At 72.3% G+C, this 57,671-nt stretch carries 46 protein-coding genes; 27 read left to right on the top strand and 19 right to left on the bottom strand.

All coding sequences use genetic code 11. The annotated features are described in order from the left end of the window. Positions 1-33 precede the first annotated feature (33 nt). Genes AB0I68_RS07195 through AB0I68_RS07175 form a run of 5 tightly spaced genes read left to right on the top strand, consistent with a single transcriptional unit; the run spans position 34 to position 4,441 of the window. The gene (locus tag AB0I68_RS07195) at positions 34-1,701 is read left to right on the top strand and encodes an ATP-binding protein (protein WP_363176216.1); all 1,668 of its coding nucleotides are present in this window, start codon (positions 34-36) and stop codon (positions 1,699-1,701) included. After that, positions 1,698-2,105 carry a roadblock/LC7 domain-containing protein gene (locus tag AB0I68_RS07190; RefSeq protein WP_363176215.1) on the top strand — a complete coding sequence of 136 codons (408 nt, stop codon included), beginning with the start codon at positions 1,698-1,700 and terminating at the stop codon, positions 2,103-2,105. Before AB0I68_RS07195 ends, AB0I68_RS07190 begins: the two co-directional genes overlap by 4 nt. After that, the gene (locus AB0I68_RS07185) at positions 2,102-2,464 is read left to right on the top strand and encodes a DUF742 domain-containing protein (protein WP_363176214.1); all 363 of its coding nucleotides are present in this window, start codon (positions 2,102-2,104) and stop codon (positions 2,462-2,464) included. Before AB0I68_RS07190 ends, AB0I68_RS07185 begins: the two co-directional genes overlap by 4 nt. Further along, positions 2,445-3,065, top strand: coding sequence for an ATP/GTP-binding protein (locus AB0I68_RS07180; protein ID WP_352211224.1), 621 nt, complete (start codon positions 2,445-2,447; stop codon positions 3,063-3,065). Before AB0I68_RS07185 ends, AB0I68_RS07180 begins: the two co-directional genes overlap by 20 nt. Further along, a complete protein-coding gene (locus AB0I68_RS07175) occupies positions 3,062-4,441 on the top strand; it encodes a cytochrome P450 (protein WP_363176213.1) in 1,380 nt (459 codons plus the stop codon). The genes AB0I68_RS07180 and AB0I68_RS07175 overlap by 4 nt, the downstream gene beginning before the upstream one ends. A 2-nt stretch (positions 4,442-4,443) precedes the next feature. On the opposite strand, the gene AB0I68_RS07170 is transcribed toward AB0I68_RS07175, so the two are convergent. The 4 genes from AB0I68_RS07170 to AB0I68_RS07155 all read right to left on the bottom strand — a co-directional run bounded on the left by AB0I68_RS07170 (position 4,444) and on the right by AB0I68_RS07155 (position 7,504). Next, positions 4,444-5,559, bottom strand: coding sequence for a terpene synthase family protein (locus AB0I68_RS07170; RefSeq protein ID WP_363176212.1), 1,116 nt, complete (start codon positions 5,557-5,559; stop codon positions 4,444-4,446). Between the two features lie 4 nt (positions 5,560-5,563). Next, positions 5,564-6,346 (bottom strand): methyltransferase domain-containing protein, encoded by a 783-nt coding sequence (locus AB0I68_RS07165; protein WP_363176211.1) that lies wholly within the window; start codon positions 6,344-6,346, stop codon positions 5,564-5,566. A 339-nt stretch (positions 6,347-6,685) separates the two neighbouring features. After that, positions 6,686-7,273, bottom strand: coding sequence for a hydrolase (locus tag AB0I68_RS07160; RefSeq protein WP_363176210.1), 588 nt, complete (start codon positions 7,271-7,273; stop codon positions 6,686-6,688). A 69-nt stretch (positions 7,274-7,342) separates the two neighbouring features. Continuing rightward, the gene (locus tag AB0I68_RS07155) at positions 7,343-7,504 is read right to left on the bottom strand and encodes a hypothetical protein (RefSeq protein WP_363176209.1); all 162 of its coding nucleotides are present in this window, start codon (positions 7,502-7,504) and stop codon (positions 7,343-7,345) included. Positions 7,505-7,531: 27 nt separating this feature from the next. Here AB0I68_RS07155 and AB0I68_RS07150 point away from each other — a divergent pair, with 27 nt between their 5' ends. Then, positions 7,532-8,608: an enoyl-CoA hydratase/isomerase family protein gene (locus AB0I68_RS07150; protein ID WP_363176208.1), complete on the top strand. Its 1,077-nt coding sequence runs from the start codon at positions 7,532-7,534 to the stop codon at positions 8,606-8,608. 13 nt (positions 8,609-8,621) lie between these two features. Here AB0I68_RS07150 and AB0I68_RS07145 read toward each other — a convergent pair whose 3' ends face one another. Continuing rightward, positions 8,622-9,545, bottom strand: a complete 924-nt coding sequence (locus AB0I68_RS07145) for an SDR family oxidoreductase (protein WP_363176207.1) — start codon at positions 9,543-9,545, stop codon at positions 8,622-8,624. Positions 9,546-9,704: 159 nt separating this feature from the next. Here AB0I68_RS07145 and AB0I68_RS07140 point away from each other — a divergent pair, with 159 nt between their 5' ends. Both AB0I68_RS07140 and AB0I68_RS07135 read left to right on the top strand, forming a co-directional pair. After that, positions 9,705-10,484, top strand: coding sequence for a hypothetical protein (locus tag AB0I68_RS07140; protein ID WP_363176205.1), 780 nt, complete (start codon positions 9,705-9,707; stop codon positions 10,482-10,484). A gap of 95 nt (positions 10,485-10,579) precedes the next feature. Continuing rightward, on the top strand, positions 10,580-11,833 hold the full coding sequence (locus AB0I68_RS07135) for a cytochrome P450 (protein ID WP_363176204.1): 1,254 nt from the start codon (positions 10,580-10,582) through the stop codon (positions 11,831-11,833). 51 nt (positions 11,834-11,884) lie between these two features. Here AB0I68_RS07135 and AB0I68_RS07130 read toward each other — a convergent pair whose 3' ends face one another. From AB0I68_RS07130 to AB0I68_RS07100, 7 genes are all read right to left on the bottom strand, one after another. Then, positions 11,885-12,955, bottom strand: a complete 1,071-nt coding sequence (locus AB0I68_RS07130; RefSeq protein ID WP_363176203.1) for an alpha/beta hydrolase-fold protein — start codon at positions 12,953-12,955, stop codon at positions 11,885-11,887. A 46-nt stretch (positions 12,956-13,001) separates the two neighbouring features. Further along, on the bottom strand, positions 13,002-14,606 hold the full coding sequence (locus AB0I68_RS07125; RefSeq protein WP_363176202.1) for a molybdopterin-dependent oxidoreductase: 1,605 nt from the start codon (positions 14,604-14,606) through the stop codon (positions 13,002-13,004). A 142-nt stretch (positions 14,607-14,748) separates the two neighbouring features. Further along, positions 14,749-15,930, bottom strand: coding sequence for an oxygenase MpaB family protein (locus tag AB0I68_RS07120; RefSeq protein WP_363176201.1), 1,182 nt, complete (start codon positions 15,928-15,930; stop codon positions 14,749-14,751). A gap of 187 nt (positions 15,931-16,117) precedes the next feature. Beyond that, positions 16,118-17,152 carry a polyprenyl synthetase family protein gene (locus AB0I68_RS07115; RefSeq protein ID WP_363176199.1) on the bottom strand — a complete coding sequence of 345 codons (1,035 nt, stop codon included), beginning with the start codon at positions 17,150-17,152 and terminating at the stop codon, positions 16,118-16,120. Further along, a complete protein-coding gene (locus tag AB0I68_RS07110) occupies positions 17,145-17,504 on the bottom strand; it encodes a hypothetical protein (protein ID WP_363176198.1) in 360 nt (119 codons plus the stop codon). Before AB0I68_RS07110 ends, AB0I68_RS07115 begins: the two co-directional genes overlap by 8 nt. Positions 17,505-17,727: 223 nt before the next feature. Beyond that, the gene (locus tag AB0I68_RS07105) at positions 17,728-20,034 is read right to left on the bottom strand and encodes an alpha-N-acetylglucosaminidase (RefSeq protein ID WP_363176197.1); all 2,307 of its coding nucleotides are present in this window, start codon (positions 20,032-20,034) and stop codon (positions 17,728-17,730) included. Between the two features lie 274 nt (positions 20,035-20,308). Further along, the gene (locus tag AB0I68_RS07100; RefSeq protein WP_363176196.1) at positions 20,309-21,991 is read right to left on the bottom strand and encodes a ricin-type beta-trefoil lectin domain protein; all 1,683 of its coding nucleotides are present in this window, start codon (positions 21,989-21,991) and stop codon (positions 20,309-20,311) included. Between the two features lie 224 nt (positions 21,992-22,215). Between AB0I68_RS07100 and AB0I68_RS07095 the strand changes: the two genes are divergently transcribed. Together AB0I68_RS07095 and AB0I68_RS07090 are read left to right on the top strand one after the other, a co-directional pair. Continuing rightward, a complete protein-coding gene (locus AB0I68_RS07095) occupies positions 22,216-22,860 on the top strand; it encodes a TetR/AcrR family transcriptional regulator (RefSeq protein WP_363176195.1) in 645 nt (214 codons plus the stop codon). 14 nt (positions 22,861-22,874) lie between these two features. Then, positions 22,875-23,810, top strand: a complete 936-nt coding sequence (locus tag AB0I68_RS07090; protein WP_363176193.1) for a serine/threonine dehydratase — start codon at positions 22,875-22,877, stop codon at positions 23,808-23,810. 27 nt (positions 23,811-23,837) lie between these two features. On the opposite strand, the gene AB0I68_RS07085 is transcribed toward AB0I68_RS07090, so the two are convergent. Further along, positions 23,838-24,146 (bottom strand): universal stress protein, encoded by a 309-nt coding sequence (locus AB0I68_RS07085; protein ID WP_363176192.1) that lies wholly within the window; start codon positions 24,144-24,146, stop codon positions 23,838-23,840. 176 nt (positions 24,147-24,322) lie between these two features. On the opposite strand from AB0I68_RS07085, the gene AB0I68_RS07080 reads away from it, so the two are divergent. From AB0I68_RS07080 to AB0I68_RS07060, 5 genes are all read left to right on the top strand, one after another. Further along, entirely contained in the window at positions 24,323-24,688 is a 366-nt protein-coding gene (locus AB0I68_RS07080; protein WP_363176191.1) for a hypothetical protein, read from the top strand. A 419-nt stretch (positions 24,689-25,107) separates the two neighbouring features. After that, a complete protein-coding gene (locus AB0I68_RS07075; protein WP_363176190.1) occupies positions 25,108-26,442 on the top strand; it encodes a sugar ABC transporter substrate-binding protein in 1,335 nt (444 codons plus the stop codon). Positions 26,443-26,576: 134 nt separating this feature from the next. Beyond that, entirely contained in the window at positions 26,577-27,470 is an 894-nt protein-coding gene (locus tag AB0I68_RS07070) for a sugar ABC transporter permease (RefSeq protein WP_363176429.1), read from the top strand. After that, complete coding sequence (locus tag AB0I68_RS07065) at positions 27,467-28,366, top strand: carbohydrate ABC transporter permease (RefSeq protein WP_363176189.1); 900 nt, start codon at positions 27,467-27,469, stop codon at positions 28,364-28,366. Before AB0I68_RS07070 ends, AB0I68_RS07065 begins: the two co-directional genes overlap by 4 nt. Before the next feature lie 56 nt (positions 28,367-28,422). After that, complete coding sequence (locus AB0I68_RS07060; RefSeq protein WP_363176188.1) at positions 28,423-31,446, top strand: glycoside hydrolase family 38 C-terminal domain-containing protein; 3,024 nt, start codon at positions 28,423-28,425, stop codon at positions 31,444-31,446. Between the two features lie 43 nt (positions 31,447-31,489). Here AB0I68_RS07060 and AB0I68_RS07055 read toward each other — a convergent pair whose 3' ends face one another. The 3 genes from AB0I68_RS07055 to AB0I68_RS07045 are packed head-to-tail and all read right to left on the bottom strand — an operon-like array spanning position 31,490 to position 35,774. After that, the gene (locus AB0I68_RS07055) at positions 31,490-32,854 is read right to left on the bottom strand and encodes a serine/threonine-protein kinase (RefSeq protein WP_363176187.1); all 1,365 of its coding nucleotides are present in this window, start codon (positions 32,852-32,854) and stop codon (positions 31,490-31,492) included. Then, positions 32,844-34,988: an AIPR family protein gene (locus tag AB0I68_RS07050; protein WP_363176186.1), complete on the bottom strand. Its 2,145-nt coding sequence runs from the start codon at positions 34,986-34,988 to the stop codon at positions 32,844-32,846. Before AB0I68_RS07050 ends, AB0I68_RS07055 begins: the two co-directional genes overlap by 11 nt. Before the next feature lie 18 nt (positions 34,989-35,006). After that, on the bottom strand, positions 35,007-35,774 hold the full coding sequence (locus tag AB0I68_RS07045) for an SAVMC3_10250 family protein (RefSeq protein ID WP_363176185.1): 768 nt from the start codon (positions 35,772-35,774) through the stop codon (positions 35,007-35,009). Positions 35,775-36,095: 321 nt separating this feature from the next. On the opposite strand from AB0I68_RS07045, the gene AB0I68_RS07040 reads away from it, so the two are divergent. The 3 genes from AB0I68_RS07040 (at position 36,096) to AB0I68_RS07030 (ending at position 40,030) form a co-directional block, all read left to right on the top strand. Then, complete coding sequence (locus AB0I68_RS07040) at positions 36,096-38,120, top strand: NADPH-dependent 2,4-dienoyl-CoA reductase (RefSeq protein ID WP_363176184.1); 2,025 nt, start codon at positions 36,096-36,098, stop codon at positions 38,118-38,120. A gap of 158 nt (positions 38,121-38,278) precedes the next feature. After that, positions 38,279-38,692, top strand: a complete 414-nt coding sequence (locus AB0I68_RS07035) for a PaaI family thioesterase (protein WP_363176183.1) — start codon at positions 38,279-38,281, stop codon at positions 38,690-38,692. A 6-nt stretch (positions 38,693-38,698) separates the two neighbouring features. Then, entirely contained in the window at positions 38,699-40,030 is a 1,332-nt protein-coding gene (locus tag AB0I68_RS07030) for an MFS transporter (RefSeq protein WP_363176182.1), read from the top strand. A gap of 169 nt (positions 40,031-40,199) precedes the next feature. On the opposite strand, the gene AB0I68_RS07025 is transcribed toward AB0I68_RS07030, so the two are convergent. Both AB0I68_RS07025 and AB0I68_RS07020 read right to left on the bottom strand, forming a co-directional pair. Beyond that, complete coding sequence (locus AB0I68_RS07025; RefSeq protein ID WP_363176428.1) at positions 40,200-41,753, bottom strand: alpha/beta hydrolase; 1,554 nt, start codon at positions 41,751-41,753, stop codon at positions 40,200-40,202. A gap of 310 nt (positions 41,754-42,063) precedes the next feature. After that, the gene (locus AB0I68_RS07020) at positions 42,064-43,185 is read right to left on the bottom strand and encodes a PP2C family protein-serine/threonine phosphatase (protein ID WP_363176181.1); all 1,122 of its coding nucleotides are present in this window, start codon (positions 43,183-43,185) and stop codon (positions 42,064-42,066) included. A 227-nt stretch (positions 43,186-43,412) separates the two neighbouring features. On the opposite strand from AB0I68_RS07020, the gene AB0I68_RS07015 reads away from it, so the two are divergent. The 4 genes from AB0I68_RS07015 (at position 43,413) to AB0I68_RS07000 (ending at position 48,805) form a co-directional block, all read left to right on the top strand. Continuing rightward, positions 43,413-45,509 (top strand): SpoIIE family protein phosphatase, encoded by a 2,097-nt coding sequence (locus AB0I68_RS07015; RefSeq protein ID WP_363176180.1) that lies wholly within the window; start codon positions 43,413-43,415, stop codon positions 45,507-45,509. A gap of 246 nt (positions 45,510-45,755) precedes the next feature. Beyond that, complete coding sequence (locus AB0I68_RS07010) at positions 45,756-46,421, top strand: DUF4142 domain-containing protein (protein ID WP_363176427.1); 666 nt, start codon at positions 45,756-45,758, stop codon at positions 46,419-46,421. A 9-nt stretch (positions 46,422-46,430) separates the two neighbouring features. After that, a complete protein-coding gene (locus tag AB0I68_RS07005; protein ID WP_363176179.1) occupies positions 46,431-47,849 on the top strand; it encodes a DUF1996 domain-containing protein in 1,419 nt (472 codons plus the stop codon). A 149-nt stretch (positions 47,850-47,998) separates the two neighbouring features. Next, a complete protein-coding gene (locus AB0I68_RS07000; RefSeq protein ID WP_363176178.1) occupies positions 47,999-48,805 on the top strand; it encodes a sigma-70 family RNA polymerase sigma factor in 807 nt (268 codons plus the stop codon). 156 nt (positions 48,806-48,961) lie between these two features. On the opposite strand, the gene AB0I68_RS06995 is transcribed toward AB0I68_RS07000, so the two are convergent. Then, positions 48,962-50,248, bottom strand: coding sequence for a helix-turn-helix domain-containing protein (locus tag AB0I68_RS06995; RefSeq protein ID WP_363176177.1), 1,287 nt, complete (start codon positions 50,246-50,248; stop codon positions 48,962-48,964). A gap of 459 nt (positions 50,249-50,707) precedes the next feature. Between AB0I68_RS06995 and AB0I68_RS06990 the strand changes: the two genes are divergently transcribed. From AB0I68_RS06990 to fusA, 5 genes are all read left to right on the top strand, one after another. Further along, entirely contained in the window at positions 50,708-51,832 is a 1,125-nt protein-coding gene (locus AB0I68_RS06990) for a hypothetical protein (protein ID WP_363176176.1), read from the top strand. Beyond that, complete coding sequence (locus AB0I68_RS06985) at positions 51,829-53,277, top strand: NADH-ubiquinone oxidoreductase-F iron-sulfur binding region domain-containing protein (RefSeq protein ID WP_363176174.1); 1,449 nt, start codon at positions 51,829-51,831, stop codon at positions 53,275-53,277. The genes AB0I68_RS06990 and AB0I68_RS06985 overlap by 4 nt, the downstream gene beginning before the upstream one ends. A gap of 164 nt (positions 53,278-53,441) precedes the next feature. Next, complete coding sequence (locus tag AB0I68_RS06980; RefSeq protein WP_363176173.1) at positions 53,442-54,440, top strand: SCO0930 family lipoprotein; 999 nt, start codon at positions 53,442-53,444, stop codon at positions 54,438-54,440. Between the two features lie 85 nt (positions 54,441-54,525). Then, positions 54,526-55,056, top strand: a complete 531-nt coding sequence (locus tag AB0I68_RS06975; RefSeq protein WP_363176172.1) for a hypothetical protein — start codon at positions 54,526-54,528, stop codon at positions 55,054-55,056. 411 nt (positions 55,057-55,467) lie between these two features. Further along, positions 55,468-57,552: an elongation factor G gene (gene fusA, locus AB0I68_RS06970; protein ID WP_363176171.1), complete on the top strand. Its 2,085-nt coding sequence runs from the start codon at positions 55,468-55,470 to the stop codon at positions 57,550-57,552. The last annotated feature ends 119 nt before the right edge of the window (positions 57,553-57,671 follow it).

Below are 57,671 nucleotides of genomic sequence, written 5' to 3'. Positions count from 1 at the left end.
TGATCATTCGCTGTCGATCGTTTGAGGGTTCTGATGGTTCGCGTGGGATCGTCGCCCGGAAGTCCAGGGCCCACCTCACCCGTCGCATGGGCACTGCCAGCCCTGCTGACCGCCGCCACTGCGGCGATCGCCGTGGCGCAGGTGTCCGCACCTGCCCGCACCCCCGTCGCCTGGATCGGCGCCGTGGCCTTCGTCGTCGTGGCCCTCTCCTGCGGTGAGGCCGCCCGGCGCGGCAAGGCGGTGGCCGCGCTGCGGCTGACGGTCGCCGCGCACGAGGCGGCCCTGCACCGGCAGCAGGCCGAGACCGTACGGCTGGCGCAGGAGCTGCTGCCCGATGTCGTCGAGCGGCTGCGCAAGGGGGAGTTCCCCGAAGAGGTGCTCGCCTCCCTGGAGGAGCCCGACATCCACGGGCCCGGCCTGGCACCGGAGTTCAGGGCGGCCCACCAGGCCGTGCTGCGCTCGGTGCTCGACGCCGTCGTCGCCGAGGAGGACCTGCGCGACTCCGCGCAGCGGGCCTTCGTCAACATCGCCCGCCGCGTCCAGGCCATCGTGCACCAACAGGCCCAGGAACTGCGGGAGATGGAAGACCGGCACGGCCGCAGCCCGGACGTCTTCGGCGACCTGCTGCGGATCGACCACGGCACGGCCCTCATCGGCCGCCTCGCCGACTCCATCGCCGTGCTCGGCGGGGCGCGGCCCGGCCGCCAGTGGAGCAAGGCCGTCCCGCTGTACAGCGTGCTGCGCGGCGCCATGTCCCGGATCATCGACTACCAGCGCGTCGAGCTCCACTCGGTCTCGCAGGTCGCCGTCGTCGGACCGGCCGTCGAACCGCTCATCCACGCGCTCGCCGAGCTGCTGGACAACGCCACCCGCTACTCCCCGCCCCAGACCAAGGTCCACCTGACCGCCGTCGACGTGAACTCGGGCATCGCCGTCGAGATCGAGGACGGCGGCGTGAGCATGAGCGAGGAGGCCCGCAAGCGGGCCGAGCGCATGCTCCGCCAGGCGCAGCAGGGCATCGACCTCACCGACCTCGGGGAGACCCCGCGCCTGGGCCTCGCCGTGGTCGGCCGGCTCTCGCAGGCGTACGACTTCCAGGTCTCGCTGCGCTCGTCGGCATACGGCGGCGTACGCGCCGTACTGGTCATCCCGCAGCAGTTGATCACCACCGCCTCCTCCGCGACCGGCGTCGCCCACGGCATCGGCACCGCCTCGGGCCCCCGTGCGGCCCTGCCTGCCGGTACTGCATCCGCCGGGACGGCAGGAGCGGCGGCCACCGTCACAACCACCGCGACGGCCGGGGAACCGGCCGCCCGGCCGCAGCCGGCCCGCCCGGTCACCGGCCCCCGGATGCCGGCAGCAGCCGACGAGGTACCCGTCGTGACCGAACGGACCCCGAACGGACTGCCGCAGCGCCGCCGCAAGACCCGCGCCGTGGCACCGGAACCGTCCGGTTCCGGGGTCGGCGGCGGTGACCGGATCGTGGCGGCGGCCGAGGCGGCCGCCGACCGCGCGGGATACGGGTACGGATCCGCGCCCGCGCCCGAACCCCGGCCCGAGGTACAGCCCGGGATGTGGTTGGCCGCCTTCCAGGACGGCCTGTCCTCGGACAGCAGCAAGAACACCGCGAGCCGGAGCGGCGCAGCAAGCCAGAACACAGACGCCTCGCCGGCCTCGGCGAGCAAGGGGGAACAGCCATGAGCCAGCAGCAGACCAACATGGACTGGATGCTCAAGGACCTGGCCGAGAGCGTTCCGCAGACCCGCCACGTCATCGTCCTCTCCGCCGACGGCCTGCGCATGGCGCAGTACGGGGCCGAGACCGACACCGCGGACCGGCTCGCCGCCGCCTGCGCCGGCCTGCAGAGCCTCGCCGGCGCCGTCGCCTCCGAACTCCCGGGCAGCAGCGGGCGCATGAGGCTCGTCGTGATCGAGATGGACGGCGGGTTCTTCTACCTGATGGCGGCCGGCGCCGGCGCCTTCCTCGCGGTACTGGCCGACGAGGGCGTCGACGCCGGACTGATGGGCCAGCGGATGCGCGACCTCGTCGCCCGGATCGGAGAGCACCTGAGCAGCCCGCCGCGCCGCGACGGGCAGCCGGCGTGAGCAACCCGGGCGGCCGGGACTGGGAAGACGGCACCCCCGAGCGGCTCTACGTGATCACCGGTGGGCGCAGTGGAGCGTTACTGCCCACCCACCTCGACCTCGTCACGCTGATCATCGCCAAGTCGGGGCCCCGGCCCGGAATGCAGCCGGAGCATGCGGCGATCATGCGGCTGTGCCAGTCGCCGCTCTCGGTGGCCGAGATCTCCGCGTATCTCGGCCTGCCGGTCAGCGTGGTCACCGTACTCCTCGGTGACCTGCTCGCCGACAAACAGGTGCTCTCCCGCCCACCCGTCGCCCCCGCCAAACTCCCGGACCTGGCACTGATTGAGGCAGTCATCGATGGACTTCGAAAGCTCTGACCGGGCCACCGCGCCCCGGCGCGAAGACGCGCTGCCGGCCACGGCCGCCGCCGCAGTCAAGGTGGTGATCGTGGGCGGCTTCGGGGTCGGCAAGACGACCCTCGTCGGCTCGGTCAGCGAGATCCGGCCGCTCACCACCGAGGAGACGATGACCCAGGCCGGGGTCGGCGTCGACGACACGGCGGGCGTGGAGCGCAAGACCTCCACCACCGTGGCCATGGACTTCGGCCGTATCAGCATCAACCAGGAGCTGGTGCTGTACCTGTTCGGCACGCCCGGCCAGGAGCGTTTCTGGTTCCTGTGGCGCGGCCTGTTCGAGGGTGCGCTCGGCGCGGTGGTCCTGGTCGACACCCGTCGGCTGGAGGTCAGCTTCGACGTGATCGGCCGGCTGGAGGAGCGCGGGGTGCCGTTCGTGGTCGCCGTCAACTCCTTCCCCGGTGCGCCCGAGTACCCCCTGGAGGAGCTGCGTGCAGCCCTCGACCTGCCCGCGTCCGTACCGCTCGTCTTCTGTGACGCCCGGCGGCGCGACTCCAGCCGGGACGTCCTGATGACGCTGATGCGCTACCTGCACTCCCTCGCCGCGACCCCGGAGGCACTGTGAGCACCACCCCCACCCCCCAGCCGGGTCCGGCGGCCCCGCCGCCCGGCTGCCCGGCCCACCGGCTCTACGGCCCCGAGGCCGAGGCCGACCCGATGGGCCTGTACGAGAAGCTGCGCGCCGAGCACGGCGCGGTGGCCCCCGTCCTCGTCCAGGGCGACCTCCCGGCCTGGCTGGTGCTCGGCCACCGCGAGAACCTCGACGTGGCGCGCACCCCGTCGCGGTTCTCCCGCGATCCGCGCCGCTGGCGCGACATGCAGCACGGCAACGTACCCGCCGACCACCCGCTGACGCCGATGACCGCCTGGCAGCCGGTGTGTCACTTCGTCGACGGCGTCGAGCACGAGCGGCTGCGCGGGGCGATCACCGAGTCGCTGGAGCGCTTCGACCGGCGCGGCATCCGGCGGTACGTCAAGCGCTTCGCCGACCAGCTGATCGACTCCTTCGCCCAGTCGGGGAAGGCCGATCTGGTCACGGACCTCGCCGAGCCGCTGCCGATGCTGGTGATGACCCAGCTCGTCGGGGCGCCGGAGTCCTACGGACCGCGTCTCGTCGAGGCCGCCCGCGACATGATCCAGGGCACCGAGACGGCCCTCACCAGCAACGAGTACGTCACCGTCAGCCTGCGGGAACTCGTCGCGCGCAAGCGGGAGGTACCCGGCCGGGACTTCACCACCTGGCTGCTGGAGCACCCCACGGGGCTCGACGACGGGGAGATCGTGGAGCACCTGCGGCTGGTGCTGATCGCGGCGTTCGAGACGACCGCCAACCTGATCGCGAACACCCTGCGCATGGTGCTCACCGACCGCCGCTTCCGCGCGAACCTGTCCGGCGGCCACATGACGCTGCCGGACGCGCTGGAGCAGGTCCTGTGGGACGAGCCGCCGCTCATGACCGTCCTGGGGCGCTGGGCCACCGGCGACACGGAGCTCGGCGGGGCGCGGATCAAGGACGGGGACATGCTGCTGCTCGGCCTCGGGGCCGGCAACCTCGACCCGGACATCCGCCCCGATCCGAACGTTCCCGTCCACGGCAACCGCTCCCACCTGGCCTTCAGCAGCGGCCCCCACGAGTGCCCCGGCCAGGACATCGGCCGGGCCATCGCGGACACCGGGATCGACGCGCTGCTGACCCGGCTGCCCGACCTGGAGCTGGCGGTCCCCGAGGACGAGCTGCGGTGGACGTCCTCGCTGATGTCCCGTCACCTGGTCGCGCTCCCGGTCCGGTTCACCCCGCGGGGCAGCGCCGTCACCGGCTCCACACCGGTGCCCCGGCCGGCGGCCCCGCCGCTCCGTACGGCGCCGCCGGCCGGCCCCGTTCCGGGGGAGCGGCCGGCGGGCCGGGGCTCGTGGTGGGCGCGCCTGCGGGGCCGCCGCTGACCTCAGCGCGAGGAGGCGTCGAGCTGCCACCACCACCAGGCGAGAGCCGGGACCGGCAGCGGTTCGACGCTCGGATCGCTGGGCGTGTCGCGCCAGGCGATGTCGTACGAGGCGCCCTCGACGGGCAGCTCGTTGCGGTTGCGCGGACTGGCGTAGCGGGGCGCCACGTCGTGGTACTCGGTGTCGCCCGCGATCCAGTGCTCCAGTGAGACGAGATAGCGCGCGAGCTGCTCGTCCGCGTTCCGCCCGAGCTGCTCACGCAGCCGGACGAAGAGGGTCACCGACCGGTCCCGCATGGCGTAGGCGGCCGGGAGCGCCTCGCGGGGCGTACAACCCTGCTGCCGGGCCAGCACGTTGATCAGGTTGTGCTCCCAGGGCTCTTGGTGGTCGTCCTTGTTGTACGACAGCAGGTCGTTGTCGCAGCTGACGATGAAGCCCGCGGCATCGGTCAGGGCCTGGACGGGCGCCGAGTACAGCACGTCGGGCGGCAGGTCGATCCCGTTCGCCACGTCGCACCAGGTGAGGGTGAAGCGGGTGCCGTTCGCCGCCATCCGCATCGCCGCGAACTCGTTCAGGCTCGGCATCCTGCCCCGCTCGGCGTCAGCGGCCTGGCAGGCGGCGCCGAACACCCAGTCCCGGATGCCCTCGATGAAGCGGCGCAGCTGGAACGGGGTGAGCATGGCGTGCGTGCGGGCCACCAGGTCGTCCAGGGCGGCCGTGTGCGGGCCCGGCGGCAGCAGGCCGCACCCGGGGGTCTCGACGGTGCGGACCAGGCGGGCGCCGTGGTCGGCGACGGATGCGGTACGGGCCGCCGCACCGGAGTCCTGCCAGTCGTCGGTGGCGAAGGCCCAGTAGTTCCACTGGGTGAAGAGCAGCATCGGCTCCACTTCGCCGTACGGGATGATCCGGCTGGTGAAGTCGGCGCTGCGGGTGGCCAGTCCCCAGGCCCGCTCGGTGGCGTCGGGGTAGAAGCCGTACGAGTCGATCCAGGCGATGGCCCGCTCTTCGAGCTCCGCTGCCTTGGGATGGATGAGGTGTCGCTCGAACGGGCAGTAGAACGGCGGCAGTTGCCAGCCGATGCGGGACGGGTGGGAGTTCTCGGCGTACACGGGTGGCATCGGGTCAGCCGCCCCCGCCGAGACGGAACAGCAGCAGCCGGGTCTCCAGGGCGTGGTCGCGCCAGATGCGGAACAGCTTGCCGTGCGTGATGGTGGACTCCTGGAGGCGCTCACGCGACCAGGCGGACCGGGCGTAGGCGTCGGAGCTCTCGACGTGGTCCAGTTCGGCGGTGTTCCAGGCCATGGACTGCACCCAGAACTCGGCGACCCGGTCGGTGACGTCCTCGTCCTGCTCCAGCTCGAAACCGGCCGCCTCGGCGGCGGTGAGGTACTCGGTGAGGGTGCCGAGGCGTGTCTTGTAGTAGCCGTCGATGAACTCGGTCCATTCGGGCCGGCAGATGAAGTGCTCCTGGATGCCGAACCAGCCGCCCGGTTTCAGGGATTTGGCCACGACCTGGAAGAGCCGCTCGCGGTCCATGTAGCCGGAGCTCTCGTTGGCGTACGCGGCGTCGTACCTCCGGTCGGCGGTGAAGGTGTGCACGTCGGCCAGGAGGGGGGTGACGCGGTCGCCCACGCCGGCCTGGCGGGCGAAGTCCTCGATCACCGGTATGTGATCGGCCGCGACGGTGAGCCCGGTGACCGTCGCGCCGTGTTCCTGGGCCCAGTAGAGCGACCCGCCGCCGACTCCGCAGCCGATGTCGAGCACGCTGCCGGGCGGAGTGGAGTACGCGCCCCAACTGCGGGCCGCGTGTTCGACGATGGCCTCCTGGGACTCCACGATGCGGCGCTTGAGCGCGCGCTGGGCGACGGTGGTGTTCGGTGTCGCGCCCGGGGCGAAAAGGCCCATGTGGAAGTGGACTCTGGGGCCAGGTCCGTACTTGTGGAGTATGTCCGCCGTCTTGCGGCTGTAATAGATCGGTACTTGGCTCTCATCGAACCCCTGGCCACCAGCGGGGGTCTGGATGACTAGGTTTCTGTCCATCGGTTCTCCGGTCTTACGGTCGTGTGGGGGTGTTTATCGGCCGCCCCACTCTGCCCAATTGTGATCGATAAAAGTCGTCAATCGCTTGGGCCTTGAGCATAGTCACAGCTGAAACGGCAGCAATTCAGGCCATTTGATGTCACGTCAGGTATGTGTCGGACGAAAACCGGACAGGAAGCGGAACGCCGGCCGGACGCTCGCACGTCAGCCGTTCAGGGCGGCGATGATCTCGGCGGTCGTACTGACCTTGCCGATACGCGGGAAGATCTTGCCGAACGAGTGGGCGTGCGACGCGGGGTCCGTATCGGCGGTGGCGTCCTCGGCGAAGACCAGGGAGTAGCTGTGCTCCCAGGCCGTGCGCGCGGTGGACTCGACGCCGACGCTGGTGGAGAGGCCGGCCAGGACGATCCGGTGGATGCCGCGGCGGCGCAGCTGGAGGTCGAGCTCGGTCCCGGTGAAGGCGCCCCAGTGGCGCTTGGTCACGACGACGTCGCCGAGGGCCGCGAGCTCGGCCGGGATGTCCGAGAACGCGGCGGGCGGGGCGGTGGCCGGACCCGGGCGGTCGACGTCGGTGGTGGGCAGGTCGCCGCCGTCGGGCGACCAGGCGACCCTGACCAGCACCACGGGCAGCCTGTGGGCGCGGAACGCCTCGGCGAGCGCGATGCCGTTCCCGAGGATCTCGGCGGCGGGCTTGGTGGTGGGGAGTGCCAGGATGCCCTGCTGGAGGTCGATGAGGACCAGGGCGGTGCCGTCGTCGAGCGTCAGGGGGGCGTGGGGCGCTGTGGCGGTCATCGGGTCTCCTCGGTGGGTCCGGGCGTCACGGGTCACGCCCATGTAACCCGGACCGCCTTCCGCCGGTGGTCAGGTCCTTGTCGACACGGGGACGACAGCCCCCAGCGGGCGGATCTCGTCGTTCATGTACCGGTGCAGTTCGTCGTCGACCAGGTGCCAGCCGATGTCCCGGTCCGGGCCCTCGAAGAAGCCGTCCAGGGACACCGGCATCATCAGGATGATCTTCCGCATGCCGATGCACGCTACATACTGGCCCGTGTGAAGACCGAAGACGGCGCAGACGACACGGCCCTGTTCAGCACCGAGGGCCACACCGGGGTGATCACCCTCAACCGCCCCAAGGCACTCAACGCCCTCACCCACCCCATGGTGCTGAGGATCGCCGAGGCGCTGACGGCCTGGGAACAGGACCCCGCCGTGGTCCAGGTCCTCATCCGCGGCGCCGGCGAGCGCGGGCTGTGCGCCGGCGGGGACATCCGGGCCATCCACGACGACGCGAAGGCCGGCGGCGACGCGTCCGAGCACTTCTGGCGCGACGAGTACCGGCTGAACGCGCTGATCGCCCGCTTCCCGAAGCCCTACGTGGCCCTGATGGACGGCATCGTGATGGGCGGCGGCGTCGGCGTCTCGGCCCACGGCAGCGTGCGCGTCGTCACCGAACGCTCCCGCGTCGCCATGCCCGAAACCGGCATCGGCTTCGTCCCCGACGTGGGCGGTACGCACCTCCTCGCCGCCGCCCCGGGGGAGCTCGGCACCCACCTGGCCCTGACCGGCGCCGCCGTGGGGGCGGCCGACGCGCTGCTGTGCGGGCTCGCCGACCACTTCGTACCCGCCGCCCGGCTGCCGGAGCTGACCGCCGCGCTCGCCGGCGCCCCGGCATCGGAGGTGCTGCCGCGCTACGCGGAACCGCCCGCGCGGGGCGAACTGGCCGAGCAGCGCGACTGGATCGACCGCTGCTACGCGGCGGACACCGTCGAGGAGATCGTCGAGCGGCTGCTGGCCGAGGGAGATCCGGAGGCCAAGGAGACCGCCGAGACGATCCTGGCGAAGTCCCCGACCTCGCTCAAGGTCACCCTGGCCGCCGTCCGCCGGGCCCGCGGACTCGGCTCCCTGGAGCGGGTGCTGGAGCAGGAGTTCCGGGTCTCCTGCCACGCCCTGCGCGCGCCCGACCTGGTGGAGGGCGTCCGGGCCCAGGTCGTCGACAAGGACCGCAGCCCCCGCTGGTCCCCGCCCGCGCTCGCCGATGTCAGCGACACGGACGTGGCGCGGTTCTTCGCCCCGCTCGCGGAAGCCCGCGAACTCCGGCTGCCCCGAGGCCGTCGGAGGATCGGCTGAGCGTTCGGCCCGCTCAGCGGTAGCCGGTCGGGTCGGCCGGGCGGCCCGGGTCCTGGACCTCGACCAGGTACCGCCAGGCGTCCGGCCCGCTGCCGTCGAGATCCGTGAACCCGTAGACCCGGGCCAGCTGCCCGCTGGAGAGCGACTGCCCGTTCCAGCGCGACACCTCCGGGTCCGCGGCGAGCGCCGCGACCGCCCGCCCGACGTACGAGGGGGTCTCGGAGATGGCGAAGTGCGGGACCTTCTCCAGCGCGTCCCGCCAATTCGCCTCGGTCACCCCGAAGGCGTCGAGCATCATCTCCGAGCGCAGCCAGCCCGGCGTCAGCGCCACCGCCGTCGCCCCGCGCGGCCCCAGCTCGTGCCCGAGCGTGAACGCCATCCGCAGGACGGCCGACTTGGCGATGTCGTAGAAGAACGACACCCGGTAGCGGCCCGCGTTGTACTCGGCCGTGCCGTCCGTCATCTCCACCACCAGCCCGCCCGGCTCGCGCAGCAGCAGCGGCATCGCGAAATGGCTGGTGACGGCATGCGTCTCCACGGCGAGCCGCAGCAGCCGCAGCCCCTTGTCCAGGTCGTGCTCCCACACGGGGGTGTCCCACTCGAAGAGCAGCTCGCCACCCCAGATGTCGTTGACCAGCACGTCGAGGCGCCCCTGCTCGGCGTCGATCCGCCCGACCAGCGCCTCCACCTGCCCGGGCACCAGATGGTCCGCGACCACCGCGATGCCGTGCCCGCCCGCCGCCGTGACCAGCTCCGCCGTCTCCTCGACCGTCTCCGGCCGGTCGTACTCCGATCGGCTGCCCCGCGTACTGCGCCCCGTCACGTACGCCGTCGCGCCCTGCGCGCCCAGCTGGACCGCCATGCCCCGGCCCGCGCCCCGCGTCGCCCCGGCCACCAGGGCGACCTTGCCTTCGAGAGTCCGCCGTGCTTCCGCCATGGCCCGACCCTATGACGCCGCGGCCCGCCGGGCCCGCGGGACGGGCCCGCGGAACGGCTCGCGCGGTGGCCGGATCGGCGCCCTTTCGGGACCGGCGGACGGGTCGGTACGACTGGGTCCGCCCCACCCCCGCCCGTGACCCACGGAGGCCTACGCCCGATGACCGCTGCCGCCATGACGAGCTTCGACGAGATCTACGGACTCCCCGACCCGCGCGGATACTTCGGCCGGCTGGGCCCGTACGCCTACCACACCCCCGGCCACGCCCAGCCGGTGTTCCGCGCGCTGGCCGGCGAACTCGCCCCGGGGCGGCGGACGGTGCTCGACGTGTGCTGCTCGTACGGGATCAACGCCGCACTCCTCAACCACGACGTGACCCTCGACGAGCTGTACGCGCACTACACCTCGCCGGAGGCGGCCGAGCTGACCACCGCCGAACTCGCCGAGCGCGACCGTGATTTCTACGCCGCCCGGCGCCGCCCCGATGCCGTGCGGGCCGTCGGCGTCGACGTGTCGCGCCCCGCCCTGGAGTACGCCGTGGCCGTCGGGCTGCTCGACGAGGGCCACTGCGTGGACCTGGAAAGCGCCGAGCCGGGGGAGCGGCTGCGGCGCTCCGCCGCCGGGACCGGCCTGATCACCGTCACCGGCGGCACCAGCTTCCTCACCGAGCGCACCTTCGCCCGCCTGCTCACCGCCGCCGGCCGGCCCGTGCCGGTGGCCTCCTTCGTCCTGCGCACCCACGACTACCGGCCGATCTCCCGCTGCCTGGAGTCGTACGGACTCACCGTCGAACGGGCCGCCGTGACCCAGCCGCAGCGGCGCTTCACCGACCCCCGGGAGCAGCAGCTCGCGGTGGCCGCCGTCACCGCCCTCGGCGAGGACCCGGCCGGGAAGGAGTCGGCGGGGTACTTCCACACCCGCCTGCACCTGGCCCGGTGAACGCACCCTCTGCCCGTGCCCGAGCGGACTTGTACAACCCGCCCTCCAGGCCGCACTGTTGGCCGAGATTCGTCCATACGGTCAGGAGAGCCCGCTTGTCACCCGACAACGCACACACGCCCGCGCACGTCATCGACCCCGCCGGCGGCTGCCCGCACGCCCTCAACGCCAGGCTGCGCGCCCAGGGCGCCGTGGCAGACGTCGTCCTGCCCGGCGGGGTGCCCGGGGCGGTCGTCCTCGGGCACGAAGCGCTGAAGGAGTTCCTCGCCCACCCCGACGCGGCCAAGGACGCCCGGCACTTCCCGTCCCTGCACGACGGCACCATCCCCGCGGACTGGCCGCTGCGGGTGTTCGCCAACGCCCAGGGCATGCACACCTCCGACGGCGCCGACCACCGCCGACTGCGCTCCCTGGCCGGCAACGCCTTCACCGCCCGCCAGGTGGAGCGGCTGCGGCCGCGCATCGAGGAGCTGACCGCCGGACTCCTCGACGACCTCGGCCGGGCGGCGGCCGAGGCCCCCGACGGTGTCGCGGACCTGCGCACCCACTTCGCGCTGCCGCTGCCGATGAGCGTCATCTGCGAACTGCTCGGTGTGGACCCCGAGCACCGGGTCCGGCTGCACCACCTGTCCAACACGGTGATCATCGCCACCGACACCACCCCCGCGGAGGCGATGGCCGCCGTACGCGAGCTCGTCGAGCTGATGGGCACGATCGCCGCCGCCCGCCGCGAGAAGCCGGGCGACGACCTGACCAGTGCGCTGATCGCCGCCCGCGAGGGTGACGGGGACCGGCTCAGCGAGGCCGAACTCATCGGCACCATGCGCCTGATGCTCGTCGCCGGCCACGAGACCACCCTCAACCTGATCAGCAACGCCGTCCGCGCCCTGTGCACCCACCGCGACCAGCTCGCCCTGGTCCTGGCGGGCAAGGCCACCTGGTCGGACGCGGTGGACGAGACCCTGCGCTGGGACGGACCGGTCAGCTGGTTCCCGTTCCGGTATCCCACCCGCGACCTGACCGTCGACGGGACCGTGATCCCGCAGGGCACCCCGGTCCTCGCCGGCTACACCGCGGCCGGCCGCGACGAGGCCTTCCACGGCCCGGACGCCGGCCGGTTCGACGTCACCCGCCCCACCGCCGCCCGCAACCTCTCCTTCGGGCACGGCGCGCACTACTGCCTGGGCGCCCCGCTCGCCCGCCTGGAGGCAACCATCGCCCTGGAGCGGCTCTTCACCCGCTTCCCGGACCTCGACCTCGCGGTCCCCGAGCCCGAACTCCCGCACCAGCGCAGCTTCATCGGCAACAGCGTCGAGTCCCTCCCGGTCCGCCTGGCGGCCCGGGGTTAGGGGGTGTCCGGCGGCCCGGGCCCGGCCATGATCCGCCGGACACTCCCCTGGTCAGCGGCCGTCGCCGGGCGGCGCGAGCTCCGTGCTCAGCCAGCCCAGCGCGTCCGGGTACATCCCGGCCCAGGTCTGGAAGTTGTGGCCGCCGGCCGGGCGGACGAGGGTCCTCACCCGGACCCCGCTGCCCGCCGCGGCCCGGCCGAACGCCTCCAACTGCTCGGGCGGGCTGTCCTTGTCCTGCGCGGACGTGGCCAGGAACAGCCCGACGTCGGCCCGCTTGGCCTGCCGGACCAGCCACAGGGGGCTGTTGCGCTCGCGCAGGACCGGGTCGGCCAGTACCTCCGGGTCCCCGGCCAGCGGGTCCGGGTCCAGGGCCGCGCCCGCCCGGAACACCTTCGGGTACTGCAACGGCAGCTTGGCCGCGCAGAACCCCCCCGTCGACACGCCCATCACCCCCCACCCCTTGGGCTCGCGCAGGGTGCGGAAGTTCTTCGCGACCAGGTCCGTCACGTCCTCCGCGAGCCAGCTGGCCACCTTCCGCGTCGGCGTGTTGCTGCAGTCCGTGTTCACCCCGCCCGGGTAGATCTCCGGGATCACGACGATGAACGGGTGCGCCGATCCCAGCCGGACCTGCTGCTCCAACGCGCCGGGCATGCTGCCCAGATCGACCCAGGTCCGGGGCGAGCCCGGATACCCGTGCAGCAGCATCAGCACCGGGAACCGGGTCTTCGCCGCGCCCGGTGCCCGGTATTCGGGCGGAGTCCACACGATCACCTGCCCGGCGAGTTTCGAATGCGAGCCGCGGAAGTAGGTGCTCTGCGTACCGTCGCCGCCCTGGGTGAACCTGGCCCGGCCCAGCGGCGGCCCGGTCATCGCCGAGGAGTTCTGCACGTTCTCCTTGCCCAGCAGGTCGTTCCAGGAGGAGTAGAGCCCGTAGCTGCCGTTGATCCAGGTCGCGATCACCGCGATGGAGGTCAGCTGGCACAGCGCGATCATCAGCACCCGCACGGGCCAGCGCACCCACCCGGGCCCCGGGATCCGGTTCCACAGCAGCAGTGCGGCGAGCATCGCGAGCGCGGTGACGGCGATCAGCGTGAGGAGGAACGACGTACTGGTCAGCTCCACGAGGGCCGGCTCCTGACGTGCGGGTCGGATTCCCAGGATGTCCGCATCATGCCTTCCTCGGGGAACCGGGGCGGACACGCACCGCCACCGTGTGCCAGCCGGTCGCCCCGTCGGGGACGGTCCCGGTGCGCACGCCCGTCTGGACGGCTCCGGTGCCGTCCGTGGCACGGACCTGCAGTGTGTGCCGGCCGGGGGTCGCCTCCCACGCCCACACCCACTGCCGCCACGTGTCGTTGCCGTCCGCCGCCCCGAGCCGGGCCTCCTGCCACGGGCCGGCATCGACCCGTACCTCCACCCGGGCGATCCCGCGGTGCTGCGCCCACGCCACCCCGGCCACCGCCACCCGCCCCTCCTCCGGCTCGGCGCCCGCGCGCGGGGTGTCGATCCGGGACTGCGTCTTGACCGGGCCCTGCGGCGCCCAGGACCGGCGCACCCAGTACGCGTCGTACGCCGCGAAGGTCGTCAGCCGCAGCTCGCTCAGCCACTTGCACGCCGATACGTACCCGTACAGGCCCGGTACGACCATCCGTACGGGGAAGCCGTGCGCGAAGGGCAGCGGCTCCCCGTTCATCCCGACGGCCAGCAGCGCCTCCCGGCCGTCCATGACGGTCTCGACGGGCGTGCCGAGCGTCATCCCGTCCACCGACCGGGCCACCAGCTGGTCGGCCGGACCGCCCCGCGAGGGCGGCCGGACCCCCGCCTCGCGCAGCAGGTCGGCCAGGCGCACGCCGAGCCAGCGGGCATTGCCCGTGTACGGTCCCCCGACCTCGTTCGACACGCAGCACAGGGTGATGTCGTGCTCGACGAGCGGGCGGGCCAGCAGCTCCCGCAGCCCGAGTTCGACAGGCGTGGCGACGCCCTCCCCGTGGATGCGCAGCCGCCAGGTGTCCGCGTCCACCCGGGGGACGACCAGGGCGGTGTCCACCCGGTAGAAATCCCCGTTGGGGGTCAGGAAGGGGGAGATCCCGGGCACCCGCAGATCCGCGCCGGGCGGGACGGGCGGCGCGGGCACGTCCGGCTTCGGCAGGACCAGATCCGCCCGGGAGGCCGTCGCCCCCGCCGAGCCGTACGCGCTGAGCCGCCGCCCGGCGTAGCCGATCCCGGCCGAGGCCGCGAGGACCGCGGCGACCAGCCGGCCGAAGCCGCGCCGGTCCATCGACCGGGCCCCGCCCGGCGGCGCGCCCACCGGGCGGGGCCCGGTCAGCGCGCCGACCAGCAGGTACAGCACCCCCGCCGCGCCCAGCCCGCCCACCAGCGACGGCAGCGCATCGCGCCAGGTCGCCTCCGGCCGGCTGAGCGCGGCCACCGCCCCGACCAGGCCGAAACAGCCGGCGAGCGCGATCCCGGCGGGCAGGTGCCGTACGGCGAGCACCCCGGCCAGGGCGGCGACCGCACCCAGCACGACGACGATCCCGAGGGCCAGCAGCAGCTTGTCGGCGGTGCCGAACTCCCGGATCGCCCATTCCTTGACGGCCACCGGCGTACGGTCGACGACGGCCCCGCCGACCGCGGTGACCGGGGAGGCCTCCGGCCGGACGGCCGCCGAAGCCAACTCCGCCACGGCCAGCCCCGCGAAGGCGGCGACCAGCCCGCAGACGGCCCCGCCCAGGATGCGGCGCCGCCGTCCCAGGTCTGCCTTCACACGGGTCATGCGCAGTCACCGTCCGCCGCGATGCCGGATGGCGGGAGCCGGGGCACCGGGAGGGGCCCCGCCCGCCGGTTCCAGTGTGACTCCGACCCGGGCGGCCCAGCGCCCGGCCGGGCCCGGACGGGCCTGTTGAAGCCCGTTCGGGTCAGTGGACCGGCGCCGGCGGCACCCAGCGCCCGGTGCGCGGTGCCTTCACCCCGTACTCGGCCTTCAGCTCCGCCGGGATGGCGTGGTGCATGACCCGGCCCCGGGTCAGTGCGGACAGCTCGAAGCCGGCGAGCAGCGAGCCCGCCTTGTCGAGCGCCCACTCCGCGAAGGGGCTGCTGTCCTCGATCGTCTCCAGCAGCCCCAGGAACACGGGGACGGCCTTGGCCGCCGAGTCCCACGGGCTGCGCGGGATCTCCAGCCAGTCGCCGATGGTGTCGCCGACCAGGTAGCGGACGGTGGCCGGGACCATCGGGTCGAAGAGCGTACCGGGGACCACGTCTTCGTACAGCCGCAGCAGCTGCGTGCCCAGGCCGACCCCCTCGGGCGAGGGGCCGAGATGGCGCAGCAGGTAGAGGTCGCTGTAGGCGCGCGCCTCGGCGAGGTTCTCCGGTACGGCCGACATGTCGCAGCCCAGCATGGCGGCGACGACCCGCCAGGCGTAGTAATAGGCTTCCGCGCCCTCCTCGCTCATGTGCACGCCGAGCCGGTGCATGGCGTCGAGCACCAGCAGCGAGAAGAAGGTCTGCCCGGCGATCAGGTCCTCCTGGCAGATGGGCAGGCCGTCCCGCTCGACGTCCCAGTGGCCGCCGTGGCGCAGGTGGTGGCGTACCGCCGCGTGCAGCAGCCGGACCTTCTGCGCGGCCGGGATGAACTTGCTGCCCTCCGCGAAGGAGTCGGTCCGCATGAGGTACGTGACGAACTGGCCGGTGTTGGCCATCCGCCGCGAGGGGTACGCGAGCGAGTGCGTCGAGGAGAGCAGCCGGGCCATCCGGGGGACGGCGTAGCTGACGGGCATCGCGGCGAAGGACAGGCCGGTGTTGATGTGGGCGGCGTTGTCCATGAAGAACAGCCGGGCCTGTTCCATGGTGTCCCAGTCGATCCATGCCGGGGGCATGGCGGTGGCCTCGAAGTAGGCGCGCGCGGAGGCCGGAAGACGCTCGGGGAGCGGATCCCCGGCGGTGGTGAAGAACCGCATGAGGGTGTTGAAGTCGCCCACCTCGTTGCGGTGGAACATCGCGGCGACGGTCTCGTCGGCGAGCGGATCACCCTGGGCGGACAGGGCGTCGAGCGCGGCGTCGTCGTAACGGGGGCGTGGCGAGGCGGTCTTGGCGGTGGTCACTGCAGTCGTCCTTCTCGTCTGTTCGGGTGCGCGAGCGGGGCACGGGCGGGGCACGGGCGGGGCGCGGGTGGTGCGCGAGCGGGGTGGGGGCGGTGCGCGGGCGGGGTGCGGGCGCGGGGGCGTGGACGGGCCGGAGCGGGGGCCGGAGCCGGAGCCGGAGCCGGTGCCGGGCGCCGGCTGCGGCCGGCTACAGCGAGCGCTCGGCTGCGGTACCGGCGAGCTCGCGCAGCGCGGACCGCGCCTCCGCGGGCATCGGTACGCCGTCCAGCGCGCCGACCGCCCGGGCGATGCGCTCCCGGATCATGTCCTCGACCTGCTGCCGTGCTCCGCAGCGCTCGATCAACTCACGTACGGCCGCCGCCTCTTCCTCGCCGAGGTCGGGCCGGCCGACCAGCTTGGCGAGCAGCCGCCGGTCGTCGGCACCGGCCGCCGCGACGGTCAGGGCGAGCAGTGCGGTCGGTTTGCCGTCCCGCAGGTCGTCCAGGTTCGACTTGCCGGTCCTGGCCGGGTCGCCGAAGGTGCCCAGCAGGTCGTCGCGCAGCTGGAAGGCCTCGCCGAGCGGGAGCCCGTACGCGGTGAAGGCGTCCAGCAGGGCGCGGGATCCCCCGCCGAGGGTGGCGCCCAGGTGCAGCGGCCGCTCGACGGTGTACTTGGCCGTCTTGAAGCGGGCCACCTCCAGCGACTCGGCCACCTGCGGCACCCGGGCCGGCTGCGTCCGGGTGCGCAGCACCTCCAGGAACTCGCCCGCCATCGTCTCGCGCAGCAGCGTGGACCAGAGGGGGACGGTCCGGGCCAGGTAGGCGCCGGGCAGCCCGCAGGAGCTGAAGACGTGACCGGCGTACCCCATCAGCAGATCGCCGAGGATCATCGCCAGGGCGGTGGAGCGCTGCCCGGCCGCGGCGAAGGCGGCGTGCGCGGTGAGCCGGCCGTGCCGCATCCGGCTGTCGTCGATGATGTCGTCGTGGGTGCAGGCCGCCGCGTGTACGAGCTCCATCGCGGCCGCGGCCCGGATCACGCCCTCGCAGTCGGGCTGTCCCGCCGCCCGCCAGCCCCAGTACAGGTATGCGGCCCGGATCCGCTTCCCGCTCTCCAGCGAGCGGCGCAACTGCTCGGACAGCGGAAAGAGTTCGACGTGCAGCCCGAGCAGCGCCTGCTCCTCTTCGTCGGCCAGCCGGACCAGCACCTCGTCGATGCGCTCCTTGAAGCCCGTGTGGTCATGCACGGGGGCGGCCCTCGGCGGCGACCCGCTCGGCGGCCCGCCGGGCCATGGTTTCGAGGTGGTTCTCCGCTCCCGCACCCGCCCGGCGGGTGGCCAGCTCGCCGCGCTTGCGCAGCTCGACGACGCCGTCGGTGAGCAGGTCCCGCAGGTCGGGGCGGCGCAGTACGTCCTGGGCCCGGTCGGCGGAGTGCCGTAACTGGTCGAGGGCGATATCGGCGACCCCGGCGGCGAGGAGCGTCAGCAGCTCCAGGGTCACGGCGGGCTTGCGGTCGCCGGTGGGCGGGGCGTCCTGCGCGGGGCTCTCCGGCCCTGGCTGCCCTGGCTGCGCGGGCCGTTCGTGTCCGGTCTGGGACATGCTCGGTGCACTCCTGCTGGCGTCGTGCCGTCATGGCGTCGGAAGGGGCGGCCGCCGGATGCTCCGACGGCCGCCCCTGATCGTTTCCGGTCCATTCAACCGAGTGCCCGTCCCGCGCGTCGAACCGCAGGAGGGTTTCTCCCTCGTGCGAGTACCGGGATTCCCACGGGCGGGTGATGATCAGCGCATGATCCGACCGCCACGGCGCGGGTGGTGTAAGCGGTCAGCGGGCAGCCCCCTCCGAGGACTTCAGGGCCGCCGCGACGGCCGTGGCCAGGGTGTACGGATCCCCGTTCGGGCCGTTCGCCCCGCTCGGATGCCGGGTGGTGCGCCGGGCCCAGTCCTCCTCGTAGGCATGCCAGTCGATCTCCCGGGGCGCCGCCCGCCGGACCAGCGCCTCCTCGAGCGTCTCGAAGTAGGCCGCCCACCGGGGCGCGTACAACTCCGCGATCAGGCCGCTCCATTCGCGGTTCGCGTAGTCGTGCAGGAAGCCGCCCTCGCTGGTGCTGCGCCGGCCCCACACACTCAGGATCGAGCGGGCGTCGTACTCGTACCGGTCCCGCTCGGCCTCGTCCGCGCCCCAGGAGCGGGCGGCGGACAGCCATTCACCGAGCAGGAAGTTCGGGTCGGAGCCCGTGACCGCGTCCAACTGCCGCTCCCCGTCCCGCCATTGTGCGGTCAGCTCGCGGAACCGGGTCAGGTCCTTGGCCTCGTAGGCCGCCTTGATCTTCGGCAGCAGCACCCGCGAGTGGTTGGCCAGGGCCTGCCGGGCGGTGTCCACCAGGTCGAAGCGGTAGGCACTGGAGCCGCGCAGCGCCGGATCCACCTTGAGCAGGTGCTCCAGCGCCCGGCGTACCGAATCGGCCGGGTAGCGCATCGACTTGGGGCTCCAGTACGCCGCCCCCACCGCGGCCAGGCTCGGCCGGGCGGTGAACAGGCTGTCCTGGGACTCCGACCACAGGCCCGAGGAGGTGCTGTACGGGCCCGTACGCAGCTCCTCCCAGGCGGCCGCCGCCTCCTTGTCGGGCCGCCCGTACCGGCGCCCCGCGAAGTCGGCGAACCACGTGCGCTGGTCGACCGGCCCGGGCTCCCAGGCGAGATCGGTGAACAGGTCGAAGGCGGCCGGGTTGGTGCCGGTGGCCTCCGGCAGGTAGGCGATGCCCTTCAGCGCGCTGCCGGCCTTGGTCCGCCAGGCGCCGAACCGGTCGATCCACACCGAGGTGTTCGCGCCGATCGTGGTGTGCCCGCCGAAGTTGTAGATCGTGCCCATCGCGTACGGGACCCCGCCCCAGCGCGTCTCGCGGTCCAGGCGGTTGTACCGGTCGGACAGTCCGTCGAGGATCAGCAGCTTCGAGGTGTCCACCCCGGCGAGCAGCTCCCGCTTCGGACTGTCCTGCCACCCCAGCACCGCCCACATCGCGCCCGGGTGCGCGGCGTGCAGCGCCGACTGGACGGCGCCGGCGGCCGCCTTCACGTCGACGGCGCCCACCGTCCCGCCCTCGTGCAGCGGGCTCATCCGGTACATGGTGCTGTCCCCGAACACGGCGCGCTGCTCCGCGTAGTACGCGGCGGCCAGCTTTCCGAACACCGCCGAGGACGGATCCAGCCAGTCGGGCCGGTCGAAGCCCGCCCAGTCGCCCTGCGCCACCGTCGTCGCGCCCGGGTTGCGGGCGGCGAACTCCGGCGGCACCGTGCCGAAGTAGCCGGGCAGCACCGGGGTCATGCCGAGCCCGCGCAGCTGCTCGGCGATCCGCCCGCCGAGTTCGGCGCGCTCCCGCATCAGCCGCTCGGAGACCGGGCCGCCGAAGCCGCTCAGGTTCTGCAGCAGCCACCAGCTCTGGTGTCCGGGGCCGGGGATCCATGCGCGCAGCTCGGCGGCGGAGTAGCCGAAGCCCTGGAGCGCCCGGTAGTACGGGTACTCGGCTCCGGCCTGGACGAACACCTCGTTGATGCCGTGCAGGGCGAGCAGGTCGATCTGCCGCTGGTGCTGTTCGAAGGTGCGGTACGCGCCCGAGTAGCCGTCGTCGGTGTCGTTGAGGGCGTACCGGTGCGGGACGAGCGCGCTGCGGGTGACCGGAGCGGGCACGGCCGGCAGTCTCGCGGGCAGCATGCCGATGCTGTCGCCGGGCCAGCCGATGTCGGCCCCGGCGATGTGCTGGAGGTACCAGCCGACGCCGGTGAGCAGGGTGGCCCCGGTGGATCCGCGGACGGTGATCGCGCCCGCCGGCCCGGAGACGGTGAACCGGTCGGCTCCGGCCGCCGGATCGGGTACGAGGGTGAACTGGGCGGCGTGGCGCGGCAGCAGCCGCTCCAGCGCGGCCCGCGCGGGAGCGGCGTCGAAGGCCCGGGGCTTCGGCGCGCCGGGCACGCCGCCCCGTACCGCCGCAGGCGCGGGGCCTCGTACGCCGGCCGCGCCGGCCGCGCCGGCCGGCGCGGGGGAGCCGGCGCAGAGCAGGGCCGGCAGCATGGCAAGGGCGACCCGGCGGCGCAGCTGTGCACGCCGCCGTCGCCGGGGTGGGGAGTTCGTCATCCGATGAGTCACCGATCCGTGGTCTGATGTGGGCCCCCTGCGGGACCTGTGGCTGGGGTTCCGTGCCGGGTGCCGGGTGCCGGGTGCCGGGTGCCGGGTGCCGGGTGGTCCCGTGGCCGGGCCCCGTGGCCGCCCCCGTGCCGGGTCCCCCCCCGTGGGGGTCCACGGCCGGGTCCCGCGGCTTGCGGCCCGGGTTCCGCGTCCCGCGTACGGGGTCCCGCCCGCGGGCCGATCCGTGAGCGGGGGCGTCGGCCGGGGCGGGCCCGGCGGGCCGTCAGACCGGCAGGGACCAGGCCTGGTCGATCCGGTGGTCGCCGCAATCGGCCAGCCGCAGCCGCTCGGCCGGGGCATCCGGGGTGGCGGCAGCGGCGGGAGCCGTCAGGCACATCCCGCTCACGTCCTCGACCAGGGCCCCGTCCCGGCGGTGCGTCCATCTCTGGCCCGGCTCCCCGGGCGCGCAGTCGGCCAGTTCCACGAGGCCGTTCCCGCCAGCCGACAGGCACTCCCCGGTCAGGCGCACGCTCGCGCCGGGCCCCAGGACCCAGCGCTGGTCGGCGGCCGCGGTGCACGGAGCCAGGACCACGGCACCGACTCCGCTGGTGTTGGCCCCGTCGGCGCACTTGGCGCCGTCACCGGTGATCTGCCCGGTGGGTGCGGCGGCGGCGCACCCCTCGCGCGGGGTGAGCCGCCAGACCGCGGTGTCGTGCGCGGCCAGCTTCCCGGTCAGGGAGGTCGAGACCTCGGTGCTCTTGCCGCTCCACAGGTCCTTGGCGTCGACCGTGCAGGAGGACAGCCCGATGTCGGAGAGCGGTACGGAGATGTCCCGGGCGCTGCCGGACCGGTTGAGCACGGCGACGGCGCGGTCGCCGTTCGCCAGCGGCCGGGCCAGCACCTCGAAGGTGGCGTTCGCGGAGAGCACCGCGCCCTGCCGGCCCATCGGGTCCTGGTCCAGCGCGATGAGGCCGGTGTTGCCCAGGGCGGCCAGCCCGGCCGGGGTGAGCTTGGAGACCTCGGAGGACAGGATGAACGGGGCCGCCATCATCGCCCACAGGCCCACCTGGCTGCGGCTCTCGGCCTCGGTGAGCCCGGGAGCGCCCGCGATCAGGAAGTCGGGGTCGTTCCAGTTGCCGGGGCCCGCGTACCGGCCGAGCCAGCGGTTGTAGCCGTAGTTGCCCAGCACCGAGCTCCACCTGGAGGTCTGGGGAGCGGTCGCGTTGTAGACCTTGATGTCCTTGCCCTCGCGCCACAGCTGGCCGGTCTCGCCGACCCAGCCGAGGACCTTGTGCCAGTCGGAGCCGCCCCACTCGCCCTGCTGGAAGTAGGCGGGGGCCGAAGCCGAGAGCACCATGTCCCGGCCGCTCGTGCGCAGGGCCTCGGCGACGGCGCCGTACGCGTCGCGGTACGCCCGCTCCTTCGTCGCTCCGGGCGGCACCCACAGGTTGCAGCCGTCCATCTTGACGTAGTCGACCTTCCACGACGCGAACTGCCGGGCGTCCTGGGCGTAGTGGTCAGGGCCGCCGCCGTCCGGGGAGCCGCTGCCGGGGTAGCGCTCGCAGGTGAGGGAGCCGGCGTCCTCGTAGATGCCGAACTTCAGGCCCTTGGCGTGCAGATGCTCGCCGAGCCAGGCCATGCCGTGCGGGAACTTCTGCGTGTCGACGACCAGGTTGCCGTCCGCGTCCCGGCCCTTGGCCATCCAGCAGTCGTCGACGGTCACCGTGTCGTAGCCCTTGGCCGCGAGGCCGGTGGACACCAGAGCGCCGGCGTTCGCGACCACCTTGGCCTCGTCGATGTCGCACATGTAGTGCGCCCAGTTGTTCCAGCCCATGGGCGGGGTGAGCGCGAGCGGGGCGTCCGAGGTCGCGTGGGGCTCGGCCGTCGCGGGGGCGGGTGCGAGACAGAGGGCGAGCAGGGCGGCCGCGGTCAGGCAGGGGAGCGACGCACGCAGGCGAGGCGGCACGGAGACTCCTTGACGTGGGGGCGGGCGTACCGGCGGGGCTGGCTGTAGTGCGCTCAGTGCAGCGGTGCGACTACCCGCTGTCAACATAAGTCGATGGTTATGGCTCAATGACCAGCAATATGGCCGTAGTCGACGTCACACGATCGGGGCGGCCCCCGGGGTGGCTTTCGGGGCGGCTTTCATGGGATACACCGTATGTTCCGCCGTCTGATACGGTGTATCTCATGCCGAGGAGATCAGCAGCCCTGGACCGCGCGACGCCCGAGGCGATCGCCGTCGCCGCCCTGCGCCTCCTCGACGAGGAGGGGCCGGGCGCGCTGAGCTTCCGCGCCCTCGCCGACCGGCTCGAGGTCTCCCACGCCACCGTCCAGCGCCGCTGCACGGACCTCGCCGGACTGCTCGACCTGTGCACCGAGCACCTCGCCGGCCAACTGCCCGAGATCCCGGCCGGGACCGGCTGGGCCGAGGCCACCGAGCTGCGGTTCACCGCCCTCTACCGGCTGCTCACCGCACACCCCGGGCTGCTGGTGCTCCGGGGCGGCCGCCCCTGGCTCGGCCGCCAGCTGCTGGCCCGGCTGGTCGAGCCCGCGCTAGCGGACAGCGTGGCCGCCGGGATGACGGCCGCCGAGGCCATGACCGCGTACCGCCGCATGTACCTGCTCACCCTCGGCAGCGCCGCCTTCGTCGACCACCGGGATCCGGGCGGAGCCACCGCCGCCTCGCGGGCTGCACTGGCCGCGCTGGATCCGGAGCGGTTTCCCGTGCTCTCGGGCGGGCTGGCCGACGTACTGCCCGCCCTGACCGACCACGACGTGTACTACGGCGCCCTGCGCCAGCTGATCGAGGCCAACCGGCCTGCCGCCGCCTGAAGGGGAACCCCGTCATGGAACAGCAGCTCGACTACGCCGCCGTACGTGCCGCCGCCGACCGGATAGCCGGGTCGATCCGCCCGGTCGCCGTCGTCCCGGCCGCCGAAGGCGTCTGGTACGCGCTGGAGCACCTCCAGCACACCGGCTCGTTCAAGGCCCGCGGCGCCCGCAACTTCCTGGCCGCCCATCGCGACGCCGGCACCCTCCCGGACGCGGGCGTCACCATCGCCTCCGGCGGGAACGCGGGCCTCGCCTGCGCCTGGGCTGCCCGCGCGCAGTCCGTCCCCGCCACCGTGTTCCTCCCCGCCAACGCGCCCCGCGTGAAGGTGGAGCGGCTGCGCGGCTACGAGGCCGACGTACGGCTCGTCGGCGACCGGTACGCCGAAGCGCTCGCCGCGTGCGAGGAGTTCGCGGCGGCCAGTGGCGCGCTGAGCAGCCACGCGTACGACCACCCGCTCATCGCGGCGGGCGCCGGCACCCTGCTGGACGAGATCCGGGCCGGGCTGCCCGGCCTGGACGCCGTCGTCGTCGCGGTCGGCGGCGGCGGGCTGTTCGCCGGTGTCGCCGCCGCGGCCCGCGCACACGGCGTACGGGTGATCGCAGCCGAGCCGGAGAACTGCCGGGCCCTGAACGCGGCATTGGAGGCGGGCCGGCCCGTCGACGTCGCCGTGGACTCGGTCGCCGCCGACTCGCTGGGCGCCACCCGCGTCTCGGCGGCCGCGCTGGCCGCCGCGCAGGAGAAGAACGTCCGGTCGGTCCTGGTCCCGGACCCGGCGATCACCGAGGCCCGGCGCGCGCTGTGGGAGGAACACCGGATCGTGGTGGAGGCGGGCGCGGCCACGGCCCTGGCGGCGCTGCGGAGCGCGCCGGAGCCGCTGGGGGAGCGGGTGGCCGTCATCCTGTGCGGCGCGAACACCGACCCCGGGGACCTGGCGGCGCCCGGGAAGTGACACCCGGCGGCGGGCGCGGGCCCGCCGTCAGTCGTCGGCCTCGCCCTCGCGCACCACGACCACGGTGCTCCCGGCGTACTGGACCACCTGCTGGCTCACCGAACCGAGCAGCGCGCCCTTGAAGCCGCCGTGGCCCCGGGTCCCGACCACCGCTGGGCACGCCTCCTCGGAGGCGTCCACCGACACCTGGGCCGGCGAGCCCTGTTCGACCCGGCGGAAGACGGGGACGCCGGGCGAGGTGCCGGCCGCCGAGGCGACGGCCCAGTGCAGGGCCTCCTTGGAGTGGTTCGAACCGTCCACGCCGACGACGATCAGAGGCTCGATGGTCTCACTCACGGTGGGTTCCTCTCGTTTCGTCCGTATCGTCCTTGCCTCCTGTACACCCCGGCGCGGCGGCTGACCTCGAACGACGATCGTTGCGAGCGCCGAAGACTTTGGAGGACAGCGCGCGCCCCCCGCCCCTTGCGAAGGTCTGGGTGTCAAGACGATCGGCAAGGTACGGAGGAACGGACGTGGCACAGCGCAAGGGCTGTCTGATCGGCTGCGGAGTGGTGCTGGTGCTCGGCCTCGGAGCCGTCGCGGCACTCGTCTTCGGCGTCGGGAAGGTCGTCGACGCCGCCGGCAAGACCATGCTCGAACCCGGCGTTTACCAGTCGGTGAACGTCGGCGACGCGGAGGACGCGGTCCGCGCCAAGATGCCGTCCGGCGAGAGCTTCATCAAGGGCGCCCTGAAGTCGGGCGGCCCGGCCGAACCCGAGGGCAGCCTGTGCACCTGGTACATGTCCGCCGCCGACAGCAAGGGCGGCGATGAAACCGTGTTCCGCTTCTGCTTCAAGGACGGCAAGCTCGCGGAGAAGGTCGAGTACCGCATGAAGTGACAGTCCGGGCCCAGGCCCACGCCCGGGCCCGGTCCCGGCCGGGGCCTGTGCAGACCGTCCGGGAACCGGCCGTTCGAACGCCCGGTGCGCAACGGGGCTTTGGCGGAACGCGCCAGGTAAACCGCATTAGTGCGGAGGCTTCTCGAACCGCACATAAGAAGTCAACATCCGACTCCGGGCCAGGTTTGTTATGGAATCGATATCGCCTCGGATCGGTTAATTACTAAAGCGCATTAGTGCAGGTCATTGCGGTATTGACTGGGCGACTTTCGTCTGCCTTCGCACCCACCGCGGTGATGCGGAACGTACGGGTACCCGCCCATCGGGACTTCGGCCGCATTGACGCAATCGCGATGTGGGGTCAGCGTGGGCTGCGCGCTCCGGCAGTGAGGCCGGAACTCCCCCTGAAGGTGGCGACGATGACCCGTTCGAACGCGACCCGTACAGCCATCGGCACGCTCGTGGCCGGCACGCTCCTCTCGGTCTCCGCCTGCGGAGTGAGCGGTGGCGCCGCAGAGGTGCCCGAGGCCAGGAAGACCGGCAAGGTGGCCGGTGAGATCACCTTCCGCACCCTCCAGCTCAAGCCCAAGTTCACGGCGTACGTCCAGGGCGTCATCCAGGCCTTCGAGGAGAAGTACCCCGAGGCCAAGGTCAGATGGGAGGACGTCCCCGGCGACGGCTACAACGAGAAGCTCGTCGCCGACGCCCAGGCCGGCGCCCTCCCCGACGTGGTCAACCTCTCCACCGACTCCTTCCAGCTCCTCGGCGACCGCGGCCTGCTCGCCGACGTCGCGGGGCTCGACCCCGAGGTCGCCAAGGACTACGTCCCCGGTTCCTGGCAGCAGTTCAAGCTCCCCGGCAAGGGCGACGGCGTGTACGCGTACCCCTGGTACGTGACCCCGGAGATCCTCACGTACAACAAGGAGCTCTTCGAGAAGTCCGGCCTGGACCCGGCGAAGCCGCCGACCAGCGTTGAGCAGTTCTTCGACTACGCCGACAAGATCGCCGCCGCGTCGGGCGGCCGGTACTCCGCCTTCATGGCCGACCCCAAGGGAAGGCTGCCCGGCGACTGGCAGAAGATGGGCGTACCGATCCTGAACGAGAAGCAGGACCGGTTCGCCTTCGACACCCCCAAGGCCGTCGAATGGGTCGAACGGATGAAGGACCTGTACGCCAAGGGCGCCATGCCCAGGGAGTCCCTCCTCAAGGCCGACGACATCAACCAGCTCTACGGCGGCGGCAAGCTCGTCTTCGGCCCCGGTTCCCCGGGCTTCGTCAAGGACATCAAGCAGAACGCCCCGCAGATCTACGCAGGCACCCAGGTCGCGGGGGCCGTCACCGGCACGCTCGGCCACATCGGCATCTACGCCCAGTCGCTCGGCATCAAGAAGGACACCAAACACCTCGACGCGGCGACCGAGTTCGCCAAGTGGGTCACCAACGGGCCCAACCAGGTGGAGTTCTCCAAGAACGCGACCATCTACCCGTCCAACGCCCAGGGCCTGGCCGATCCGCGCTTCGCGGACCGGGGCGACGGCAAGGACGCCGAGACGGTGGCCCGCGCGGTCGGCGCCGAGCAGCTGAAGAGCGCCGCACTCGATGCCAACACCCCGGTCCAGTGGACCAACCAGGTGGGCGACGCGGTCGTCCGCGAGATGCAGAAGGCGATCCAGGGCGAGCAGGATCCGAAGACGGCCGTACGCAAGGCCCAGGAGGAGGCGAACCAGCTGCTCGCCAAGTCGGCCCGGAAATGAGGCGCGCCGCATGCGCCGTGGAACCGGGAGACCGCGTCGGGACACCTGCCGACCCCGCCGACCCCACTGCCGCCGCCCCCGCCCTTCCCGCCGACCGGGCGGCCCGCAGACGGCGCCGCAAGGCCCTGGCGGCCATGGAGGCCGAGACCGGGCTGAGCCACCGCAGGTGGTGGACCCCCTACCTCTTCCTCGCCCCCGGCCTGGTGATGGTGGCGCTGTTCAGCCTCTGGCCGTTCGTCAACACCGTCATCCTGTCCTTCACCGACGCCCAGATCCTGCGCGGCGGCACCTTCGTCGGCTTCGACAACTACACCCGCGCCTTCGCGGACCCGGACTTCTGGGTCGCCACCGGCAACAGCGTGCTGTACCTGGTGGTCGTCGTACCGTGCTTGGTCCTCCTCCCGCTGGCCCTCGCCGTACTGGTGCAGGCGAAGATCCCCGGCATCGGGTTCTTCCGCTCCGCCTTCTACACGCCGGTGATCGCCTCGGCCGTGGTAGTCGGCCTGATCTGGCAGTGGGTGCTGCGCAGCGACGGGCTCGTCAACACCGTGTTCCGGAAGCTGAGCATCGTCTCGGAGCCGATCCCGTTCCTGACCGACAGCACCATGCTGCTGGTCTCCGCGATGATCGTGACCGTGTGGAAGGGGCTCGGCTACTACATGGTGTTCTACCTGGCCGCCCTCGGGAACGTGCCGGCCTCCCTCCACGAGGCGGCCGCCCTCGACGGCGCCGGCCCCGTCCGCCGCTTCTTCAGCATCACCGTCCCCCAGGTGAAGCCGATGATGCTGCTGGTCGGCACGCTCTCCGCCATCTCCGCGCTGCGCGTCTTCACCGAGATCTACATCCTCGGCGGTGAGAGCGGCGGCCCCGGCGGCGGGGCCCGCACCCTGCCCTTCCTCATCCGGCAGGTCGGCCTCGGGTTCTCCGGCGAGACCGGCTACGCCTCCGCCCTCTCGATCCTGCTGTTCCTGCTGACGCTGGTCTTCAGCCTGCTGGGCCGGCGCCTGTCGAAGGGGGACGAGAGTTGAGCACCGCGCCACGCACCCCGGCACGCACCCCGGCACGCACCCCGGCACGCACGGCTGCACGCACCGGCGCCGACCGCAGGCGCCGCCGGATCGGGCTCGCCGCCCGCTACGCCACGCTGGTCCTGATGCTCGTGGTGATGCTCGGGCCGATCGTCTGGCAGTTCCTGACCTCGATCCGAGGCCGCACCGAGAACGTGTACGACGGCGTGCTGCCGTCGCGGCCCACCCTCGACAACTACCTCCTGGTCGCCGACTCGTTCCCGCTGCTCCAATACGTCGGCAACACCCTGGTGGTGGCCGTCCTCGCCATCACCTCGAACATGCTGTTCGCCGCGATGGGCGGGTACGCCCTCTCCCGGGCCGCGTGGAAGGGCCGCAAGACCGTCTTCACGGTGCTGGTGGCCACCCTCATGTTCCCCTTCGAGTCCGTGATGATCTCGATGTTCCTGACCGTCCGCGAGATGGGCCTGGTCGACACCCTCATCGGCGTGTGGCTCCCCGGCGCCGTCTCCGTCCTCAACATCATGATCATGCGCTCGGCCTTCCTCGCCGTACCCAAGGAGGTGGAGGAGTCCGCCGTCCTGGACGGCGCGAACGAATGGACCCGGTTCACCCGGCTCTTCCTCCCCGCAGCCAAGGGGGCCCTGGCCGTCGTCTGCATCACCAGCTTCATGGGCGCCTGGGACGACTTCCTGTGGCCCCTGCTCGTGCTCACCAACAGCGACCACTACACGCTCCAGCTCGGCCTGAAGAGCCTGGCCGGCGCCACCACGACCAACGACCAGCGGATCATCGCCGCCGGCGCGATGGCGGCGCTCCTCCCGATGATGCTGCTCTTCTTCGCCCTCCAGCGTTTCTTCTTCAGGGGAGTGGGCGAGGGAGCCGTCAAGACCTGATCCGCCCGCCCCTCCTCCCGCCCGTCACACGACCTCTCTCCTTTGGAGCAGCCGTCATGCACGACGACCGCAGCATCACCGAACACCGCCTGCGCCGGGTCCTCAAGGAGCGCATCAAGCCCGCCGTCCACTCCCGACCGGTCCCGCTGGCGATCGGGCGCTGGGAGGCCCCCGGCGAGCCCGTGCCGGTCACCGACGGCCTGACGGCCCCGTACGAGCCGTGCGCGATCGGCGAGCCGTGGGGCCCGGCCTGGGGCACCACCTGGTTCAAGGTCACCGGCACCGTCCCGGCCGACTGGGCGGGCCGTACGGTCGAGGCCGTCCTCGATCTCGGCTTCGACCGGATGATGCCCGGCTTCCAGTGCGAAGGACTCGTCCACCGCGCCGACGGGGGCGAGGTCAAGGCGCTCAACCCGTACAACGACTGGGTGCGCGTCGCCGACTCCGCGGCGGGCGGCGAGCAGGTCGAGTGGTACGTCGAAGCCGCCTCCAACCCCGTCCTGGTCGACCACCGCGCGACGTACGAGGGTGACCGGCTGACCAGCGGCGACCAGCCCCTCTACCGGCTCGCCCGGATGGACCTCGCCGTCTTCGAGACCGAGGTCTGGGAACTCGTCCAGGATCTGGAGGTCCTCTACGACCTGATGATGCAGCTCGGCGAGGCCGACGCCCGGCGGTACGACATCCTGCGCGCCCTCGACGCGGCCCTCGACGCGGTGGACCCGGGCGACGTCCCCGGGACGGCGGCCGCCGCCCGCGCGCGGCTCGCCGGGGTGCTCGCCGCCCCCGCCCATACCTCCGCGCACCGGATCAGCGCGGTCGGCCACGCCCACATCGACTCCGCCTGGCTGTGGCCGCTGCGCGAGACGGTCCGCAAGGTCTCCCGCACCGCGTCCAACATGGTCAACCTGATGGACGGGCACCCCGAGTTCGTCTTCGCCATGTCGCAGGCGCAGCAGCTGGACTGGATCAAGACGCACCGGCCCGAGCTCTTCGAGCGGGTCAAGAAGAAGATCGTGGACGGCCAGTTCGTGCCGGTCGGCGGCATGTGGGTGGAGTCCGACACCAACATGGTCGGCGGCGAGGCGATGGCCCGGCAGTTCCTGTACGGGAAGAAGTTCTTCCTGGACGAGTTCGGCATCGAGACCCACAACGTCTGGCTGCCCGACTCCTTCGGGTACACCGCCGCGATGCCGCAGATCGTCAAGCTCTCCGGTTCGAAGTGGTTCCTGACGCAGAAGATCTCCTGGTCGCAGGTGAACAAGTTCCCCCACCACACCTTCTGGTGGGAGGGCATCGACGGCACCCGCGTCTTCACCCACTTCCCGCCCGTCGACACCTACAACAGCGACCTCGGCGGCGCCCAGCTGGCCCACGCAGCCCGCAACTACCGTGAAAAGGGCCGCGGTTCGCGCTCCCTGGCGCCCTTCGGCTGGGGCGACGGCGGCGGCGGCCCCACTCGCGAGCACCTGGCCCGGGCCAGGCGGCAGCGGGACCTCGAAGGCTCCCCGCGCGTCGAGATCGAGCGGCCCGACGCGTTCTTCGAGAAGGCGCAGGCCGAGTACGCGGACGCGCCCGTCTGGGCCGGCGAGCTGTACCTGGAGCTGCACCGCGGCACCTACACCTCGCAGGCCAAGACCAAGCAGGGCAACCGGCACAGCGAATCGCTGCTGCGCGAGGCCGAGTTGTGGGCGGCCACCGCCGCGGTCCGGGTGCCGGGGTACGGGTACCCGTACGAGGACATGGAGCGGATCTGGAAGACCGTGCTGCTCCACCAGTTCCACGACATCCTGCCGGGATCGTCCATCGCCTGGGTGCACCGCGAGGCGCGCGCGACGTATGCCAAGGTACGCGAGGAGCTGCGCGGGATCACCCTGGCCGCGCAGCTGGCCCTGGCGGGGGAGGGGACCGCCGAGCTGGTCTTCAACTGCGCCCCGCACGCCAGGCGCGGCATCCCGGCGGGCGGCGCGGGCCTCCCGGAGGAGGCAGGGCAGCCCGTCACCGTGGAGGAGCGGCACGGCGGCGGACACGTCCTCGCCAACGGGCGGCTGCTGGTGGAGATCGACGGCCGCGGGCTGATCGTGTCGGCGTACGACCTGGAGGCGCGCCGGGAGGCGGTGGCCCCGGGGCAGGCCGCGAACCTGCTCCAGATCCACCCCGACTTCCCGAACATGTGGGACGCGTGGGACATCGACGCGTTCTACCGCAACAGCGTCACCGACCTGGTGGAGCTGGACGCGCTGGAGGTGACGCAGGCGGACCCGGACGCGGTGACGGTCCGGGTCACCCGCTCCTTCGGCCGCTCCACGGCAGTCCAGTCGATCACCCTGCGGGCGGGGGCCAAGACGGTGGACCTGGTGACGGAGGTGGACTGGCACGAGACGGAGAAGTTCCTGAAGGCGGCCTTCCCGCTGGACGTGAAGGCCGAACGGTCCGCCTCGGAGACCCAGTTCGGGCACGTCCACCGGGCCACCCACACCAACACCTCGTGGGAGGCCGCCAAGTTCGAGATCTGCGCGCACCGGTGGATCCACGTGGAGGAGCCGGGGTGGGGTACCGCGGTCCTCAACGACTCCACGTACGGCCATGACGTGACCCGCGACGTGCGGCCGGACGGGGGCCAGACCACCACGGTCCGCCTGTCCCTCCTGCGGGCCCCGCGCTATCCCGACCCGGAGACCGACCAGGGCGCCCACACCCTGCGGTTCTCGCTCGCGCCGGGCGCGGAGATCGCGGACGCCGTGCGCGAGGGCCACGCGCTCAACCTGCCGGAGCGGGTGGTGCCCGGCGCGGGCCCGGTCGCCCCGCTGGTCGCGGTGGACAACGACGCGGTGGTGGTCGAGGCGGTCAAGCTGGCCGAGGACCGCAGCGGCGACGTGGTCGTCCGCCTCTACGAGTCCCGCGGGGGCCGCGCGACGGCCGTCCTGACGGCGGACTTCCCGCTCTCGGCGGCGATCGAGAGCGACCTCCTGGAACGCCCGCTGGAGGGATCGGCGGTGGGAGCCCGGGCGGCCGACGGCACGGTCGCCCTCACCCTGCGCCCGTTCCAGATCGTCACGGTCCGCCTGCACCGCACCTGACGGCCAGTGGGGAGGGGCCGCTGTAACCCCTCCCCACCTCCACTCAGCCGGTCCGTCGGATGCGGACGAGCGCGCGGTGCGCCTCGGCGGTCGGGGGAGCCTCACTGCCGAGCACGTCCAAGAGAGTGGGATACAGGTGCGCCAGTGCTGCGAGAGCCCGCTGGCTCTGTCCGGACCGTTCCAGGAGCAGCGCGACCTGGAGCTGAGTATCGAGCAGCAGAAGGTCGTCCGAGGGGCGCGACGGAACCAGGTGTGCAATGAGCGCCGAGAAGACATGGAGAGCCTGCTCGACCCGGTCCAGCCGCATGAGGCAGTGAGCCGCCCTCGATCGGCAGTCGGCGGCACGGACCTCATCCCCGGCGGAGGCCCATTCCTCCGCCAGTGACAGGTACTCGGGCAGGGCCGCCTCGAACCGTCCGTCTTCGTAGAGGGCGAGCGCATGGGCCGCCTTGACCACAGGGAGCGTGACCGTCGCTTCGCTGGTCGGAACCGGGTCGGGAGTCCGACCGGAGACCGGGATCGGGGCGGCGGACCGCTGTCCGTTCGCAGCGTGTGCGTTGAGGACGTGTTCGAGCCGCTGCCTCAGGGCGTGAGCTGACGCGGGACGCCTTCCGGGCGGCTTGGCAAGGCACTCCATCACGAGCTGATCGAGTGCCGGGTCGATGTCCGGACACCGGTCCCCCAACGGCTTCGGGGCATGGTCGCAGTGTCCCCTCATCAGGGCCATGGGAGGGCCGGTGAAGGGAGGTTCGCCTGCCAGCAGTTCGTACAGCATGCAGCCCAGGGCGTAGAGGTCGCTGTGCTCGGTGACGAGACTGGGTGCGTCGAACTGCTCGGGCGACATATAGGTACAGGTGCCGAGCAGTTGGCCGGCCTCGGTCAGCCGCACCTGGGCCGCCCCCGGCATGGCGGCCACTCCCAGGTCGATCACCTTCACGTCCGCGTGCCCGGTGACCATGATGTTCGCCGGCTTCAGATCGCGGTGGACGACACCCTCGGAGTGGAGGTGGGCCAGGACCTCGCTGATCCGGGCAGCGACGTGAACGGCCTCCGTCACGGAGAACCGGCGACCGCCGCGCAGGACGCGTTCGAGGTCCTCCCCGGGTACGAGTTCCATCACGATGTAGGGGTTCGCCATGTCGGGGCCCAGCCGGGCGTCGTAGACGGCGGGGATGCCGGGGTGGTCGAGCCGGGCGATCAGGCGGGCCTCGCGGCGGAAGCGCTCTCTCAGCATGTGCTCCTCCGCGCTCCGGGAGCCGGAGGCGAGGCGCGCGCCGTGGATGGTCTTGAGCGCGACGTGCCGCTCCAGCTCCAGGTCGTAGCAGTGCCAGACCTGCCCCATGGCACCGTGCCCGATCTGGTATCGGAGCTGGTACCGACCGTCCAGCACGCGGAAGTCAGCGGTCATCGCGTTCGTCCGTCTCGGAACTCTCGGGGACTTCCGAGGCCTGCGCGATCTCGAAGAGCTCGCGCGCGAGCTCGTCCAGGGTGCCTTCACCGGGGAGCAGCCAGTGGCGAGTCCCGGCCACGGCCACCGGGGCCCCCTCCCGTCCGGCCTGCTCCCAGATGAGCAGCACCAGGCGGGAGGGGGAGTACTGCTTGCCATCGGCGGCCCAGACCAGCGGGCGCTTCCGGTCGTTCACCCAAGTGGCGAGGAAGCGGCGCGGGTCGGCGTTGAGCCACGACCCCAAGGCGGACTCCTCCGCTGGACCGGGGCGGTAGACGATCTGGGTGCCGTCGGAGATCCGCGCGTGGTCCACCAGGAGGTGCACGCTGTTCGGCCGACGAAGGGGGCGCGAATAACCGCTCCGTGATTCGGGAAGCGGGTCCTGGCTTGTCCGGAGGGAGCTCAGGACAGCGGCCGCGAGATGCCGGCACCGTTGCGGACTGGCGAACACACTGTTCAGGAGGGTGCGGTGGCCGAACTCCGCGTCAACCACGGAGGCGAGGTGCGACAGGAGCCGACGGGTGAGTTCCGGTACGGAGGCCAGCCTCGCCTCCCAGTCGGTGCCAGGCTCGACCGCGTCCTGCGTTTCGCACGCGCGGAACACGAGATGGGCGACCAGGAGACTCCCACGATCGGAGACTGCGGCGGCACGGCCTTCGAGACCGGCAGCCAACGCGTGCAGCGTCTCGTTCACCTTGCGCACCAGCTGGACCGCGTGCCAGATCTCCCGCGCCGACGGGCGGGGTTCGAAGAGCCGCGCGTATCCGCCATCGGGTGCCGGATCCCAGAGGGACGAGCTGTCGCCCCGGAGCCTGGCGACCAGGTCAGGGTCAGGATCGGCACAGGCCAGGGCTGTCGCGGCCTCGACCACGGTGCATCCGGCGTCGCCCACCGGTGCGAGCGCCCCGCGCCGGTACACGTAATCCTTCCCGAGGGACACCAGGAAGTCCGCCCGGATCAAAGCTTGCTGGGAGTCGAGAGCGATGAAGTCACGGGAGTCCACACGGTTCTGCGCATGACCGGCCGCCGTGATGCGCGCGGCCATGCCCTCGTCGGCCTCACTGACGCGGATGACCCGGACGAGCACGCTCGCCTGCGCCACGGCTTCCGGGGCGTTCTGATGAACGTGGGCGATCGAGGCGATCGTCTGTGCGCCGTTGACGACGCGAGCGTTGTGCAGAGTAAGCAGGGCGGGCCGGCGGCTGGAGATGAGAGGGGAGGCGCTCACGGAGTCGCACAGCACCGTGATGCCGTTGTTGAGGTACCCGAAGGACTGAGGATCATCGGCCAGGGTCGTGCTGATGGCGTGGTTGACCGTGGTCGGGCCCAGGTAGCGCCGGATGTTGTGCTCGTAGAGCCTGGCCCCGAATCGCTCGTGCCAGTCGGCGGGGTCGACGGCCGAGGCCATACCCGTGTACGAGGCGTGCGGCATTGAGGCCAGGTGGAAGCCGCCGGTGAAGGTCAGGGAAAGATCGATCGGTGGAGGACTCGTATCGCTGAGAATTGCGGAATGGAAGTCCGCGGTGCCGAGTACCCGTGCGTCGACCACCTCTGCGACGTAGTTGTACGAGAGCATCGCACTGTCGAGGAGCGACGCGACGTCGGGAGCCAAGTGGCCGTCGCCCGCCACGGCGACCACGAGATGGATCTTGCAGCGGGGTGAGGTGAGGACCTCTGCGACCCGCCCGCTCAGACGCTGGAACCGATGGTTGAATTTGTCGTACCGCAGCTCGGTCAGCTGGTTGAGCCCGTCGATCAGCTTCAGGATGTCGGCGGTGGTGAGTCGAGCCCTACCCCGGTCGCTCCACTTGGCGTGGATCAGCCAGATCTCGGGTGTTTCGCGGGAGAAGGCGATGGCGTCGATGCCCCGATCGTCGAAACCGTCGATGACGCAATCGGCGGCTTCGGCCGAGTCGACGTCGGCCAGCAGCCGTGCGGCCCGTGCCGCGAGCGCGCGCGAGAGGAAAACGTGCTCGCGGTGTGCCTCGGGGCGGGTGTCGCAGTCGCTCAGATCGATGAGGCCGCTGAACTCGCGGTTCAGCGCGTCCCTGATGAACCGGATCTGTGGGCCGTCAGTCGTCGGGCCGTCGTTCATGGCAGGTTCTCCGCTGTCTCAGGGCAGGTCGGGGGCGTACTCGACCGTGAGCGGGCTGGCCACGAGGCACGGTGCGTTGCCGGGGACGGAGGTGAGGAGGGCTGTCACACGCGCGAAGCCGCGTGTCCAGGAGGCCGTACGCGCCTGTCCCGGAGCCGAGTCCAGGGCGAGCATGAGGTCACGCACGCCCTCTTCGGGGAGTCCTGGACGGGGGGCTTCGCCGTCCACTGCGGGATCCTGCTGGAGAGACAGCGTCTGCACCACCTGCCCCGCCTGGGTCAGGAAGGCCGTTCCGATGCTGTCGCCTCCGGCGATGCTCTCGAGCAGAAGCCCCTCGGCCTGCTCGGGTGGCTGACCGAGCAGGTGCCGAGCCGAACCGTGCATCAGCAGGCGGCAGCCCGTCTCCTCGTCGTACGCGAGGTCCTCGCCGGGGGCGGGATCGGCGAAGAGAACCAGGTGACGGAACCTGCCGGTGAGGGAGATCTGGCGCAGCGGGGCCTCGAACCAGACCCAGTGGCCGGGCCGCAGGTCCGGGTCCGCGAACCAGCGGGAGGACTCTTCGAGATGCTCGGACACCTGGTTCAGATGCCGCTGCCGTACTCGCTCGGCGTCGGTGACGGGGGCGTCGAGCTCGAATCCTCCGAAGGGCGTGGACAAGCGCACTGCCGCCGTCCTGTGGAGGCGTCGCGGTGGAGCAGTGAACTGGCGCAGCTTGTTGTCCGAGACGTAGATGAACTCGCGCAATGCAGCCCCCCGGCTGAGTGGGTCTCCCCTTGAGGGGATCATCTTGCCACTGGCGCCGCACCCTGCGTCCCGCTGGCGCGTCACGGCACGGCCGGGCCGGGCCCCGAGGTGCGAGCGGGTGTGCGGTTGAGGCTTCGCCCCGGCCGGCCGGATGCTTCAGGGCTGCGCGCCCGTGGGCCCCCTCGGCGGCGTTTCGCCGCGGCGTGAACTGTGCCACAGGGTTCCGGGGGCGCCCACGACCCGGCCCCGGGATTTCGGGGGCGGATGGTTCCCGGCCGTCGCCTCAGGTTATGCACCTAGTTGCAAAACCTCCCCCCGCTCGCTAGAACAGGTTCATCACCCCCGCGCGAGGAGGCGCCCCTCATGAGTTCCCAGAGCCGGTACCCGCACCTGCTGAGCCCCCTGGACCTCGGCTTCACCACCCTGCCGAACCGCGTGATCATGGGCTCGATGCACACCGGCCTCGAGGAGCACGCGGGCGGTTTCGAGCGCCTCGCCGCCTTCTACGCCGAGCGCGCCCGCGGCGGCGCCGGCCTGATCGTCACCGGTGGCATCGCCCCGAACGACGCCGGCCGGCCCTTCGAGGGGGGATCCCGCCTCACCACCGAGGAAGAGGCCGCCGAGCACCGGGTGATCACCGAGGCCGTGCACGCCGAGGGCGGGAAGATCGCCATGCAGATCCTGCACTTCGGCCGCTACGCCTACCACAAGGACCTGGTCGCCCCCAGCGCCCTCCAGGCCCCCATCAGCCCCTTCGTCCCGAACGAGCTGAGCGACATCGAGGTCGAGCGCACCGTCGAGGACTTCGTGCGCGCCGCCCGCCTCGCCAAGCTCGCCGGCTACGACGGCGTCGAGATCATGGGCTCCGAGGGCTACCTGATCAACGAGTTCATCGCCGCCGCCACCAACAAGCGCACCGACCGCTGGGGCGGCGCGTACGAGAACCGCGTGCGCTTCCCGCTGGAGATCGTCCGGCGCACCCGCGCGGCCGTCGGCGAGGACTTCATCCTCATCTACCGCCTCTCCATGCTCGACCTGATCCCCGGCGGCTCCACGCTCGACGAGGTCGTCCACCTCGCCAAGGAGGTCGAGGCGGCCGGCGCCACCATCATCAACACCGGCATCGGCTGGCACGAGGCCCGCATCCCCACCATCGCCACCTCCGTCCCGCGCGGCGCCTACACCTGGGTCACGAAGCGGCTGATGGGCGCGGTCTCCGTCCCGCTCGTCACCAGCAACCGCATCAACACCCCGGAGATCGCCGAGGAGGTGCTCGCCGACGGCCGTGCCGACCTGGTCTCCCTGGCCCGCCCCTTCCTCGCCGACGCCGACTTCGTCGCCAAGGCCGAGGCTGGCCGCCCGGAGACCATCAACACCTGCATCGGCTGCAACCAGGCCTGCCTCGACCACACCTTCAGCGGCAAGATCACCAGCTGCCTGGTCAACCCGCGCGCCTGCCACGAGACCGAGCTTGTGCTGTCGCCCACGCAGCTGAAGAAGAGCGTCGCCGTCGTCGGCGCCGGCCCGGCCGGACTCGCCTGCGCCGTCTCCGCCGCCGAACGCGGCCACGCCGTCACCCTCTTCGAGGCCTCCGGCCACATCGGCGGACAGCTCGACATCGCCCGCCGCATCCCGGGCAAGGAGGAGTTCGAGGAGACCATCCGGTACTTCGGCACCCAGCTCGAGGAGCGCGGCGTCGAGGTCCGGCTGAACACCCGCGCGGACGTCGAGACCCTCCAGGGCTACGACGAGGTCGTCGTCGCCACCGGCGTCACCCCCCGCACCCCCGACATCGAGGGCGTCGACCACGCCAACGTCGTCAGCTACCTCGACGTGCTGCGGGGCGGCGCCCCCGTGGGCGAGCGCGTCGCCGTCGTCGGCGCCGGCGGCATCGGCTTCGACGTCGCCGAGTTCCTCACCGACAGCGGCGAGGGTGCCTCCCAGGACCCCGAGACGTACTTCCGCCACTGGGGCGTCGACACCTCGTACGCCGGCCCCGGCGGCCTCACCGCCCCCGAGCGGCCCGCGCCCCCGCGCCGGGTCCACCTCCTCCAGCGCAAGACCACCAAGGTCGGCGCCGGCCTCGGCACCACCACCGGCTGGATCCACCGCGCGGAGCTCAAGCACCGCGGTGTCGTCTCGGTCGCGGGCGCCACGTACGACCGGATCGACGACGAGGGCCTGCACATCACCGTCGGCGAGGAGCAGCGGCTCGTCCCCGCCGACACGGTGGTGCTCTGCACCGGCCAGGAGCCGCGACGCGACCTGTACGAGGCGCTGCTCGCGGCCGGCGGCCGGCCGCACCTGATCGGCGGCGCCGATGTGGCCGCCGAGCTGGATGCCAAGCGGGCGATCCGCCAGGGCACGGAGCTGGCGGCGACCCTCTGAATCCTGCCCCCGGCCGGCCGGACGGCGGCCCCGCGCCGCGGGCGATCGTCACCGGCCGGGACGGGGTCGTCGCCGGCCTGCCGGCCCGGCCGGAGCGCGTACGGCCCTGACGGATCAATGGTGTTGTGCGGCCCGGGGCGGGCCGCCACAATCTCCGGGTGACGCTGACACCCGCAGACGCTGACAAGATCCTCGCCGACAACTTCGCCCCCTGGGTGCTCGCCCTCGGGCTGACCGTCCAGGAGACGGGCGAGCGGCACGCCGTACTGCGGCTGCCGTGGTCCGAGGCACTGGCCCGGGACGGCGGCGGCCTGTCCGGGCAGGCCCTCATGGCCGCCGCCGACACCGCCACCGTCATCGCGATCTCCGCCGCGCGCGGGGCGTACGGGCCGATGACCACCGTCCAGCAGTCGACCAGCTTCCAGCGGCCGGTGCTCGCCGCGGACGTGCTGATCGAGGTACGGGTGACCAAGCTCGGCAAGCGGATGGCCTTCGCCGACATCACCCTGACCCCCGAGGGCGCACAGGAGCCGGCCGCCACGGCGTCGACCGTCTACGCCCTCCTGGGCTGATCGCGGGTGCCGGCCCACACCTCGCTCTGGCGGAACCGGGACTTCAACGTCTTCTGGCTCGGCCAGGCGCTGTCCGTCCTCGGCGGATCGATCTCGCTGCTCGCGCTGCCCCTGCTGGTCCTGGACGCCACCGGGGACGTCGTCCAGATGGGCCTGATCACCGTGATCTCGGGGGTCGTCGGCATCGCCACCGGGATGTTCGCCGGGTACGTGGTGGACCGGACGGACCGGCGCCGCCTGATGATCACCTGCGATCTCCTGCGGGCACTGCTGCTCGGCGCGGTACCGCTCATCTGGCTGGCCGGGCCGCGGATCTGGGTGCTGTACCTCCTGACGGCGCTGGTCACCGCCCTGAAGACGCTGTTCGACGTCGCGTACGTGACGGCGGTGCCGAACCTCGTGCGCTCCGAGGACCTCACCGCCGCCAACGGGCGGCTGATGGGCACCTTCGCCTTCGGGACCCTGTGCGGGCCGGCGGCGGCGGGGTTCATCGCAGCCGGGGTGGGTGCGGACTGGGCTCTGGGGGTGGACGGGGCGACCTTCCTGGTCTCGGCCGTGAGCCTGCGGTGGGTGTCCTTCGTGCGGGACGGCGCGGCGGAGTCGCCCGCCTCGAAGGCGCCCGCCTCGAAGGCGCGTGCCTCCGAGGTCCCGAAGGTGCGCGAGATGTTCGTCGTGGGCTTCCGCTTCCTGTGGGCCCACCCGGTGCTGAGGCCGCTGACCGTCCTGCTCACGCTGCTGACCTTCGTCACCATGGGCGCCACCGACCTGCTGGTCTTCCGGATCAAGCAGGACCTGGGCCACGGCGCGGCCACCGTCGGCTACGTCATCGCCGTGAGCGGGCTGGGCGTCGTCGGCGCGGCCTTCGCCGCGGGGCCGCTGCGCCGGGCGTTCGGCTTCGGCGCCTGCTGGCTGAGCTCGGTGGCCATGATCGGCGTGGCGGTGGCGGGGACCGGCGTCAGCCGCAGCCTGCCGGTGATCGCCGTGCTGGCCGCCGTGTTCATGTTCGGGATGACCCTCGGCGGGGTCTGCTCCATGACCGTGCGCCAGGAGGTGACCCCGGATCCGCTGCTCGGCCGGGTCACCTCCGCCTTCTGGACCGTGCACAACGCCTCGGGCCCGCTGGGCGCGGCCGCCCTCACGGTGCTGGCCGCCCGGCACGGGGTCCCGGCGGTCAGCGTGGCCGCCGGGGTCTTCTGCCTGCTCATCGCCGGGGCGGGGCTGCTGACCCCGCTGCGGGGCAGCCGGATCGCGGGTGCCGCGGACCCGGCCAGGGAAGCGGTGGCCGGGTCCGCGGCCCCGGCTGCGGTCAGCGGCCCGCGGCGGCCGCGGCGGCCGTGACGCCGGTGATCCGCTGGACGGAGCAGAGCAAGAACCTGGTCACCGCGGAGGGCGGATACGACGTCGAAGCCCTCCCCGGCGACCGCACCCGGGTCCGCATCTTCAACACCCGCGCAGGGCACGGATTCGGGACATTTCCGGGGTCAGGCCCCGGGGTCAGGCCCCGGGGTCAGAACCTCCCGTTGGTGAGGGCGGGGAAGCGCTGCGGCGACTGCGGGGCGATCTCCGCCCGGCGCTCGGTGCCGCCCGGCGTCGTCTGGCAGGTCACGTCCTCGGCGGGCAGCCTGCCCGTCGTCAGGTAGGAGCTGACCGGGGCGTTGGCGCAGGACTTCGGGTCGACGAGGTACACGCCGTGGCCCTCACCGCCCTGCGCGAGCACCATCCGCGAGCCCTTGAGGGCGCGGTGCAGGCCCTGGCCGCTGACCAGCGGGGTCTGGGAGTCCCACTCGTTCTGCACCGTCAGCACGTCGGTCTTCGTCTTCATCGCCGTTGCGGGCTCGATCGGCCGCCGCCAGTCGGCGCACGGCTTGATGTTGGAGGCGAAGTCCCCGTACAGCGGGTACTTGACCTTGTCCCGGGCGGCCTCACGCGCGTACTGCTCGGGGTAGCGGGGCCATTCCGTGTCCCCGCACACCACGGCCAGGAACACGGCCGTGCCGTTGTCCGACGCCGGCTCGGCGGTGGGATTCAGCAGCTTCCGCTGCGGCGCGGTCAGCTGGACGGGCTTTCCGTCGGCCGCGTCCTTGAGCGCCTTGACGAGGGGCGCCGCCTGCGAGGGGTAGAAGAACACGGCCCGCGCGGTGCGGATGTCATCGCCCGTGAGCTTCATGCCGTCGAACTCGATCGGCTGCTTGTCCGCCCGGGCCACGATGTCCCAGAAGGTCTTGGAGACCGCGTCCGGGGTGTCGCCGAGCCGGTACTCGGCCGCCCGCTCGGCCGTCCACTGCGTCCACCGCTTGAACGCCGGCTCCGCCTCGGTCGCCCACACCTGGATCATGCCGCGCCAGGCGCGCTGCGGGTCCACGCCGCTGTCGAGCACGAAGCGGTCGGTGCGGTGCGGGAACATCTGCGTGTACACGGCGCCCAGGTAGGTGCCGTAGGAGTAGCCGATGTACGAGATCTTCTTCTCGCCCAGCGCGGAGCGGATCGCGTCCATGTCGCGTGCGGTGTTGCGGGTGGTGATGAAGGGGAGCACCGAGCCCGCCTTCTCGCGGCACTTCTCGGCGACCGTACGCGCCCAGGTCACGTCCGCCTGGAACGTCTCCTCCTTGTACGGCCGGTCGAGGTTCTGCTCGGCGCCGGTCAGCCCGCAGGTGATCGGGCTGGAGGCGCCGACGCCGCGCGGGTCGAAGCCGATCAGGTCGTACTGGTCGCGTACGTCCTTGGGCATCAACTCGTTCATCATCAGCGGCAGATCGAGGCCTGGACCACCCGGCCCGCCCGGGTTGAGCAGCATGGCTCCGTGGCGCTTGGCCGGGTTCTCGCTCTTCATCCGCGATATCGCGAGGTCGATCGTGGGGCCCTGGGGGCGCCGGTAGTCGAGCGGCACCTTGATGGTCGCGCACTCGTACGAGGCCGGCTGGTCGGTGCTGCACCGCTGCCATGCGGGCGTCTGCGGGGTGTACTCCGCGGCCGGCGCGGCGGAGGCCTGGGCCGCGGAGAGCAGGGGGACGGTGGTCGCGAGGAGACCGGCAGCGGCGAGCAGCGGTGCGAGGCGTTTCATGTTCACGAAGAGCCGTTTCCTTCCGTGAATTCGATGGCCTCACCACCCTGTTGCACGCGGGCTCCGGGCGAATCATCCCGGAGGGTCGGTCCGTATGCTCCTCGCGAAGGAGCTCACATCCGGACAACTGGCCGACACGCAGGTGCAGTTGACACAACGTGCGGACAGTGGGGCCCAGCGGCGGGGCAGCGGCGGGCAGCGCGCAGCCGTCGGACGGCGCGTCGCGAGCGAGGACGTGCACCCGCCGATCCCACCGGCGGGACATCCATCCGCACTGCGGACGGGAGGGCCGGGCGGGGAGGGGACCGGGTCAGGAGGGGCGGCCGGTGACGCGTTCGATGGCGACCATCGCCGCGTCGTCGCCCAGGCTGCCGCCCGGGGAGTGGGCCAGCAGGTCCGCGCACAGGTGGTGCAGCAGGGCGTCCGGGCCGTCGCCCGGCCAGTCGGCGGCGCGCTCGGGCAGGGGGTAGAACTCGCCGGCCTCGTCGCGGGCCTCGATGACGCCGTCCGTGTACAGGAGGATGACGTCGCCGGGCTGGAAGGAGAAGGACTGCGGGGCGAAGCCGGTGTCCACGTACTGCGTCAGGCCCAGCGGCGGCGCCGGGTGGTCCACCTCGAGGGGGACGACCCGGCCGCCGCGCAGCAGCAGGGGCGGCGGATGCCCGCAGCTGATGAGCCGTACCGTCATCTCCTGATCGGGGATGTCCAGTACCGCGGCCGTGGTGAACGCCTCGCCGGGTTCGCCGGCCGGCTCGCCCGTGCCGTCCGGGTCCGCGGCCACGGCGGCCTCCAGGTGGGCGACCAGCGTCGGCAGGTCCGCCTCCTGGTGGGCGGCGGCCCGGAACGCGCCGAGGACCAGGGCGGCGTCCCCGACGGCCTCCAGCCCCTTGCCGCGGACGTCGCCGATGATCAGCCGGGTGCCGTGCGGGGTGCGGGTGGCGGCGTACAGGTCCCCGCCGATCTGGGCCTCGGCCTCGGCGGCCAGGTACACGGAGGCCAGGCGCAGCGGGCCCATCCGGTCGGGGAGCGGTCGCAGGACCACCTCCTGCGCGGCCTCGGCGATCGAGCGCAGCTGGATCAGCTGTTTCTCGTGGACCTCGCGCAGGTGTGCGAAGAGTGTCACGAAGATCGAGATCAGGACCAGGGCAATGATCTGGAAAGTGTGGTTCAGGTCGGTGACGGTGGTCCGCGACACGGCGACCGTCACCTGGGCCAGGACGGCCACCGCGCCGACGAACCCCGTCATCCGCGGCCCGGCGAAGGAGGCGGTGACGGCCGGGGCCGCGACCAGGAACGGGCCGAGATGGACATCGGGCGGAGCCAGGACGTCGACGACCGTGACGGCCGCGATCAGCGCGAAGGGAACCGCCAGCAGGGCATGGCGCGGTTCGCCGGAGCGGCGATGGCCGGTATGCGGCAGCCGATGGTCCATGAGTCCTGAATACACCGCGCTTGTTGTTCCCGCGCACCGGCCGGGTCGCGACGTGCGCGTTCGTCCCGTCGCCGCGATCCGTCGTACGGCCGAATCGGGGGGCGGCTGCGCTGCCGGTCCGGGGGAGTGGAGAGAGGATGGGAGACACCCCGGGCGCGGACCCGGGGGGTGGGTACCGAGCGGGCCGATCCACCGCTCTCGGCAGTGGACGGGAAGGAGCGGCCGGCATGAGTACGGCGGACGCCTTCCGGGCCGGTGCGGAGCCGGCGCCCCCCGGCCCCTCCACCGGGCCGGGTCTCCTCGACGTGCTCGGGGTCGCGGCGGTGGTCCTCGACGCGGAGGGGCGGATCGCGCTCTGGAGCCCGCAGGCCGAGGAACTGTTCGGCTACACCGCAGGCGAGGCGCTCGGCCGGTTCGCGGCGCAGCTGCTCGTCGACGAAGAGCACCTGGGGCTCGTCCTCTCCCTCTTCGAGAAGGTGATGGCCGGCGGAGGCCAGTGGGCCGGGGCGTTCCCCGTGCTGCACAAGGACGGCAGCACCCGGCTGGCGGAGTTCCGCAACATGCGGCTCGAGGACAGCGAAGGCCGGCTCTACGCTCTCGGCATCGCCTCCGACCAGGCCACCCTGCGGCGTGTGGAGCGCGACCTGGCCCTGTCGATGCGGCTGGTCACACAGTCCCCGACCGGCCTGGCCGTCCTGGACACCGAGCTCCGCTACGTCCTGGTGAACCCGGCCCTGGAACGCATCAACGGCCTGCCCGCCGCCCGGCACCTCGGCCTCCACGTCCACGAGGCCCTGCCCCGTTTGGACGCCGCGTCCATCGAGGCGGCGATGCGGGAGGTCCTGTCCACCGGCCGGCCCGAGCTGAACCGGTTCGTCACCGGCCGAACGCCCGCGGACCCCGACCAGGACCACGCCTGGTCGGTCTCCCTCTACCGGCTCGACGACCCGGCCGGGCGGCCGATCGGGATCGCCGCGTCCGTCGTCGACGTCACCGAACAGCACAAGAGCTCGATGGCCGTCGCCCAGGCCCGCCAACGGCTCGCCCTGATCGCCGATGCCTCGGTACGCATCGGCACCACCCTCGACCTGTGGGTCACGGCGCGCGAACTCGGCGACATCGCCGTGCCGCAGCTGGCCGACCTGGCCACGATCGACGTCCTCGACGCGGTCCTGACGGGCGACCACCCGCCCGGGGCCCCGATGGACGAGACCGTGCGGTTCCGCGCCCTCGCCGTCAAGGCCGCGCACCCCACCCCCGCGACCCTCGCGGCCGACCCGGTCGGCTCGATCGCCCGCTACGACACCACCCGGCTGGTCACCCAGTGCGTACGGGCCGCCCGCCCCATACTCCTGGCGCACGTCACGCACGACGATCTGGGCAGCGTCGCCCGGGACCCCGAGGCAGCCACCCTCCTCGCCGAGGCCGGGCTGCACTCGTACCTCGCGGTGCCGCTGATCGCCCGCGGCGAGGTCATCGGCGCACTCGGCCTCCAACGCACCAGCAACCCGCTGCCGTTCGACCACGACGACGTCCTGCTCGCCGGCGAGCTCGCGGCCCGCGCCGCCGTCTGCATCGACAACGCCCGCTGGTACCAGAAGCAGCGCCACGCCGCCCTCACCCTCCAGCGCCATCTGCTGCCCCACCACCCGACCCCCACCCCGGGCCTGGAGATCGCCTACCGCTACCAGCCCGCCGCGGCGGCCGGCGAAGTCGGCGGTGACTGGTTCGACGTCATCCCGCTGCCCGACGACAAGACCGCCCTCGTGGTCGGGGACGTCATGGGGAGCGGCATCAACGCCGCCGCCACCATGGGACAACTGCGCACCGCCGCCCGCACACTGGCCGAACTCGACCTCGACCCGGCCGCCGTCCTGACCCGGCTCGACCACACCACGACCGGGCTCGGGCACACCATGGCCACCTGCGTGATCGCCGTGTACGACCCCCACCGCAACCGGTGCCGCATCGCGACCGCCGGCCACCTGCCCCCCGTGCGGACGAGCCCCGGGCGCCCGCCCGAGCTCCTCGACCTGCCGACCGGCGCGCCCCTGGGGGTCGGCGGCGTGCCCTTCGAGGCCTCCGCCCTCGACCTGGGCGTCGGCGACGAGCTCGTCCTGTACACCGACGGGCTCGTCGAGACCCGCGACCAGGACATCGACACCCGCCTGCAGGTGCTCACCACACTGCTCAGTGGCCCGGGCCGTCCCCTCGAGGAGACCTGCGACCTGCTGCTGGGCGAACTGCGCCAGCCGGACGACCGCGACGACGTGGCTTTGCTCATAGCCCGCACCCGTCCCCTGTCCGAGGCCCCGGGGCACTAGCGCCCGCACGGTACCAGCCTTTCGAGGTGTTGCCCGGATGTTTGTCCATTCGTGATGGTCCTTCCAAACAGACACCACAACTGGCACTAGCGTCCCGTGGCACCCGGGGAGCGCGGTTGTCACGGCACGGGCAACTGCCGGAGTCCGAGCCGCCGCAACCCCTGCCGGTCCACGCAGCAAGGAGGCATAGTGCTGTCTTTCCGTCGGTCGGCCGTCGGCAGCATGTCGGTAGCTTCGAGACACGTGATGGCAACGGGCGTCGTCATCGGCGCCCTCGCCTTCACCCTGATCGCGTTGCTGATCCCCGTGCAGAAGTTCGGCGGGAAAAACGCCGCAGCCGTCACGGCGCCGGCCGCCGGGGACGACGGTGCCGGGATCCTGAGCACGGCCTTCGGGCCGCTCACCCCCCAGGACCGGGACTTCGTCCGCAAGGTGCGGCTCGCCGGTCTGTGGGAGCTGCCCGCAGGGCGGCAGGCCCAGCAGCGCGCCAAACGGCCCGTGGTCCGCACCGCCGGGGAGCATCTCGTCGAAGGCCACACCGAACTGGACCGCAGGGTCCAGGAGGTGGCCCAGGCCCTCGGCATGGAGCTCCCCAACCAGCCCAGCGAACAGCAGCAGGGCTGGCTCGACCAACTGGACAAGGCCCAAGGTCCCCAGTACGAGCAGCTGTTCATCCAGCTGCTGCGCAGGGCGCACGGCAAGGTGTTCACGCTGGTGGCCCAAATCCGCGCGCAGACCCGCAATTCCATGGTCCGGGCCCTGGCCACGGACGCCAACGCCACTGTCCTGGACCACATCACGGTCCTCGAGGCCAGCGGGCTGGTCGACTTCGACGGCCTCGCCGACGCCCCGTCGGGCACCCCCTCCGCGCCTGCACCCGCCTCCTCCCCCGTTTCCCGACCGACGAAGTGAAGTGATCGCATGAGTCAAAAGGGCCACAAACGCCGTCTGCGGCCGAAGCACAAGATCCTTGCCGCGATGTCCGCCCTGGTCCTGGGCGGCGGCGGAGTCGTGCTCGTCTCCCAGGGCGCCTTCGCGGGGCAGGATGCCCGCACGGCGCCCGTGACCGCCACCATCGACTGCCCGGACGTGGGCGACAAGCTCACCAACGTCCCCGACCAGGCCCGGAACGAGGTCGACGCGAACCTCGCGCAGCTCGACACCCAGGTCGCCGACGCCTACAAGCAGCTCTCCTCCGGCCGGGCCAAGGACAAAGCCCTGCTCGGCGGGCTGAAGCAGCAGCGCGACAAGACCATCACCACTCTCTCCGACACGCTCGGGAAGGCGGGCGCGAAGCCCGCGGGGCTGAACGGGCTCAGCGCGTGCGTGATGAAGGAGGCCGCGGCCGCCGACCCGGCGGACGACCCGGCCGCCGCCAACGGCGCCTGGGGCGCCGCGCAGCAGGGTGCCGCCGCGCAGCAGGCCGCACCGCAACAGCAACAGCAACAGCAGGCCAAGGGCGGACCGGCGCGCAGCGACTTCGTCGCCATCGGCAACGTGAAGCCCAACGTGCGCAAGCCCGGGGCCGGTGCGGGAGCCTCCACCGGATCCTTCGCCGTGCAGTGCGGGCGCAACGAGAACGGCCACTTCAATCCGGACAACGTCATCGTCGCGCCCGGTGTGAGCAACGGTGCCCACCACATGCACGACTACGTCGGCAACAAGACCACCGACGCCTTCTCCACCAACAACAGCCTCGCCGCATCCGGGACCACCTGCACCAACGGCGACCAGTCGGCGTACTACTGGCCGGTGCTGCGGCTGCGCGACGGCAAGGCGGAAAAGGACGCCGCGGCGCCCGGCGGCGGCCAGGACGCGAACGTCGGCACGATCCTGAAGCCGAAGCAGGTGACCATCGACTTCAAGGGCAGCCCCGTCAGCAAGGTCACGGCGATGCCCCGCTTCATGCGGATCATCACCGGCGACGCCAAGGCCCTCACCAACGGCAACGCCAATGCGAATGCGTCGTGGAGCTGCACCGGCTTCGAGAACCGCCAGCTGAAGGACAAGTACCCGCTGTGCCCCAAGGGCAGTGACGTCGTGCGGACGTTCAACTTCCAGAGCTGCTGGGACGGCAAGAACATCGACAGCGCCAACCACCGCACCCACGTGGCCTTCGCCGACGCCAACGGCAACTGCAAGAAGGGCTTCAAGGCCATCCCGCAGCTGGTGCAGCGGATCGTCTACAGCGTGCCGCCCGGCGCCCAGTTCGCCGTGGACAGCTTCCCCGAGCAGCTGCACAAGCCGGTGACCGACCACGGAGACTTCATCAACGTCATGTCGAACGACCTGATGGCCGGTGCGGTGCGCTGCATCAACGACGGGCGCGCCTGCCGGTGAGGCCCTCGGGGCGACGCTCCCCCTCCCACCTCCCAGCGTCGCCCCGAGAGCGGTGCCGGTCCGAAGCCGACTTCGGACCGGCACCGCATTCGCGCATGTGCCACTGCCCCAAGGGGCCTGCGGGCCCTGCGACCCTCACGAGGAGTGCCATGTCCGGCTCTCGTCACACCACGGCCGGTCCGCAACGCGGGCCCGAGCCCTCGGACCAGGACCTCATACAGCAGCTCAGAGCGGCCTACGCAGCCGGCGACGGGGATCCGGCCGCCTGCGAGCTCTTGTACCGGCGGCACAGTGCCGCCGCTTTTGCATGTGCGCGCCGTTGCTGCCGCGCCCCGCAGGACGCCGAGGACCTCGTCTCGGAGGCGTTCATCCGCACCCTGCAGGCCGTCCGCTCCGGCGCCGGGCCCCGGGACCACTGGCGCCCGTACCTCCTGTCGGTGGTCCGCCACACGGCCATCGAGTGGCGGGACGGCGCCGGCCGGACCGTCCTGACGCCCGACGTCGAACCGTGGTGCCGCCCCGGCCCCGACGGCGACGACCCGCAGCGCCGGCTCCTGGACAGCGAGGACCGCCGGCTCGTCGCCCGATCCTTCCAGGCCCTGCCCGAACGCTGGAAAGCCGTCCTCTGGCACACCCTCGTCGAGGACGACTGCCCGCACCACGTCCCCCGGCTGCTCGGCATCACCCCCAGCGCCGTGACCTCGCTGGCCTTCCGGGCCCGCGAAGGACTGCGCGAGGCGTACCTGCGCGCCCACCTGGACACCGCCTCCGACGACCGGTGCCGCCACTACGGCAGCGTCCTCGGCGCGGTGATCCGGCGCCGCGGGGCGCCCCGCGGCCGCGGCCTCGCCCGCCATCTGGCGGCCTGCCGGTCCTGTTCCCGCGCGTACGCCGAACTGCTCGACCTCAATGCCGCGCTGCGGGCCGGGGCGTCCGCGGTGCTCGTCGGCCTGTAGCACGCGGCGGCCCCGGTCCCCCCTGCTCCGCGTGGGCGGGGGAGGGGACCGGGGCCGGTTGCGTGTGTGCGGGGGTTTCGGGGGGTTGGGGGTGAAGGCTGAGGGTTTCGGGGGTTGGGGGTGAAGGCTGAGGGGTCCGGGGGTGAGGGGTTGGGGTTACAGGCCGTTGACGCGGGCCATGCGCCCCACGCCCAGCGGCCGGAAGTCCGTCGTCGCGACCCGCACCTTGCGGGTGATCCGCGAATTCTGGCGGCGTACCTGGGCCATCAGGCGGCGGCTGCGCAGGGCCATCTCGAGCTCGAAGCGCGTACGCGGGTCCCGCAGTCCGGGTCCGAAGAGCTTCTCGAGCTGCCGCATGCGGTAGCGCACGGTCTGGGGGTGCACGCTCAACGCCTTCGCGGCCTCGGGGGCGCCGCCGCCTTCCAGCCAGGCCAGGAGGGTCACTTCGAGCCGTTCGCTCTGCCGCGGGGTGAGGTTCGCCAGCGGGCGCAGCCAGCGTGCGGCGAGTGCGTGCGCCAGGGGCTCGTCCTGGAGCAGCAGGAGGGTGGAGAGGTGGTCGTCGACGAAGAGGGCGCGTCCCTCCATGCCGGCGCGGTTCGGGGTCAGGGACAGCAGCCGCAGGGCCCACCGCAGGGAGGAGGCGGTGTCGCGGGGGGCGACGGGGTGGCCGACCGCGGCGAACCGGCCACGCAGCAGGGCCTCCAGAGAAGCGCGGGTCTCCGGGTCCGGGCTCGGGACCAGCAGGCACGGCTGGCCGCCGACCATGCCGGCGAGTCCGTCGTCCAAGGCGGCCGCGAGCTGCTGTGTCTCGCCCGGTGTGGCCAGGGCGATGGCGCGTATCTCGGCCGGAAGGGGCCAGCCGGCCGCGGCGGCCAGTTCGGAGAGGGCGATTTCAGCCATGGGCATGTCACTCGTAAGAGCGGAGAAGAGCTCACGCCGCGCGCGTTCGGAGGGGGTTGCGAACCCTTCGGGAGGGACGACCTTCAGGGGGGCCAACTGCCTTCGGCGGCCGGGGTCCCGCAGCCGCGGGTGGCCGCGGTGCTCCTCTTCCTCTTCCTCCTCCACCTCGTCAGGGTGGTCGTGCTCGGCCGCGTAGTCGTCCTCGTCCTCGTCCTCCTCCCGGATCGGGTCGGAGTCGGACTCGGATTCCGGGTCGAGACCGGAGTCCAGTGCGCAGTCAGGGTCGGGACCGGGATGCGGGTCCGCGGGCCGCGCCTGTTTCTGCGGCGCGGGCTCGCGGTACCCGAGGGCGGTGAGCAGGGCCACTTCGAGCCGCTGTCTGACCACCTCCTCGTCCAGGTCGTCGACCAGGGCGGAGAACCCGGGGAGCTCCTCCCTCAGCTCCTCCACCATCCCTGCGGCCAGCGCGGGGAGTTCCCTTCGCAGGACCCGGGTCCATTCGCCTCGGGGACGGGCCCAGATGCGGTTCAGAAGTTCGCACATTGTTACCTCGTTCATGCCGGGGTACGGCCTGCCCCGTGGGAGGGTGACAAGCCTGCCGAGGCCGTCTCCCTCCCCGTCTGCGCCAGTGCGGACGGGGGAGTTGAGCGCCTCGTACACCCTCCAGGAGAGTGCCATCCACTTGCAGTCCCGCGGCTTTGCCTCGATTTTGCCGACGGGGAGGTGTGGTGGCGGACAAGGGGTGACCCTGGCTGCCACCGCACCGTTGGAAGGGAATCTTCCGCGGAGGTTCGGTGTGACGATGCCAAGGGCGCAAGAACTTGTCACGATTCGATAAATACTGTGGAGGCGTTGCGAAGCTCCACGATGCTTCTGCACTCCGGCCCCCGCTCCCGGTCGGTGAGACCTCATCTCCCGCCCACCGCGGAGCAGTTCCGTCGACTACCCCGGGCGCCGAGTGCGCGGTGGAGTGCCTCGGGCCTGGGCGTATGGGAGAACTACATGCCCCTGTCCCAAGCCCGTACGCCCCGCTCACACCGGGCCCGCCGCACCAAACGCCATGCCGGCGTGGCCGCTGCCGCGGCCGCCGGCCGGCGGGCCGTCCGGAGGCCGCCCCTGCTGGCCCCTGCCGGAGGCGTGCGTCCCGCCACCCTTGTCATCCTCGCCCTCGCGGGCCTGCTCGTCCTGGCCGTGGCGGCCCGGGTGGGCGCCCTGAGCCACTTCTGGGCCTTCCTCGACTTCGGGGCGGGCGTCCTCTCGCTCGTCTCACTCACCTCCGCCGTCCTGTGGGGGCTCGCGGCCACGGACCGCACCGTGCTCACCTCCGGGCACCGGCTGATCGCCCAGGGAGCGCACCGCGGCCTCGCCGTCGCGGGGCTGGGCTTCCTCCTCCTGCACATCTGGGTCAAGGTCGCCGAGTCGCACACGGGGGTCACCTCCGCGTTCCTGCCGTTCGCGGACCGGGACCGGCCGGTCCTCATCGGCCTCGGCACCCTGGCCGGATACATCTTCGTCTCCACGGCGGTCTCCGGCGCGGTCCGCAGCGCCTTCGCCACCAAGGGCCGCTCCCTGTGGTGGCGGGCCCTGCACGTCGGCGCGTACCCGGCCTGGGGCGCGTCCCTGGTGCACGGGCTGAAGGCCGGCCGCCCGGCCAGCGGTTGGGTGACCGTGTCGTACGCCCTCTGCCTGATCGGGGTCGCCGTCGTGCTCGCCATCCGCCTGCGGGCGAGGCTGCGCGCGGCGTCCGTCCGCCCGGTCGCCGCACAGGCGTCCACACCCCAGGCGGCGCCGCCCCGGCCCAAGAAGGCGCCGCAGCGGTTCGTCCGGCAGCCCGCCGAATGGGCTGCCGAACGGCTGACGGCGCGCCTGGCGCGGCAGTCGGAGCGGCGCTCGGCCGGGCAGCAGCCCGACCCGGTCCTCGCCCCGGCGGGCCTCGGTCCCGTGCCCTCGCCCCGGTCGGCCGTGGAGCCCACGACCGAGATCCTCCCGCCGTACGGCACGGTGCCGTACGGCGCACCGTACGGCGCGGATCCGTACGACACGGTGTTCATCCCCAGCGGCATCGGGGTCGGGCTGGCCACGGACCGGTCCGGTGACCCGCTCGACGGGATGCGGGGCCGGCAGTGACCTCAATCGTCGATCCCGCCCTCGGGTGCGTCGGCCAGCCCAGGCTGCTCGCAGGACTCGACGCGCTGCCGCGGCTCGATCGCGCCAACCACCTGGTGGTGCACGGCCCGCTGCCGCAGTACAACTCGGACGATCTCGTGGAGCTCGCCGAGGGCATCGACCTGCGGGGCCGCGGGGGAGCGGGCTTTCCCTTCGCCCGCAAGCTCAAAGCCGTCATCCGGTCCGCCCGGACGAAGGAGGGGCGGACCGCCGTCGTCGTGAACGGCACGGAGGGCGAGCCGAGCTGTCTCAAGGACGCCGCCATGCTGCTGCACTCCCCGCACCTCGTCCTCGACGGCGCCCTCCTGGCGGCCGAGGCGATCGGCGCCGAGGAGGTGGCCATCGGCGTGACCCGGGACGACGTGGAGCAGTCCCTGCGCGCCGCCGTCGCCGAGCGCGGCGGAGCCGGCAGCCGCGTCCGCGTCGGCAGGCTCCCCGAGCGCTTCGTCACCGGAGAGGGGACCTCCCTCGTGAACGGCCTCAACGGGGGGGCCGCCGTCCCGAACGGGCAGAAGGTCCGGACCAGCGAGCGGGGCCTGAGCGGCCTGCCGACCCTGCTGTCCAACACCGAGACGTACGCCCAACTCGCCGTCGCGGCACGGCTCGGGGTGCCGGGATTCCGCTCGGTCGGCCTGCCGACCGAGCCGGGCACCGTCATGTTGACGATCAGCGGTTCGACGGTCGTCGAGGCGCCGCTCGGGACTTCCCTGGCGTACGTCCTGGAGCTGTGCGGCTCATCCCCCGGCCAGGGCGTCCTGGTCGGCGGGTACCACGGCAAATGGCTGACGGCGGCGGCGGCGCGCACCGCCCTGCTCTCCCGGGAGTCCCTGACCTCGTACAAGGCCACGCTGGGGGCGGGTGCGGTCCTGCCGCTGCCCGAGGACACCTGCCCGGCCGGCGAAGTGGCCCGCGTGATGCGCTGGATGGCGGACGAGACCGCCGGCCAGTGCGGCCCGTGCGTCAGGGGCCTGCCCTCGCTCGCCGACGCCGTGGAGGCCCTCGTGGCCGGGGGAGGCCGCTCCGCCCTGGAGGCGGTCGAAGTGCGGATGCGGGGGGTGCTGCGCCGCGGTGCGTGCAGCCATCCCGACGGCACCTCGGCCTTCATGGCCTCCGCGCTCGCCGTCTTCCCCGACGAGATGCGCGACCACGCCCTCGGCAGCGGCTGCGGACGCCGTGTGCTCGGGGCGCTGCCCCTGCCCGAGGACGAGAACCCCGAACGGCTCGTCGTGGACTGGACGCTGTGCAAGGGGCACGGGCTCTGCGTGGACGTGCTGCCCGACGTGGTGCGCCTCGACCGGGACGGCTACCCGGCCGAGGCCGTCATGTCGGTCCCCGGAAGGCTGCGTCCGAAGGCCCTCCGTGCGGTGCGGCGTTGCCCCGCGCTCGCGCTGCGCATTCAGGAATGAGCCGGCGGTAAACGGCTGCCGGCGGCGGGAGTTCAAGCGTTAGCGCGATCTGACAAAATCCCGCTCATTCGAATTCGGCGCCCTTCTCAGGCCTTATGAATAGGGCAGTAGACGAACCCCCCCGGGTTCAACCAGAAGGAGTGATCGTGAACAAGATGCGTCGTATGACAACGGTCGGATCGGTGGCTGCGGTCCTGTTGCTGGCGGCCGGGTGCGGAAGCGGCGACAATGCCGCTCGCAACGCGAATTCCGTACAGCCGGCGGGTGCCGGCAAGCCCCTCGGAGGCGCATACGGCTCGGCCTACGGGGCGGGCGGCTACGGAGCGGACCCCGCCGCCGCGGGCTCCGGGTCGGGCTCGGACGTCGGATCGGGCTCCGGCAAGGGCGGGTCGGCGGGGCAGCTGGCCGTACGCGACATCGCGAGCGTGGGCAGCGTGGTCACCGACAGCGCCGGGATGGCCCTCTACCGCTTCGACAAGGACACCCCCAAGCCCCCCAAGTCCAACTGCGAAGGGGACTGCGCCACGACGTGGCCGGCGGTCCCGGCGGACGACGCGTCGGCCGCCGCCGGCATAGACGCCGCCCTCCTCGGCTCGGTCGACCGGGCCGACGGCAGCAAGCAGCTGACCCTCGCCGGCTGGCCCGTGTACCGCTACGCGAAGGACACGAAGGCGGGCGAGGCGAAGGGCGAGGGCGTCGGCGGCACCTGGCACGCACTGGCACCGGACGGCAAGAAGGCGATCGACAAGAAACAGAATACGGGCGGCAGCGCCGGAATGGGAGGGATGGAAATGAAGTCGGGCGCGGAACTCTCCGTGGCCGACAACGAAAAGCTCGGCAAGATCCTGGTGAACGGGCAGTGGCACACGCTCTACCGATTCGACAAGGACAGCGCCTGGCCGATGAAGTTCGGCTGCCTCGGTGCCTGCCTCGACACCTGGAAGCCCGCCGCGGCCGTGGACAAGTCGAAGGCCGAGGGAATTTCTGGCAAGCTGGTCGGATCGGTGAAGCGGCCCGACGGCAGCGAGCAATTGACGATCGACTGCTGGCCGGTCTACACCTTCACCGGCGACACCGAGCCCGGCCAGGCGAACGGACACAACAAGCAGGGCCTCTGGTTCGCGGTCACCGCCGAAGGCAAGAAGGTCCCGCCGACGGCCTAGCGCGAACTCGAGCGCCCGGCCCCGAGCCCGGCCCCCGACCCCGGTCCCGAAGCCGCCGCCCCCGACCCCTGTGAGGCAGCCAGCCATGCCCCGTTCACCCCGTATCGCCGCCGCCGCGCTGCTCGCGACGCTGTTGTGCGGCGGCTGCGCTGCCCGGGTGGCGGCCGGTCCGCAGGAGCCCGCCGAGAGCTCGTCCGTCCCGGCCCCGTCCGCCCGCCCCGCCCAGCTCCAGGAGATGGCCGCCGCCCTCGGCTGCACGCCCGAGATCACGGTCGACGCGGAGGAGCTCCGGGAGGGGGCGTGCGGGGCGGGCCAGGAAGGCTTCCGGATGGCCACCTTCACCACCGAGCAGGGCCGGCAGGCCTGGCTGACGGAGGCTCAGATGTATGGCGGCACCTACCTCGTCGGACCCACCTGGGTCATCACGGCGGCATCCGCCGAGGCCCTGGCCCCCGCCCACACCCGCCTCGGCGGAACGATCGAAACCGCCCCCGGCCATGGAGCCTCCGAGCACGGAGCCTCCGAGCACGGCGCCTCCCCCGATGCCCCCCACGACGCCTCCCACGGCTCCTCCCACGACGGCGGGCACGACTCCCCCAGTCCCGCCGCTTCCTGAGGAGGCGTCCGGCCCGGCCCGCGGATAATTGCGGTGCCGGGCCGCTGCCGTCTCACTACACTCGCTCTCGTGCCGCCACAGGTTGTGGCGTGCGCATCGTCGACCGAGTCGAGTGACTCGAGTGATCCGAGTGAGGGGAGCCAGGCCGTGTGTCACCGCATCGCCGTCTTCGTTCCCCGGTCGCGGTACGACGTGATCCTGGTGTCTTCGTCTTCCCGGTGACGGCTGCGCGGCCGTCACCGGATGTCCGCGACGAAGATCCGACCCTCTGTTCGGCAGGCGAGCCGACCTCGTGTACCCGGGTGTGTCCGGGGCGCGGTCGAGCCCTGTGACGCCTGCCTTCCCACGTCACTCTTTCCGTCCGGAAATCGCGCTGCCCTCCTTCTCGACCCATCAGAAAGACCTCGGGCCATGCGCACCCACCTGCACACCTCGACCACCGTCCGCAATCTCGGCATCCTCGCCCACGTCGACGCCGGGAAGACCACCGTCACCGAGCGGATCCTCTATGCCACCGGGGCCACCCACAAACGGGGCGAGGTCCACACCGGCACGACCGTCACCGACTTCGACCCCCAGGAGCGAGACCGGGGCATCACCATCTTCGCCGCCGCCGTCAGCTGCACGTGGGACGGTCACCGCATCAACTTGATCGACACACCGGGACACGTCGACTTCTCCGACGAAGTGGAGCGTTCACTGCGCGTACTCGACGGCGCGGTCGCGGTGTTCGACGCCGTCGCGGGCGTCGAACCGCAGAGCGAGTCGGTATGGCGACAGGCCGACCGCCACGGCGTGCCGCGCATCGTGTTCGTCAACAAGATGGACCGCGTCGGCGCCGATCTCGACCAGGCGGTCGCGTCCGTACAGGACCGGCTCCACGTGGTTCCGCTGGTCGTCCAGCTGCCCATCGGGCAGGAGGACGGATTCAGGGGGACGGTGGACCTCGTCCACATGCGCGCGCTGATCTGGGGCGCCGGGCCGGACTCGTTCGAGACGGGTGCCGTACCCGATGCCCTGTACGAGGAGGCGCGCAACCGCCGCCGGCTGCTGGAGGAGCGGGTGGCGGAACTCCATCCGGCCGCCCTGGAGGAGTACTGCGCCACGTCGGCGCTGTCCGCCTCCACGCTGTCCGCTGCGCTGCGCGACCTGACCCGGAACGGTGAAGGCGTCGTGGTGCTGTGCGGCTCGGCGTACCGCAACCGCGGCATCGAGCCGCTGCTGGACGCCGTCGTGTCCTACCTCCCCTCCCCGGCCGACATGCCGCCGGTACGGGGGACCCGTGGCGCGGCGGTGGAGGAACGGGCCGCCGACCCGTCGGCGCCCTTCGCCGCGCTGGCCTTCAAGGTGAGCGCGACGGCGACCGGCCGGCTGACCTGCCTGCGGGTCTACGCGGGAACGATGAGGAAGGGGGAGACCGTGCTGGACGCGGGTACCGGCCGGACCGAGCGCATCGGACGGATCCTGCGCGTCCAGGCCGACCACCACGCCGAAGTGGACCAGGCCGTGGCCGGGGACATCGTCGCCGTGGCCGGACTCAAGGGCACCCGCGCCGGGTCCACGCTGTGCGCACCGGACGCACCGCTCGTCCTCGAACCTCCGAGGGCCGCCGCACCAGTGGTGTCCGTCGCGGTCGAGGCGGGCAACAGCACCGAGGCGGGCCGCCTGTCGTCGGCGCTGGCCCGACTGGTCGAGGAGGACCCGTCGCTCGTGGTCCGGACGGATCCCGAGACGGGCCAGACGGTCCTGTCGGGGATGGGCGAGCTGCACCTGGAGGTGGCGGTGGAGAAGATCCGCCGCAGCCACGGGCTGCACATCGGCGTGGGCCGCCCGCGGGTGGCGTACCGGGAGACGGTGGCGCGCGGCGTGTCGGGGCTGGTGTACCGGCACGTCAAGCAGGACGGCGGCGCAGGCCAGTTCGCCCATGTGGTCCTCGACGTCGAGCCCCTGGACGGGGACGCCGGCGGCGACGCGGGCGGCGACGGCGCGTTCGACTTCCGGTCGGCCGTGGTCGGCGGGCGGGTGCCGCAGGAGTACGTCCGCGCGGTGGAGTCGGGCTGCCGGGACGCGCTCGCCGAGGGCCCCCTCGGCGGACATCCGGTGACCGGGCTGCGGGTCACCCTGACCGACGGGGCCACGCATCCCAAGGACTCCTCGGAGATGGCGTTCCGGGCGGCGGGCAGGTTCGCGCTGCGCGAGGCGCTGCGCGCCGCCGCGATGGAGCTGCTGGAGCCGGTGGTCGAGGTCGTGGTGACCGTACCCGACGACGCCGTCGGCGGGGTGCTGGGCGATCTGGCCGCCCGGCGCGGACGGGTCTCGGGCTCGACCGCGAGGACGGGGACCACGGCGGTCACCGCCACCGTGCCGCTGGCCGAGCTGTTCGGCTATGCGTCGCGGCTGCGCAGCCGCACCCAGGGACGGGGCACGTTCACCACCCGTCCCACGGGCTACGCCCCCGTACCGGTGGCGGCGTACCGGCAGGCCCTGTCGGGCTAGTACGCCCCCCGCTCCCGGCCGCCCCCGCGGCCGGGGGGGGGGGCCCGGGGCCCCCCCAGAGCCCCGGGGCGGCGTTGGTTAACGGGCGACAGGGCCGGAGGGCGCCCCGCGCGGCGGGC

The organism is Streptomyces sp. NPDC050448 (genome assembly GCF_040655295.1).
GTDB lineage: Bacteria > Actinomycetota > Actinomycetes > Streptomycetales > Streptomycetaceae > Streptomyces.
The sequence above is the reverse complement of the archived record's forward strand: the minus strand, read 5'-3'. Positions and strand labels throughout refer to the sequence as shown.

What these genes read in the sequence shown, in the direction of transcription:
- AB0I68_RS07090 (WP_363176193.1), top strand. Translation starts at nt 22,875, where the DNA reads ATGGAACAGCAGCTCGACTACGCCGCCGTACGTGCCGCCGCCGACCGG.
- AB0I68_RS07170 (WP_363176212.1), bottom strand. Translation starts at nt 5,559, where the DNA reads ATGCCACCCGTGTACGCCGAGAACTCCCACCCGTCCCGCATCGGCTGG.
- AB0I68_RS06995 (WP_363176177.1), bottom strand. Translation starts at nt 50,248, where the DNA reads ATGTGCGAACTTCTGAACCGCATCTGGGCCCGTCCCCGAGGCGAATGG.
- AB0I68_RS07045 (WP_363176185.1), bottom strand. Translation starts at nt 35,774, where the DNA reads ATGATCCCCTCAAGGGGAGACCCACTCAGCCGGGGGGCTGCATTGCGC.
- AB0I68_RS07010 (WP_363176427.1), top strand. Translation starts at nt 45,756, where the DNA reads ATGGCAACGGGCGTCGTCATCGGCGCCCTCGCCTTCACCCTGATCGCG.
- fusA (WP_363176171.1), top strand. Translation starts at nt 55,468, where the DNA reads ATGCGCACCCACCTGCACACCTCGACCACCGTCCGCAATCTCGGCATC.
- AB0I68_RS07145 (WP_363176207.1), bottom strand. Translation starts at nt 9,545, where the DNA reads ATGGCGGAAGCACGGCGGACTCTCGAAGGCAAGGTCGCCCTGGTGGCC.
- AB0I68_RS07060 (WP_363176188.1), top strand. Translation starts at nt 28,423, where the DNA reads ATGCACGACGACCGCAGCATCACCGAACACCGCCTGCGCCGGGTCCTC.
- AB0I68_RS07140 (WP_363176205.1), top strand. Translation starts at nt 9,705, where the DNA reads ATGACCGCTGCCGCCATGACGAGCTTCGACGAGATCTACGGACTCCCC.
- AB0I68_RS07190 (WP_363176215.1), top strand. Translation starts at nt 1,698, where the DNA reads ATGAGCCAGCAGCAGACCAACATGGACTGGATGCTCAAGGACCTGGCC.
- AB0I68_RS07195 (WP_363176216.1), top strand. Translation starts at nt 34, where the DNA reads ATGGTTCGCGTGGGATCGTCGCCCGGAAGTCCAGGGCCCACCTCACCC.
- AB0I68_RS07025 (WP_363176428.1), bottom strand. Translation starts at nt 41,753, where the DNA reads ATGAAACGCCTCGCACCGCTGCTCGCCGCTGCCGGTCTCCTCGCGACC.
- AB0I68_RS06975 (WP_363176172.1), top strand. Translation starts at nt 54,526, where the DNA reads ATGCCCCGTTCACCCCGTATCGCCGCCGCCGCGCTGCTCGCGACGCTG.
- AB0I68_RS07180 (WP_352211224.1), top strand. Translation starts at nt 2,445, where the DNA reads ATGGACTTCGAAAGCTCTGACCGGGCCACCGCGCCCCGGCGCGAAGAC.
- AB0I68_RS07105 (WP_363176197.1), bottom strand. Translation starts at nt 20,034, where the DNA reads ATGACGAACTCCCCACCCCGGCGACGGCGGCGTGCACAGCTGCGCCGC.
- AB0I68_RS07165 (WP_363176211.1), bottom strand. Translation starts at nt 6,346, where the DNA reads ATGGGCCTTTTCGCCCCGGGCGCGACACCGAACACCACCGTCGCCCAG.
- AB0I68_RS07040 (WP_363176184.1), top strand. Translation starts at nt 36,096, where the DNA reads ATGAGTTCCCAGAGCCGGTACCCGCACCTGCTGAGCCCCCTGGACCTC.
- AB0I68_RS07125 (WP_363176202.1), bottom strand. Translation starts at nt 14,606, where the DNA reads ATGACCCGTGTGAAGGCAGACCTGGGACGGCGGCGCCGCATCCTGGGC.
- AB0I68_RS07055 (WP_363176187.1), bottom strand. Translation starts at nt 32,854, where the DNA reads ATGACCGCTGACTTCCGCGTGCTGGACGGTCGGTACCAGCTCCGATAC.
- AB0I68_RS07075 (WP_363176190.1), top strand. Translation starts at nt 25,108, where the DNA reads ATGACCCGTTCGAACGCGACCCGTACAGCCATCGGCACGCTCGTGGCC.
- AB0I68_RS07160 (WP_363176210.1), bottom strand. Translation starts at nt 7,273, where the DNA reads ATGACCGCCACAGCGCCCCACGCCCCCCTGACGCTCGACGACGGCACC.
- AB0I68_RS06990 (WP_363176176.1), top strand. Translation starts at nt 50,708, where the DNA reads ATGCCCCTGTCCCAAGCCCGTACGCCCCGCTCACACCGGGCCCGCCGC.
- AB0I68_RS07015 (WP_363176180.1), top strand. Translation starts at nt 43,413, where the DNA reads ATGAGTACGGCGGACGCCTTCCGGGCCGGTGCGGAGCCGGCGCCCCCC.
- AB0I68_RS06980 (WP_363176173.1), top strand. Translation starts at nt 53,442, where the DNA reads ATGACAACGGTCGGATCGGTGGCTGCGGTCCTGTTGCTGGCGGCCGGG.
- AB0I68_RS07005 (WP_363176179.1), top strand. Translation starts at nt 46,431, where the DNA reads ATGAGTCAAAAGGGCCACAAACGCCGTCTGCGGCCGAAGCACAAGATC.
- AB0I68_RS07020 (WP_363176181.1), bottom strand. Translation starts at nt 43,185, where the DNA reads ATGGACCATCGGCTGCCGCATACCGGCCATCGCCGCTCCGGCGAACCG.
- AB0I68_RS07155 (WP_363176209.1), bottom strand. Translation starts at nt 7,504, where the DNA reads ATGCGGAAGATCATCCTGATGATGCCGGTGTCCCTGGACGGCTTCTTC.
- AB0I68_RS07070 (WP_363176429.1), top strand. Translation starts at nt 26,577, where the DNA reads ATGGAGGCCGAGACCGGGCTGAGCCACCGCAGGTGGTGGACCCCCTAC.
- AB0I68_RS07095 (WP_363176195.1), top strand. Translation starts at nt 22,216, where the DNA reads ATGCCGAGGAGATCAGCAGCCCTGGACCGCGCGACGCCCGAGGCGATC.
- AB0I68_RS07000 (WP_363176178.1), top strand. Translation starts at nt 47,999, where the DNA reads ATGTCCGGCTCTCGTCACACCACGGCCGGTCCGCAACGCGGGCCCGAG.
- AB0I68_RS07110 (WP_363176198.1), bottom strand. Translation starts at nt 17,504, where the DNA reads ATGTCCCAGACCGGACACGAACGGCCCGCGCAGCCAGGGCAGCCAGGG.
- AB0I68_RS07050 (WP_363176186.1), bottom strand. Translation starts at nt 34,988, where the DNA reads ATGAACGACGGCCCGACGACTGACGGCCCACAGATCCGGTTCATCAGG.